Raw genomic sequence first — 57,304 nt, 5'->3', positions numbered from 1 at the left:
ACATGCGGGGCGTGCTGGACGAGGCGGAGCGGAAGACCGGGGTGAAGGTACGGCCCACCTGGACCGGCACGCTGGACGCCGCCGAGCTGATCGCGTCCGGCAAGGCCGACGGGAAGTACGACGCGGTGTGGCTGTCGTCCAACGACTATCTGCGGCTGCATCCGGGCACGGCCCAGCGGCTCACCAACGAGACCTCGGTCATGTCCTCCCCGGTCGCCCTCGGCGTCAAGGCTGCCACCGTCGCGCGGCTCGGCTGGCGGCCGGACGAGGTCACCTGGTCGCAGGTGCACCAGGCGGTGCTGGCGGGGAAGCTGACGTACGGGATGACCGACCCCGTACGCTCCAACTCCGGTTTCTCGGCGCTGATCTCGGTCGCCTCCGGGCTGTCGGGCGCGCAGTCCGCGCTGACGGACGCGGATGTGCGCCGGGCGGCGCCCAAGCTGAAGGAGTTCTTCGCCGGCCAGAAGCTGACCTCCGGTTCCTCCGGCTGGCTGGCGACCGCGTACGCCCGGCGCGGCAGCGTGGACGCGCTGGTCAACTACGAGTCGGTGCTGCTCTCCATGAACCGCGACAGCCACACCGGGCTCACCGTGATCCGCCCGAAGGACGGCGTGGTGACCGCCGACTACCCGCTGACGCTGCTGACGTCGGCGCCCCAGGAGGCGCGGGAGTCCGGCCAGGCCCTCACCGCGTATCTGCGCGGCCCGGAGGCGCAGCGGGCGCTGACCGAGGAGACGTTCCGCCGCCCGGTCGTGCCGTCGGTGAAGCCCGCGGCGGGTCTCGGCGCCGAGAAGCGGCGCGAACTGCCCTTTCCCGGCTCGCGTTCGGTCGCGGACGGGCTGCTCGACTCGTACGAGAACCAGCTGCGCCGGCCCTCGCGCACCGTGTACGTCCTGGACACCTCGGGCTCGATGGAGGGCGCGCGGCTGTCCCGGCTCAAGGCGGCGCTGGCCGGGCTCACCGGCACGGACGACTCCGCGACCGGGGAGCGCTTCCGGGACCGTGAGGAGGTGACGCTGATGCCGTTCGGCTCGTCGGTGAAGCGGATCCGTACGCATACGGTGGACCCGCGCGACCCGGCCGCCGCGCTGGACGGGATCCGTGCGGACGCCGGGTCGCTGACCGCGTCCGGCGACACGGCGATCTACAGCAGCCTGCGGGAGGCGTACGCGCGGCTCGGCACGGGCGGCGCCGACGCCTTCACCTCGATCGTGCTGATGACGGACGGCGAGAACACCGCGGGGAGCGGCCCGGCCGACTTCGACGCCTTCTACGCGAAGCTGCCGGCGGACCGGCGGGCCACGCCCGTCTTCCCCATACTCTTCGGCGACTCGGACCGCGCGGAGCTGGGGCATATCGCGGAACTGACGGGCGGGCGGCTGTTCGACGCGACGCGCGGCTCGCTCGACGGGGCCTTCGAGGAGATCCGTGGCTACCAATAGATTCCTGGGATACCTGGAGTCCCGGAAGAACCTCACCGGGAGCGCGGCGGGGCTGGCGGGACTGGCCCTCACCTTCACGGGACTCGCGGGCGCGTACTGGCCGGTGGTCGTCGCCGGGCTGTACGGGGCGGGCGCGCTGCTCGCCCCGCCCGAGCGCCCCGAGGCGCCGCCCTTCACCGACCCTTCCGAGCAACTGGAGGAGCTGCGCGGCGACTTCGGGCAGCTCATGGCCTATCTGGGCGAGGTGGACCTGCCTCCGGCTGCGGCCGGCCGGCTGACGGAGCTGACCGAAACGCTGGCCGCCCTGCTGGAGCCCGGCTGGGTCACGGACGCCCTGACCGTGGACCCGGAGGCGGTCCACACCCTGTCCAGGGCGGTCCGCCAGGACATCCCGGAGTCGGTGGACACCTTCGTACGCACCCGCTGGTGGACCCGTCTCCAGCCGGGCACCGAGCCGCCGGAACGCCATCTGGAACGTCAGCTGGCGGTGCTGTACGACGAGGCACACGCGCTGGCGACGGCGCTGCGGGAGGCGGAGTCGCGCAGGCAGGAGACGCACACGCGGTACCTGGAGGACCGGGGCAAGCACTGAACAGCGGCATGCGCCGACCCGGAACCCGCCCCATGAGCGGGAGGACAACCGGACCATGCGGTCCGTGACGACCGCCCCGACGACAGCGGCGTCCCCCGGAGCCGTGCGGGGGCTCCGGGGGTGCGGGGCAGCGGGTGCCGGTGCGGGGGCGCGGGGGCGCGGGGGCGTCAGCCCAGGCGCTCGACCAGGGCGTGGTACTCGTCCCACAGTTCCTTGGGCGCGTGGTCGCCGAAGGTGTTGAGGTGCTCGGGGACGAGCGCCGCCTCCTCGCGCCAGACCTCCTTGTCGACCGAGAGCAGGAAGTCCAGCTCGGGCTCCGACAGCGCCAGGCCCTCGGTGTCCAGGGCCCCCTTGGTCGGCAGGATACCGATCGGGGTCTCGACGCCCTCGGCCGTGCCCTCCAGCCGCTCCACGATCCACTTCAGGACGCGGCTGTTCTCACCGAAGCCGGGCCACACGAACTGGCCCGCGTCGTTCTTGCGGAACCAGTTCACGTAGTAGATCTTCGGCAGCTTCGACTCGCGCCCTTCCCGCGCGGCGTCCGCGCCGACCTTGACCCAATGGCCCATGTAGTCGCCCATGTTGTAGCCGCAGAACGGCAGCATGGCGAACGGGTCGCGGCGCAGCTCGCCGACTTTGCCCTCGGCGGCCGCCGTCTTCTCGGAGGCGACGTTGGCTCCGAGGAAGACGCCGTGCTGCCAGTCGAAGGACTCGGTGACCAGCGGTACGGCGGAGGCGCGGCGGCCGCCGAAGAGGATCGCCGAGATCGGGACCCCCTTGGGGTCCTCCCACTCGGGCGCGATGATCGGGCACTGCCCGGCCGGGACGGTGAAGCGGGCGTTGGGGTGGGCGGCGGGCGTACCGGACTCCGGGGTCCAGTCGTTGCCCTTCCAGTCGGTGAGATGCGCGGGCGGCTCCTCCGTCATGCCCTCCCACCAGATGTCGCCGTCGTCGGTGAGCGCGACGTTGGTGAAGACGGAGTTGCCCCACATGGTCTTCATGGCGTTGGCGTTGGTGTGCTCGCCGGTGCCGGGAGCGACGCCGAAGAAGCCCGCCTCGGGGTTGATCGCGTAGAGCCGGCCGTCCTCGCCGAACCGCATCCAGGCGATGTCGTCGCCTATGGTCTCCACGGTCCAGCCCGAGATGGTGGGCTCCAGCATGGCGAGGTTGGTCTTGCCGCACGCCGAGGGGAAGGCCGCGGCGACGTACTTCGGCTCGCCCTGCGGCGGCGTGAGCTTGAGGATCAGCATGTGCTCGGCGAGCCAGCCCTCGTCACGCGCCATGACGGAGGCGATACGGAGCGCGTAGCACTTCTTGCCCAGCAGGGCGTTGCCGCCGTAGCCGGAGCCGTACGACCAGATCTCGCGGGACTCGGGGAAGTGCGAGATGTACTTGGTGGAGTTGCACGGCCACGGCACATCGGCCTCGCCCTCGGCGAGCGGCGCGCCCAGCGTGTGGACCGCCTTCACGAAGAAGCCGTCGGAGCCCAGCTCGTCGAGCACCGGCTGTCCCATGCGGGTCATGGTGCGCATGGAGGCCGCGACATACGCGGAGTCGGTGATCTCGACGCCGATCGCGGAGAGCGGTGAGCCCAGCGGGCCCATGCAGAACGGCACGACGTACATCGTCCGGCCGCGCATGGAGCCGCGGAAGACACCGTCGTCCCCCGTGAAGATCTCGCGCATCTCCGCCGGCGCCTTCCAGTGGTTGGTCGGGCCCGCGTCCTCCTCCTTCTCGGAGCAGATGAAGGTGCGGTCCTCGACGCGTGCCACGTCGGAGGGGTCCGAAGCCGCGTAGTAGGAGTTCGGCCGCTTGATCGGATCGAGTTTCGTGAAGGTGCCCTTGGCGACGAGCTCCTCGCACAGGCGCTCGTACTCGCTCTCGGACCCGTCGCACCAGACCACCCTGTCCGGCTGCGTGATTCCTGCGATCTCGTCGACCCAGGAGATCAGCTCCTGGTGGTTGGTGGGGACGGTGCTGGTGCTGGGAGCCGCGATGTCGCGCGCCACGATCGCTCCTTGATGAGGGTTCTTTGAGGTTGTGCCCCTTGGGGGCTGCGACCCGGATGCTTCGTAGCCGCTCATCCGGTGCCGACCGCACTCATTTGATCATCCGACTGATCCGCCCATCTGTCCAGAGGGCCTCACACGTGAGCATCGCCACTCGCGCGGCACGCATACGTCATCTCGACGGCACGCGCACGGCACCCCGGATCTTCCGTACCAGGGCGTAACTTACGGCTCCGTAGGTAGCATGACCTCATGACTAACGCCGCTCCCGATCCCCTCGACAGCTCCCCGCGGACAGACCCCCCGCGCTCGGAAGGGGGGCCGGTCGAGATCCAGCTGCCGAGTCCGGTCAAACCGAAACTGCGCGGCTGGCTGCACGCGGGAATGTTCCCCGCCGTGCTGATCGCGGGGCTGGCCCTGATCGTCCTGACCGACTCGACCCGCGCGCGGGTCGCGTGCGGGATCTACGTCTTCACAGCGTGCCTGCTCTTCGGTGTCAGCGCGATATATCACCGCGGCACCTGGGGCCCGCGCGGCGAGGCCGTCCTGCGCCGGCTCGACCACGCCAATATCTTCCTGATCATCGCGGGCACCTACACCCCGCTGACCATGCTGCTGCTGCCCGACTCGACCGGCCGGACCCTGCTCTGGGCCGTGTGGGCCGCCGCCGCCGCGGGCATCGCCTTCCGGGTCTTCTGGGTCGGCGCGCCGCGCTGGCTCTACACCCCGTGCTACATCGCGATGGGCTGGGCCGCCGTCTTCTTCCTGCCCGACTTCATGCGCGCCGGCGGGATCGCCGTGCTCGTGCTCGTGGTCGTCGGCGGGCTGCTCTACAGCGCGGGCGGCGTGGTCTACGGGCTGAAGCGCCCCAACCCGTCACCGCGCTGGTTCGGCTTCCACGAGGTGTTCCACTCCTTCACCCTCGCCGCGTTCGCCACGCACTTCGTCGGCATCTCGCTGGTGGCTTACCAGCACTCCTGACGACGACGGATCACGGTCCGCACAGGGTCCGGGTGCCCGGGGATGCCCGACAATGAGAAGCATGGCCGCCATCTCACACACCCCCCTCACGGCGCAGCAGCCCCAGCTCGGCCTGCGTGAACGCAAGAAGCTCAAGACCAGGACCGCGATCCGCAGGGCCGCCTTGGGGCTGATCGCGGAGCAGGGGTACGAGGCGACGACCATCGAGCAGATCGCGGAGGCGTCGGAGTTCTCCCCGTCCACCGTCTTCCGGTACTTCCCGACCAAGGAGGACATCGTCCTCACCGACGAGTACGACCCGGTCATGGCGTCCGTACTGCGCTCCCGGCCGGCCGGTGAACCCCCGCTCGAATCCATCCGGTTCCTCTTCGACCAGACGCTCCAGTCCATCCTGACCAACGAGTACGACGAGGCGATACAGCGCACGAAGCTGATGATCGAAGTCCCGGCCGTCCGCGCCAGGATGACCGAGACCATGGCGGAGTCGGCGAAGCTCCTCGGCGACGTCCTCGCGGAGCGCACCGGCCGCGCCCCGGACGATCTGGAGCTGCGGCTCTTCATCGCGGCCATGCTGGGCGTGGTGCGCGAGGTCACCCTCTACTGGGGCGAGCACGGCAACCAGGACGATCTGCGCGTCCTGGTGCGCCACGCCCTGGACAGCGTCGCCGACGGTCTGCGCCTCTGACCGGTACGGGAGAACGCCCCGGACCTGCCTACCGGTCCCAGGTTTGGCACCGCCCGGCCGCGCTCCTAGCCTGAGGCCATGCGGACAGACGCGGGGGCGGCCAGGGGCGCGGCGCGAGGGACGGGCGGCGGGAGTGGGACGGGCGGCGAGGCGGCGCGGGGAACGGGCAGCGGGACGGCGCGGGGAACGGGCAGCGGGGCGGGCGGCCGGGAGGCGGGCGCGGAGGTGTTCCGGGCGCGCACTGCCCCGCCCGGCATCCGCCCCGGCATCCGCCCCCGGGCGATGGTCCTGGACGAGGTGTGGCGCGAGCTGGACGGTGTCGGTCCGCTCAGCGGCCCCCAGGGCGGCCCGCTCAGCCGTACGGTGAAGCTCCTCCTCGATCCGCTGGTGATCCGCCCCGTCCTCCATCCCCGGTGCGCGGGCCCGTTGGTGACGGCCGAGGGTGCGGCGCTGCTCGCCACGCTCCTCCACGACTCCGCCGACGCGCTGCGCGCCACCGCCGCGTGGTTCACCCTCCTCAAGCGGGTGCGCCGGGGCATGCGGATCACCGAGGGCAACCCTCAGGACCTCTACTTCCAGCTCTGCTTCGAACTGGCCACGACCAAGGGCCCGCCCGCCGCCGCGACCGGGGAACAGACCGCCGAGGAGGCGCTGCGCGAAGCGCACGGCTCGGCCCAGGGGCGTACGACGCAGGCGCTCAGGGAGTATCTGACCGATCCGGCGCACACCCGCGCGCTGACCGCCGCGCTCGACACGGCATGGGCGGCACGGACCCTCGAACCCGTGCCCGGGACCCCGGCGGAGATACGGGCCGTACTCGACGCCTGCCCCACCGGGGTCGCGGACGCCGGGGCCGCGCTGGCGCGGCTGGCCGCGGATCACGCGGGCACGGCGGCGGGCCGGGCCCTGTGGGGCGCGCGGCCCGAGTCCGCGCCCCCGGCCAGGGAACTGGGCCTGACCAGACACCCGCTGCCGGTCAGACCCGGTCTCGGCGGCGGCTCGGCGTCCACGTCCGCCCTCGGGCTGCCGTTCGACCGTACGGTCCACGAGCGGGTCTTCACCGTCCTCCAGACATCGAGCGACCGCGCCGCGCTCGCGCCCGTACCCGAACTGGTCCGCCGCGAGATCGCCCGCAGCTGCGCCCCCTGGGCACTGACCGACGAATCACTGCGGGTCGCCGCCACCGTCGGGGTCCATCTCGCCCTGGGATTGAGTCCGTTGGGCGGAGAGCCCGGAGCGGGCGGCGGGACCGGCGCGCACCGGGCGGTCAACAGCCGCTGGCGCCGCGAGGCTTATGTACTCCAGGCCCGTCGGCTGGCCGTCGACATCTCCGGTGCCTCTGCTGCTTCTGCTGCTTCTGCTGCCTCTGGTGCTTCTGGTGCTTCTGGTGCTTCTGGTGCCTCCGACGCGTCCGGTCCCGGCGGCGGCCCGGCCAATGTCGCCGAGCCGCTCGCGCGGATCGCGCGGGAGCTGCGCACCCCGTGGCGGGCGTATCTGCGGCGGCTGTGGGTACGGCTGCACGGACGCGACGTACGGGGCGCCCCGATGACCGGCGTCGAGGAACTGTGGAACGTGCTCGACGGCGTGGCCCGTTCGGTGATCCTCGACCACCGCGGCCGGGTCAGACACGCGCTCAGCGCCCACCCCGCCGCCTCCGAGGGGAGAGCCTCATGACCGCCGTCGTACGGATCGGACACGCCGAGGACGGGCTGCTGCGCGTCATCACACCGCCGCCCCGCGACGGAGGCCACGCGCCGAGCGTGCTGGATCCCGCGCCGGGCGTGGACGTGACCGTGCTGGAGGTGGCGGGCGGGCTGCTGACCTGGAGCGTGCTCGCGCTGGATGCCGTGCCCGTGGCGGTACTTGACGATGTCGAGGCGGCCCAGGAGTGGGTCTGGGCGGTGTACGGCGAACAGGTCGCGCTGGCCCTGGCCACCGACACACTCACGGTCGCGGTCGCGGTCACGGAGCCGGCATCCGGGCGGCCCGCGCAGGACGAGGCACCCGGGACACCCGGGACACCCGGGATACCCGAGGTGACCGCCGTACCCGTGCTGCCCGCGCTGCCCGCACTGGTGGCGAGCGCCCGCCAACTGGCCTTCGCGCACTGGGCGGCGCGGTGGTGGCCCGCCTCGGTGATCGATGACATCCCGCCGCTGGACGAGCGGCTGCTCGACCGGGAGATCGGCGAGCTGACCGAGGAGTGCGACCTGCTCTTCGCCGGCATGGAGACGGCGGACTCCCGCTCACCGGACGCCCCGGGCGCCGGGTCCTCCGGCGTCCAGGAGCCGCCGCGCGCGACCGATTACGCGCTCGCCGCCGGTCCCGCGCCCGGAGCGGGCGGTCCGGCCGGGGGTCCCGAGGGCGGTCTCACGCTGGCACGCGGCACGGGCGGTTCCGACTGGCGCCGCTATCCGCCCGGCCTGGTCGACGCCTCCGAACGGGCCGTCTCCTGGGAGGTCGTACGGGCCGCCGCGCGCACCACGGTCTCGGTCTCCGTCGTGGCCGCGCCCGGACCGGCCACCCTGCCGGACGAGCTGACACCCCGCGCGGCCGTCGGCGGCGCGGCCGATCCGCTCGATCTCCCGCTGCGGCGGGTGGACGACGCCTGGCTGGGGGACGCTCCGTTCGACACCGTACGGACCGGAGAGACGGCCCCGGGCGGCGCGGGTCTGGCCGTCGACATCTACCTCCCGGGTTTCGGTGCCCCCCGGCCCCATGACCGCTACGGGGACGGCGACGGGGCTGCGGCCGAGGTCCGGGCCCGGGTAAGGGCGCTCGTCCGGTCACGGCTGGCCAGGGCCACGGACGAGGACGGAGACGGGGACTGGGACGGGGACGGGGACAGTGGTGCCTTGGGGCCGCTGCTCCGCACGGAGATCGCGGCGGCGACCGCCGAAACGGACTTCTGATGACGACCACCGACCGTGGCGTCGGCCCCGAGCCCGGTCCTGAGCCCGGTCCCGAGCCCGTCCGCGTCGCCGCCCTCATCGACCAGGGCAATGACGCCTTCCTCCAAGGCGAGTTCCGTACCGCCCACGCCCTGTTCGACCAGGCCGTCGACGCCGCCGCGCCGTTCGACCAGGCTCTCTATGTCCATACGAGCGCCCTGGTCAACCGGGCGAGCGCGGCCGACCGGCTGGGCGAACATCCGGCGGCGGTCGCCTCGTACCGCGAGGCACTCGGTCTGTGCGACCGGCTGGCGGAAGCCGTCACGGGTGACGCGGCGGGCTCGGAAGTCATCGTGGTGCTCCGGGCCGGCGTCCTGGTCAATCTGGCCCAGGCCCTCCAGAACACCGGGGACTTCGACGCGGCGCAGGCGTCGCTGGAGCGGGCCCGCGCGCTCCTCGTCGTCACCCCGGAGAACGGAGCCGACACAGACACCGCCGAGCTGCTCGTCGGCTGTCTGGTCTCGCTCACCGCCCTCACCATCCAGCGCGAGCAGTGGGCCAGGGCGCACGAGCTGGCGACCGAATCCCTGGACGTGGTGACGCGCCATCACCCCGGGCTCACCGGGCGGCCGCTGCTCAACCTGGCCACGATCCACGAGGCCACCGGACGGCCGGATCTCGCCGAGGACTTCGCGCACCAGGCCGTCGCCGCGTTCCGTGCGTCGGACACCCCCGCCGGAGTCGCCGAGGCGCGGCAGAGCCTGGCCCAGACGTATCTGCGCTCCGGCCGCCTCGACGAGGCGGAGGAGCTGCTCACGGAGGGGCAGGAGTACGTCGAACGGGCCGGTATGGCCGCTCAGTCCGCCCTCGGCCTCGACCTGCTCGGGCTGCTGGCCGTGCTGCGCGGGGACCCGGTACGGGCCGACGAGCTGTACGTACGGAGCATCGCGCGGTTCGAGGAGTCCGGGGCGGTGGTCGCTGCCGCCGAGGTACGCGTACGGCTCGCGGCCGCCCTGCACGCCGAGCGCCGCTACGAGGAGAGCGAGGCCCAGATCCAGGCCGCCCTGGCCGTGTTCGCCGCGGGCGGGCTCGGACTGCGCTGCGCCCAGGCGGACTTCTTCCATGCCACGCTGCTGGAGGACCGCTGGGTCAACGGGCCGGGCACCGCCCCCGACCCCGCGCTCCTCGGCCGGGCCGTCGGGCTGGCCGTTCCGGCGGCGCTCGCCATCGACGCGGTGCGGTTCACCCTGGTGAGCGGGCAGCAGCGCGAGCGGTGGACCCGGGAGTTCGCGGCCCCCGCGATGGCGCTGGCGTTCCGGCTCGCCGCCAGGGCAGGCGCCGCCGAGCTGGTGAACGAGCTGATCGAGTCGCAGTGCGCCGGGACGCCGCTGATGGACGCCTCGCCTGACGCGAGCGCGGCCGACGGCCGAGCGGGCGCCGCTTCAGTGCGAGCGGGCGCCGCGGGCACCGCCGCGGAGCCCTCGCTCGCGCCCCCGCGTTTCCTGGGCCCCTCGGCGTTCCCCGCCGCCTCGGCCTCCTCCGGCCCCGCAACCATCCCTGCCACCTCGGCCTCCCGCGACCCCGCGTCCGGCGGGCGGCCCGATCCCCCGTCGCACCCCCTGTCGCACCACCCGTCGCACCCCCGGCCGCCCGGCCCCGCGGACACCTTCCGGCTCGGCACCGCCCTCGCCGCGGTCGCCGCGAGCGCCGGCCTGCGGGTCTCGCCGCCGCCCCGGCTGGCACTGCGCCCAACGGGACCGGTGGCCCTGGACCCGTACATCAGCCATGCCGAGACCCGCTACGGCGGCCGGATCCGTGACGACCGGGTGGTGCCGACATGGTGAGCACGCGGCCCCGCGCGGACCGGCCGACGGCCCTGGTGCGGATGGCGGACGCCGGGGATCTCCATATCTCCTGGCGCTGGACCCACGATCTGTCCGCGACGGGCATCGGACTGGTGCCTGCCGCTCAACTCGCCACCGCGCTGGCGGCGTTGGAGGACGCCCTGCCGGGCGAGGCGCTCGGGCCCGCGCTGACGACGGGCGCCCTCGCCTCGTACGAGAGCGAACTCGCCCTCGCCGAGACGCTGTCGCGCACGCTCCTGCCGTACGGACTCGCCAAGCAGTTGTACGAGCTGTACCAGCGCGGGGTACGCCCCCACCTGCGCATCCAGCCGTCGCCGCGTGTGGCGCAGGTCCCGTGGGAGCTGCTGGCGCCCGACCCCGGGGTGCGGCTGGTGGAGATCGCGGACATCAGCCTGCTGGCGCCGGTCAGCGTCGTGCACGCCCCCGCCCGCCCGTCCAGGCCGTGGGCGGCCACCCGGCACCTGCCGGTCGTGGGCGTCCTCGATCCGCGGGTGCCGGGGTTCCGCGCGGACTCCGCCCTGGGCTCGGTGCTGGGGCGGATGCGGGCGGACGCGCCGGTCGCGCGGAGGGTGGGACGGTATCTGGCCGAGGGCCGCTGGTGGCCCGCCGTGGACGATCCGGTCGAGGCGTTCCGCCGTACCGACCTGGACCGGGACCGGCTCGGCGCGGCGCTGCGCGAGGGCGCCTCACGGCTGCTGTACGTCGGCCATGTGACCGCCGCGGCGCCGGCTTCCGGGCAGAGCGAGAACGCGCGGCTGCATCTGGCCTGCACAGCGGAGACGGCGGGCTTCGCCGATCCCGTACGGGCCCATCGCCCGCTGTCCGCCAAGGACTTGCTGCTGGGGACCCATGGTCTCGACAGCGACCCGGAAGCGGGCGGGGCACGCTGGCCGATTCCCAGCCGGGTCGCGCTCATCGCCTGCGAGAGCGGCGGCGATCTGCGCTTCGGCGAGGCGCTGGGCCTGGCCACCGCGATGATCCACGGCGGCGCCGAGACCGTCACCGCGGGCCGCTGGACCCTCCCCACCGATCTGGCCTTCCACCGCCTCGCGGACGCCGACCCGGCGGCGCGCCCGCTCCAGGACGCGGTCTGCGCGATCGACGCGGCGCACGAGCGGGAGGACGCGGTCCTCGCCCATGGCGACTGGCAGCGGGAGCGGCTGGCCGCCTGGCGGGAACTGCGTACGGTCGAGCACTCCCCCGTGCTGTGGGGCGCGTTCGCCACGATCAGCACGGTCTGACCGGTGGGGGGGAGTTACGGAGTTCGACGTCCGGGCGAGCTGCCGCGTATCCGTCCGGTACGGGGGCCGGTGGACCCCTGGAGGTTCGGCTCAGTGCTCGGCCCGGTGCTCGGCTCAGTGCTCGGCCCGGTGGTCACGGGGTCCTCCATCAGCTGACGTCGTAGGCGCGCAGCCACAGTTCGAGGGTGAGCACGAGCCAGAGTTTGCCGCCCTGCCTGGGCAGCAGCGTGCCCTCCCCTCGCATCCACGCGCGCACCGTGTCCGGCCGGAACAGCCCGCGGGCGCGCGCCTCCCGGCCCAGCAGCAGATCGCCCGCCAGCTCCCGCAGCGGTCCGCCGAGCCACTGCTGCACCGGCACCCGCATACCGCTCTTCGGCCGGTCCACGACCGTGTCAGGCAGCAGATCCCGCACGGCCTCCTTCAGCACCCACTTCTCGACCGCCCCGTTCAGCTTCCACCGGGGCGGCGTGGCGAAGGCGTGGTCCACCACCCGGCGGTCGAACAGCGGAGCGCGGCCCTGGATCCCCTGGGAGGCGGTGAGCCGTTCGACCTTGGTGAGGATGTGATGGGCGCCCTTGGTGCGCAGATTGCAGTGCAGCAGCTGGTTGAGCAGCTGGTCCATCCTGCCGTCCCGGGGCGCGGGCGACAGATACGGGGCGACGAACCGCTCCGGGGCCGGCGCGGTGGCCAGGGCGTCCAGCGCGTCGGCGGTGAGCAGCTCGGGCAGGTCGGTGAAGCATTTGCGGTACGAGCGCAGATACGCCGTCTCGCGCGCGTCCTCGGCGTCGCCGCCCGCCACCTCGCCGCGGTGCATCTCGTACACCAGCATGGGCAGGTTCTTCGGCCCGCCGAACACCGGGTCGCCGCCCTCCCCGTTGAGCACGACGCGGGGCCCGTCGCCCGCCACGGCCTCGGCGAGCATCAGATTGGGCACGGTCAGCGGATCGCCGACCGGGCTGTCGAGCAGCGCGGCGGCCTCCGCGAGCCGCGCGGCCACGGCCTCGCCCGACACGGTGAGGACGCGGTGGCGGGTGTGGCAGTGCTGGGCGACCAGCCCCGAGTAGCCCAGCTCATGGGGGAGTTCGTCGCCGAAGCTGATGGAGTACGTGTGCACGGGATGGGCGTGCAGTTTGGCGGCGAGCGCGGTCACCAGCGAGCTGTCGACCCCGCCGGAGAGCAGCACGCCCACGGCCTCGGCCTCCGGCAGCCTGCGTGCCGTCGCCTCCTCCAGCAGCGCGCGCAGGCGCAGGGCGTAGTTCTCGGGCGGCGCGCCGTCGTCCTCGATCAGCTCCTGGGGCTCCCAGTAGTGCTCCTCCGTGACGGCTCCGTCCGCCGCGAGCCGCAGACAGCGCCCGGGGAGCACTTCGCGTACGCCGCGCAGCAGCGTCTCCTCGCCGGGGAGGTAGGCGAAGGTCAGGAAGGAGCGTACGGCGGCCAGTTCGAGGCCGGTGCCGAGTGCGGGCCAGCGGCGCAGGGCACGCAGTGAGGTGGACGCGGCCCAGCAGCCGTCGGCGCGGGCGTAGAACAGCGTGCGAGCGCCCATGTGGTCGCGGATCAGGACCAGTTCCCCGGTCTCGTGCACGGCGAGCGCGAACATGCCTTCCGCCGCCCGGATCCCGGCGGCGCCGAGCCGTACCCAGCAGCGCAGCAGCAGCTCGCCGTCCGGGCAGTCGGGCGGGGCGGGGGCGCCGGCGTCCGCGAGCGCGGCGAACAGCTCGGGCCGGTTGTGGAGGGTGACCTCGCCGACGGCGGTACGGCCGTACGCGGTGAACGGGCCGGTGGCATGGCCCGGTTCGTCCCGGACCAGCGCCGCGCCCGGCGCACCGGCGTCCACGGCGGCGCCCATCGCCGCCAGATGCTCCGCCGCCCGTTCCGGCGTCGCCGCCAGGCAGGCACAGAAACGCGCCATGGTCGCCCCTCCTCTCGGTTCCTTGTCGATTCCTTCTCGGTTCCTCTCGACGCACGCGCCGTTCTCGGCGTACGCGTCGACAGACGAATTCCCGTGGTCCGGCCGGCGGTCCGGACCCTCCCGGCTATCCGAAGTCGTCGTCGCTCCAGCCGCCGTCGTCGTCGGAGTTCCATCCGTCACTGGAGTCCCAGTCGCCGCCGTCGCCGCCGCCCACGTCCCCGCCGCCGGAGGAGTTCTGGGCCGCCGCCTGCTGTTGCTGCTGTCGTAGCTCCTCCTCCTCTTCGGGCGTGAGTTCCTCGGGCGGGAGCTGGGCCGCCGTGACCGCGAGGGCGACGAGCCCGAGCCCGCCCAGCAGCACGCCCATGCGCCCGCCGAACGAGGTCTTGTTGACCAGCACCGTCTCGCCCCGGTCCCAGACCGTACGGCCGTAGCCGATGTCCCGGCCGTAGGTCACCCTGCCATCGGAGTACAGGCGCTTGATGATGCGTCCGCCGAGCTGCTCGTCGGTACCGGACGCGCCTTGGTTGTCGTGCCAGCGCACGCGCGTGCCGCCGTCGCGCCGCCGCCACTCCTCGCGTCCGTCCTCGTAGCGGCGGTGGACGCTGCCGTCGGCGAGCAGCTCATCCCTGTACGGGGTTTCGCGTGGCCGGTTTATCACCTTGAGTCCTCGTATCCCCTGGTCGGTTCGTCGGCCATGTCATGAATCCCGCCGTACGCAGCTCACGCAGCCCGGTCCACACCGAGTGGCCGGGCGTCCTCGGTCCGCGTACGAGCCGCAGTACGGTGCGCAGCAGCCGGGCCGGCGCGACGGACTCCACCTCGGCGTAGCGGCCTTCGGCGAGCCAGTCCCGCTCGCGCGGTTCGAGCGCGGCGGGCAGCGCCGGCGGACCGGATCCCGGTGCCGGACCGCGCGGCGAGATCAGGTGGAGCGCCGTGGCGTGCCGGGGTACGAGGCCCATCGAGGAGACCCGTACGCCGGGGACCGCGTCACGCACCCGCGCGGCGAGCGCGATGCCGTCCACGCTCGCGTCGTGCAGTACGTGCACGGTCGCGCCGTCGACCCTGCCGAGCCCGGTCACCAGCCGGGGGTCGAGCGGCAGGTCATCGGCGGCGAACACCGGGCAGGCGGCCTCCAGATGCACATCGTTGGCGAGGAGCATCCGGGCCACTTGGCGGCTCTGGCAGACGAGCAGCCGGGGCAGTCCGTAGTCGTAGAGATCGGGCTCGGACGGGGCGGACGGGGCGGACGGCCCGGAGGGGTCGCGAGGAGCATCGGCCGAAGCCGGGACCGGGGCCAGCAGTCCCGGCACCGCGCCGTGCCGCCGCAGCGCCTCCTCGAACCGCTCGTACCGCACGGGCGGCGCGGGCGTCAGCGGAAGCCTGCGCGGGACCGCGTGCGACGGGCGCAGGACACGGCACAGCTCGTAGTACAACTGCCGCTCGGTGAACCGGATCCGGCCGGGCGCGCCCGCGCGCGCGACGGCGGTGGCGAGGGCACGGTCGAGCAACCGGTCGCCGATGCTCGCGGCGACGCGTAGGGTCATCGGCCGGCCTCGCCCGGCCAGGTGAGGAACCCGACGGACTCCGCCTTCCGCCGCTCGGGATCCTGACCGGTCGCGGCGCCGACGCGTTCGACGGTCCTGCTGACGGCCGCGAGGAGCTTGGCGGGGCGTATCGCGACGAGGGCGACGGTCCAGCCCTTGGCCAGCCACTCCAGCTCGTCCTTGGTGAGCGTCCCGCTCTCGCCCAGCCACTCGACGAGGTCCTTCGCCGGCTTGTCGCCGCGCCTCGCCGGCGCGCCCGGCGTCCGCATGACGGCGCGCGGCGGCAGCCCCGCGTCGATCACCGTACGGCCGGGCAGCGCCTCACGCGTCCGCATGACCAACCGGCAGCCCGGGGCGCTCGCGTCGTGCAGGACGACGACGGGCAGCGCGTCCGGCACCTGCTCGACCTCGGTGGCGATGACGGCTCCGTACCGCTCCGGTATCTCGTTGGCGACCAGGAAGGCGGCGATGGCCCGGTCAGGACAGAGCACCGCGAGGCGCGCCCCCTCCGGTATATAGACGCGGCGGTACGGGAAGTCGTCCACGATCCCGGCCGGGAGCGCGCCGTAGACGTCCACCCAGTCGCTCAGCAGAATCGCACGGAAGCCACTGAGCGGATTCGGCGTCGGTTTCCTCTTGCTCGTCAGGGCCATGGTCACGCCGAGGACGAAGATGCCGATCAGGATCGAGCCGAAGATGGTGAACCCGTCCATGTCACCGGCGCTCACTCCGACGACGACCATGATGATGCCCACCAGCAGGGGCACCCACAGACAGCCGAGGGCCTCCACGACCGGGCTCTGGCTCCTGGCCGACGCCGTCCTGGGCAGCGCCGCGGCCCCGAGCTGATGGACGGAGATCTTCAGCCGCCCGCCGTCGGTGAGCTTGGGGAGGAGACGGCGGACCCGTGCGTCGCTCATCCCGAGCGAGTTGGTCTTGGGGTCCAGGGCGAAGCGGCGCTTGCAGTGGGAGCAGGTGCGGTTGGGCCGCTCCTTCAGGAGAAGGTTCTTGTTGCAGAAGGGGCAGATCATCGTGGGCCCTCCAGTACGGACGCGGCGCGCCGGAGTCCGGCGGCGAGACGCTCCCGTACGGTGGTGGCGCCGACGCCCCGGACGCGCTGGATACGTTCGATGTCGCGCAGCGCGGCGGCCAGCAGCCCGTAGTCGGTGCCCACCCGCGTGATGGTGCCGAGCGTGCCGCGGCCGTGTGCGACGCGCCGGTCGCCTGCCGTGGCGCGGCGCTCGGCCTCGTCGGCGGTGATCGCGTAATCCTCGTGGTCGATACCGAAACCGGTGTTGGCGGCGAGGACGTTCAACGGCTTCGCGCCGCGGTTGGCGAAGGAGTGGGGCATCATCCCGGGGATCCGGATCATGGCCCCGGGAAACAGCCGGATCTCGGTGACCCGGCCGCGCGCCGCGTCGTAGAGACCGCAGGCGGCGTGACCGAGGCTGAACACGACGTGCGCGCCGCCGTGCGCGTGCGGGGTGGAGGCGCTGCGCGGGCCGACGACCCCGAGCTTGAACGTGGCGTTGGACGGGCGCTCGGGCGAGGTGTGCGCGTCACCGACGAGGTAGTGGGCGAACTGCCCGTCGTCGATGAAACGCGGGAACTCCTCGCTCGGGCCCAGCTCGCGCGCCCCGTCCCGGTCGGCGAACAGCACGCTGCCCCCGGGCTTGAGATGGAACAGCTCCACCCCGTGGGGCAGGTCGCGCGAGAGCCGCTCCATACCGCGCAGCCCGGGTGTGCCGGAACCGGTTTCCACGTCGGACATCAACGCCCCCCTCGCGTTGTGGACCACGATCGCATCGTAGAACCGCGACCGGGAATACCTGGCACAGATGATATGGCGGAGCACTGACATCGCGATGAAGTGCGTGCCCCGCGTGCGCCGTTGAGGCCCCTGCGCCGCGCACGCGGTTGAGCCCCCTGTGCCGCGCACGCGGTGAGGAAAGTCCGCGAAGCCCGCGTACGCGACACATGGCCCCCGGGTCAGCGCCGCCGCACGTCCCCCTTCCCGCACGCCACTCCGTCGCCGTCCGGATCGAGCCGGAGCGGATCGTCCCCGCCGTTGACCTTCAGCCGCCCGTAGTCGTTCGCCGCGAGCCAGTCGCACCGCGCCCTCGTCGTCGCCGCCCTCGTACTCCCCCGCACCGTCTCGGGGAACACCGTCGGTACGCAGACGTTCGCCGAGCCGTAATGCCGGTCGCATCCCGCGACCTGCGGGCTCACCGGCGCCGAGGTCCGCTTCTTCCGCGGTTTCCCGGGGCTCTTCGCGAGATCCCCCGCGAAGTCGTGGACGTGCGCCGACTCCGCCGCCTTGTCGGCGAGCGCCGCCGGACCGCCCAGACGCACCCACTCGGCCACCGACGGAACGCCGTTGGCGTCGACCGCGAAGAGCATGTACCAGCCGGGGGGCGCCAGATTCGGGTTGCTCGTGACATTGAGGTCGACGTTGTTCCCGTCCACCGAGAGCGGCAGGTCCACGAACCGCTGGTTGGGGTCGGAGGAGTGGGTGACCGCGGCCGGCCGGATCAGTTCGGCCTTGGCGATCGGCCGGTCGACCGTGATCCGCTGCGTATCGCCGTACAGCCACTGGTTGTCGATCAGTGACGTGATCCGCGGGCGTGGCCCCTTGAGGAGATACGGCGGGGTGTAGAGCGACACCTGATGGTTCCAGGAGCCGTTGCCCGGGTTGTCGCCGGTCGTCATCACCCGGCCGTCCGGCAGCAGGAACGCCGAGGAGTGGTAGCCGCGCGCCTCCGGGTCCACCGCCACCGGATCGAAGGTGTCCGTCACCGGGTCGAACAGCGAGGACTCGTAGACGGGGTTGGCGCGGTTGTGCAGCGCGCCGCCCGTCTCCAGGACCTTGCCGTCGGGCAGCAGCACCGCGGAGCCGTACATCTTGCCCTGCGCCCCGGACTGCGGCTGCGGGCCGTTGCCGAGGTCGACCGTGCCCTGCGGCAGCAACGGGCCCGGGGTGTACCGGGGGTTGGGCTGCTTGAGGTCGATGAGATCCGTCAGCCGGTTCGCCTCCGGGTTGGAGTCGATGTTGCCGCCGCCGATCGTCAGCACCCGCTGGTCCTGCGCGGGCGGCAGCAGCACGCTCGCCGACTGGTCGCGCTCGTCCTTGTTCTGGAGACCCTCGATCTCGGTCACCGTGTTGGCGTCGTAGTCGTAGACCGACGAGCCGGTGCCCGGCGTGCCGTTGCCGAAGACATGGCTGCCGGAGTAGAAGAGCCGTCCGTCCTGCATGAGGATCATCGACGGGTACAGGCCCCAGTACGACCAGGTCTGGTTGACCTGTCCCGCCGGCAGCCACTTGTCCTGCGCCGCCGACCAGCGCTCGGCGGTCACCGAACCGCTGGAGTCCTCGCGCAGTCCGCCGAAGGACATCACATCGCCGTTGCCCATGATCGTGGCCGACGGATACCAGTGCCCGTCGTTCATGTCGTTGGTCCTGGTGTACGTCTCGGTGGCGGGGTCGAAGACGTACGAGTCCTTGTAGCCCTGGTAGCCGACCGTACCGTCCGCCGACGGATAGCCCTTGTTGCCGCTCATCACCAGCACCCGGCCGTCGGAGAGCTGGACATGGCCGGAGCAGAACATGTCGTCGGGGGTGGGGACCGTACGGTACGAGCCGTCCGCCGGGTCGTACACCGCGGAGGTGAACGTACCGGCCTCGAACATCTCCGGATCGTTGCCGGAGCCCGCGATCAGCAGGACCTTGCCGTTGTGCAGCACCACCGAGTGCATCGAACGCACCGGGTTCTCCGTCGGCAGCACCTCCCAGCGGCCGTTGGCGCACTCCTCGGCGGTCCCCGCGCACTCCGGTTCGACGGGCGGCGGGGCGACCTCCTCCATCACATAGTCATCGGTGGTCACACTGCCCGTGCCGTACACCGACACGCCCCAGGTGATCCGGTCGGTGCCGGGCGGAACGACGGGCGTACGGACCTCGGCCCGCTGGTAACCGGCGCTCAGGTCCAGGGTCTTCAGATCGGTCCAGTACTGCCAGCCCGCCGTGGCGTCATGGCGGAAGAGCGTGATCGCGGCGTCGGGAGTCGTCGACTTGTACCAGAGCGACAGGTCGTACTGCCGCTCGGGCACCACCGCGGGCGCGCACTCCGCGGACTCCGTGATCAGCGCCTTGCGGTCGCCCTCGGTCCGGCGGGTCAGCGTGACCCTCAGCGCGGCGGTGCCGGAGTGGGCGTCGGCGACGGTGTCGAAGGAGAAGTCGTTGTCCCCCCAGCCGGACCGCTCCCAGCAGTACGGCAGGTCGTCCGTGCCGGGCGGGCCCGGCGTCTCGAAGCCGGGGTTCTTGACGAGGTTCGCCCCGGCCGCGGCGGGCTGCTGGGTGGCGTACAGCATGCCGCCGGTCAGCGCGAGGAACGTGAGGAAGGTGGTACGGCGCGACGTACGGAACCGGAAGGGGCGCGTACGGGATCCGCGCGACGCACGGAACCGGCGTGACGAGACACGCGGAAGGACACGGGGCGGGACGCGTCTCATCGGCGCACGCTCCCGTCGGTACGGCCGGCCACCGCCGCACGGTCCGTCGCGCGGCGAGCACCACGCCCCGCGCCACGCCCCGCCCGCTCCCGTTTCGGCTCCCGCTCCCGCTTCGGCTTCGGCTTCGGCTTCGGCTTCGGCAGATAGACCAGCGCTTCCGTGCCCACGAACCGCAGCACGAACGTCGCCAGCAGCGCGCACGCGGTCGCCGTCAGCACCCCCATCCCGAGCTGCGCGACGAACAGCGCGATCAGCGGGATACGGAGCAGCAGGTCGGCGTTGGCGAGCAGCGCGAACCGGCCGACCCGGTCGGCCCAGTGCCGGTGCGCCCGCCGGTCGCGGAAGAGCAGCACCTCGATCAGCAGGAAGTTCCACAGGACACCGAACTGGTTGGCCACCACCTCGGCCGGCAGATAGTGCACCCCGGCCGCCGTCAGCCCGTGCAGCGCGAGCAGGTTCGGTACGAAGCCGGTGAGCCCGATCAGTCCGAAGGCGATCATCCGGGCGAGAGGCGCGGCCGTCCGCAGCTCCACGAGGTGGCGCAGGAAGCGCAGCCCCTCCTTCGCCGTCGACTTCGACTCGCCCGCGAACCGGTCGCGGAAGACGAACGGCACCTCGGCCGGCTGCTCGGGCCGGCAGCGTACGGCCAGCTCCAGCAGGATCTTGTAGCCGAGCGGTCGCAGCGCCTCCGCGGTGACGGCGGAGCGCCGGATCGCGAAGAACCCGCTCATCGGGTCGCTGATCCCGCGCAGCCCGGCCGGGAAGAGCCCCTTGGCCAGCCAGGTCGCCGCGCGGGAGACGGCGACGCGGTAGCCGCCGGCCAGCCCGGCCCGGCTGCCGCCCTCGATATAGCGGCTCGCGACGACGAGATCCGCGGAGGTCCGCTCCCCGGCCGCGACCAGCTCGGGGACGAGCGCGGGCGGATGCTGGAGATCGGCGTCCATGACCACGATCCAGTCGGATCCCGCGGCCCTGAGCCCTTCGACGACCGCCCCGCCGAGACCGCCCTCGGGCTTGTCCCGGTGGATCACGCTCACCGGGAACGGGCAGTCCTGCGCGGCGGATTCGATGACCTCGGGGGTGTCGTCGGTCGAGTCGTCGACGAAGATCACCTCGCAGGGCAGCCTGGCCGGTACGGCGTCGGTGAGCTGCCGCAGCAACTCCCGTACGTTCCCGGACTCGTTGAAGGTGGGGATGATGACGGTGACGGCGCCGGGCTCGGCGACGACGGTCGCCTCCAGCTCCGGTTCGCCGCGCTCCCCGGCACCGATGGGGGGAAGAATGCTCATCGCTCGTCGCCTCCCGCGATCCGGCCGTCGCCCGCGCTTCCGGCGCGTGCGGCGCTTCCCGCGCTTCCGGTGCGCCCCGTGCTTCCGGCAGTTCCCGTGCTTTCCGTGGTCCCCGCAGTTCCCGCGCTTCCCGTGCTTCCCGTGCTTCCCGTGATCCGCCGGATCTCGATGCGGTCCTCGCCGTCCCCGAAGACGGCGACGGCGGTCGAGTGCTCCAGCGCGTCCCGCACCTTGGGCAGATCGCGCGCGTCGCGCCGTACGGTCGGGGACGCGACCACATAGTCCAGATCGCGCCAGCCGTCCGGCATGGTCTTCGTGACGGCCGGGTCGAGGTCGGCCTTGTAGAACCAGATCGCGCCGAGCCCCGGTTCGTACCCGGCGTGCACGAGGTCCAGCCAGAGCGCGTCGTCGACCAGCACCCGGGCCCGGGACGGGTCGGGTACCTCGGTCGCCATCCAGGAAGCGGCCTGCCGGTAGGGGGCGTTGGCGTCGGCCGTCAGCGCGGTGCGATTGCCGTCGTACCACCGGGGTACGACGACGACCAGCGCGCTCGCGGCGAGCGCGGCCAGCGCCGTCCAGCGGACGGTGGTGAGCGTACGGCCCTCCCGCGGGCCGCGCCGTCTGCGCAGGATCGCGTGGGTGATGGACGCGGCGCCGCCGGCCAGCACCAGCGCCAGGAACGGCAGCCCCTGGATGACGTACATCGCGGGCAGATAGCCGGACGGGCGCAGGGCGACCAGGGCGAGGATCACCACGGCCAGCGCGGGCCCGGCGAGCGCCCGCGCGGTGACCGACCAGCGCAGGGTGACCACCAGCAGGACGGCGCCCGCGATCCCGCCGAGGGGCAGCACCCGGTCGTAGTACAGCCAGGACTGGAGCACCCCGTACGAACCGCTGCCCGGGTCGAGTACGAAGCCTGATCCGGGCCTGCTCATCTGGAACGCGATGCCGTCCCAGAGCGAGACATGCCCGCCACCGGGCAGCAACTCCCCCTTGAGCAGGGCCATCAGCGGATAGGAGAGGCCGACCAGCGCGCAGGCGGTGATCGCGCCGGTCACCGCGAATTTCCTGGTGTCGCGATGGCTGTGCCGCCACAGCGTCACCAGCAGCGCGGGCAGGATGACCAGCATGGTCTCTTTGGTGAGCACCCCGACGGCGGCGGCGACTCCGGCCGCGAAGTGGTGCCAGAGATGCCGGCTGGGCGAGGCCGCGAGGCAGAACGCGAGCAGCATCCACATCACGGCGATGTTGTCGAGGAAGATCTCCCGCTGGAGCACCACGGAGAGCGGGGAGAGCCCGAACAGGGCCATCGCCAGCCCGGCGGCCCAGCGCGGCAGCCAGAGCCGCCTGGCCAGTACGTAGAGGAAGACCGCGCTCGCCGCGCTGACCAGCAGCATCGCGAAGCGCATCGGGGCGACCGTCATCGTCTCGGGCGAGAGGAGCGAGGGCAGCCAGGTGAGAAAGGCGATCTGCATCCAGCCGAGCGGCGGATGGTCGTACCAGTAGGTGTAGTGGGCGAGGCCCTTGCCCTCCTGGACGGCCCAGGCCTGGGCGAGATAGGTGCCCTCGTCGTCGCTGAGCGTCGGATAGTGCTGGATGTTCCAGCCCTGGACCAGCAGGATCGCGACGAGGAGCGCCCCGCACAGGAGCAGATCGGCGCGGGAGCGGCGGAAGCGTATGACCGGCCGGACGGTGAGCCGCGTCCCGCCGGCGCGGCGGGCATGGGCCGGCCGCGCGGTGACGGCGGTCGGCTGCCCGGTCGCCACCGTGGGGAGGGTGGAGGTCACGCGTGGACGTCCTCTCGGATGAGATGCGCGCCGACATGACTGGTCAGCTCCCAGTCGCTGCGCCCCCGGTGCTCGCGCCAGACGGCGCGGATCGCCGCGCCCGCGAGGAGCACCTGGTAGACGGGGCCGCCGACGATGAGCTTCAGGTAGTGCGAGAGGCGGACCCGCAGTCCGTACTGCTTGCCGAAGTCATGGAGCCCGACGACCTCGAAGACGAAGGTCACCATGGCGGTGACGAGCGGCAGGAACGTCACGAACGCGACGGCGACCGGGACGTCGAGCAGGAGCGCGATCGCCACGTTGAGCGGGATGATCAGGCCGGTGAACGCCTGGAGGAACGGTGTCATCAGCGTGTAGCGGGCGAGCATCCGCTGTCCGCGCGTGGGCAGCTGCCGCCAGTCCTTCTTGCGGTACACCTGAAGGAAGCCCTGGTTCCAGCGGGTGCGCTGTTTGAGCAGGGAGACGAGCGAGCCCGGGGTCTCCTCGCGGGTCACCATGTCGGAGTCGTACGCGACGACGACCTTCTTGCCGACGCTGGAGAGCCGTACGCCCAGATCGCAGTCCTCGGCCAGGCAGTTCGGATCCCAGCCGCCCGCCTCGCGCAGGACGTCGGTGCGTACGAAGACGGTGTTGCCGCCGAGCGGGATGAAGCCCTTCTGGGCGTGGAGATGGAGCCTGCTGCGGAACCAGAAGAAGTACTCCAGGCAGTTGCGCAGGCTGTACCAGCTGGAGTGGAAGTTGATCAGCTGGACGCCGCCCTGGACGACATCGGCGCCGGTGGTGCGGAAGGCGTGGTCGACGTGGGTCAGCAGCTCCGGGTGGACCTGGTCCTCGGCGTCGAAGACTCCGACGACCTCGCCGGTGCAGTACGGCAGCGCCGTGTTGAGCGCCTTGGGTTTGTTCTTGGCCTCATGGGTGTCGACGACGACCCTGACCCGGTGGGGGTCGCGGGCGGCGGCCCGTTCGGCGACCGCCGCCGTCTCCGGGTCGTCGTGCCCGACGATGACGATGATCTCGAACCTGCTGTGGCTGGACTCCAGCAGCCGCTGGACGGTGTGCTCCAGTACGGCCTGTTCGTGACGGGCCGGCAGGAGCAGCGAGAACGAGCCCTCGCGGCCGCCGTCGGGCCGGTCGAATCTGGTCGCGGCGAGCGTTTCCGGCGTACGCCAGGCATGCATCTGCCACCAGAGCGTGAACGCGGCCATCCAGAACAGCGCCAGTGAAATGGCAGCGATGAATACGGACGTGAACACATGGCCCCCCTCGGCCAGGGCAGGCCGCGGCAGGCCCCCCTGGCCGTCGGCTGACCCCTGCATCCCCCTCGTGCGCACAGTCCCCCCGTGCGCACCTGTTGTGACTCTTGTGGAGACAATAGGGGGGACCTGTGACAGCCGGAGGGCCGTTTGGGTGAATACTGCGTTTCAGGCCGATTCACCATGCGTCGGAAATCAGCCATACGTTACTCGAAAACGCCCAACTCTCCCTTTAGTGCGCTTACTTCCGTCATCGGCGCGGCACAGACGAACCTCCGGCAGACATAGGCGGCGGCCTCCCCGCCGACCAGCGGACGGTCCGCCAGCAGCGGAAACTCATCACTTCCGGCCACTCCCGCCGCGACGACGGCGCCGGGCGCGGTGCCCAGCAGCGCCGTACGGTGCAGCGCGCTCCACTCCGGCCCGGTCCCGGCCGCCACGCTCCCCGCCGCTCCCGGCTTCTCCACGACCGCGATCTCGCGCGGCCCGTCGAGCAGCGCCTCGGCCACCGCGAGCCCCCAGCCGATAAAGCGCGGCGCCCTCGGCCCGAGCGCCTTCACCACCCCCAACGCCCCTTCCGCGGCGGTGCGATGGGCCTCCGAGCCGGTGTGCGCGGCATACGAGAGGAGCGCCCCGGCGGCGGCCGTCCAGCCGGACGGTGTGGCGTTGTCCGTGGGATCCTGCGGGCGCCTGATCAACTGTTCGGCGTCGTTCGCCGTGTCGTACAGCGTCCCGCTCTCGGCCACGAACCGGTCGAGCACAATGTCCAGCAAGAACCCTGCGAATTCCAGCCAAGTTCCCTCGCCGGTGACGCCCGCGAGCGTCAGGAAGCCCTCGGCGACATCGCCGTAGTCCTCCAGCACCCCCGCGTTGGCGCCGGTGCGGCCGTCCTTCGACGTACGGGCGAGCCGCGCCGCGTCGTCGAGATGCACCCGCACCAGCAGATCGGCGGCCTCGGTGGCGCGTTCCACCAGATCCGGCCGGTCGAAGCAGGCGCCGGTCTCGGCCAGGGCGGCGATCGCGAGCCCGTTCCAGGCGGCCACGATCTTGTCGTCCCGCCCCGGTTTCGGCCGCGCGTCGCGCGCCGCGAGCAGCCGGCGCCGTACGGAGGCGACCCGCTCGGCGTCCGCCACCCCACCGTCCAGGGGCAGTTGCAGCACGGACGCGCCCTCCTCGAAGGTGCCCTCCTCCGTCACCCCGAAGTACCGCGCGGCGAAATCGCCGTCGGACTCCCCCAGCACCTCGCGCAGCTGGTCCGGCGTCCACACGTAGAACGCGCCCTCGACATGCGCGCCGCTGCCGTCGTCGCTGTCGGCGTCCAGCGCGGAGGCGAACCCGCCCTCCGCCGTGCGCAGTTCGCGCACCATGAAGTCGGCCGTTTCCAGCGCCACCCGCCGGGCCAGATCGGATCCCGTGGCCCGCCACAGATGCGCGTACACCCGGCACAGCAGCGCGTTGTCGTACAGCATCTTCTCGAAGTGGGGCACGGTCCACTCGCGGTCCACCGAGTAGCGGGCGAACCCGCCGCCGAGCTGGTCGTAGATCCCGCCCCTGGCCATCGCCTCGCACGTATCGGCCGCCATCTGGAGCGCGCCCTCGGCGCCGGTACGGGCGTAGTGGCGCAGCAGGAACTCCACGACCATGGACGGCGGGAACTTGGGCGCCCCGCCGAACCCGCCCCGCACCGCGTCGTACTCCCGGGTCAGCCCCAGCAGCGCCTGCGCCAGCTCCTCCTCACCCGGCACCCCGTCCCCCCGGTACGCGAGCGACCGCCCCGCCAGCTCCCCCACGATCCGCGCCGCGACCTCCGCGACCTCCCCGCGCCGCTCCTTCCACGCGGCGCTGACCCCCTCCAGGACCTGCGGAAAGGACGCCATGCCATGCCGGGGCGCGGGCGGGAAGTACGTACCGAAGTAGAACGGCTCCCCGTCCGCCGTCAGAAACACGGTCATGGGCCACCCGCCCTGCCCGGTGGCCGCCTGCACCGCCTCCATATAGACGGCGTCCACATCGGGCCGCTCCTCACGGTCGACCTTGACGCTGACGAAGTGGGCGTTCATGTACCGGGCGGTGGTCGCGTCCTCGAAGCTCTCGGCCGCCATCACATGGCACCAGTGGCAGCTGCTGTACCCGACGCTCAGCAGCACCGGCACATCCCGCCGCCGCGCCTCCTCGAACGCCGCCGGCGACCAGGGCCACCAGTCGACGGGGTTGCCGGCGTGCTGGAGGAGGTACGGGGAGGTCTCATGGGCCAGTCGGTTCGCCATGCGCCCCATCCTGCCCCAGCCCGCGGGAGACCGCGGAAGACACACGCGCCCGCCGGCTCCCCTCGCGCTCGCGCCGCCCGCACAGGACAATGTCCTCTCTCACCCATGCTCTCGGAGGGGGACGCATATGCGGGAAAGCCACCGGGCCGAAGCCGAGAGGCTGTTGGTACGTGCCGTGGAGGAAGAGGTACGGCGCTCCGGCGGGCGGACCGAAGGGAACACCCTGCTGGCGCGCGGGCGCAGCGCCCTGGACGCCATGGCGGCGGGCGCGGACGAGGAGTACGCCGCGTACGTGCGGGCGCTGGACGCGGAGCGGGCCGAACGCCCGGCGCTGTCGGAGCGGTTCAGCAGGCAGTCCCTCGGCACGCCCGTACTGGTCACGTCCGTCGCCGCGGTCGCCGCCGTCGGCGCGGACGTCGCGCTGGGCACCGCCACGGGTATCGCGTTCGGCGCCGGGGCCGTCGTGGCCGTCGCCGGAGCCGCGACCACCGTCGCCAAGGTGACCGCCTCGCACTGGCCGGCCGCGCATCGCAGGGCCGGGGCCGCGGGTCAGCCGGGCGGCACCGAGCAGTTGCGGCTCCAGTGGCTGACGGCGCTGGAGGTACGGGGCATCCGCCCGTTCCTCGACCAGCAGCGGGTGCTGACCTCCGCGACCCGGCGCACCACCAAGAAGCCCACCGTCGTCCCGCAGTTGCGCGGCGGGGACCGCAGCGCCGCCGCCCGCAGACGCAGTGTGCTCGAACGGTCCTTCGGCCATCTGCCCGAGCCCGCCGGGCCGTTCGCCGGACGGCGCGCGGCGATGGCGCGGATCGCGCAGTGGGTGCACGCGGCGCGCGTGTCGACGGAGACGAAGCCGACGGTCGTGGTGCTGTACGGCGCGCCGGGCTCCGGCCGTACCGAGCTGGCCGTACGGGCCGCGCATCAGCTCAAGGACCAGTTCAGGGGCGCGTGCGTGGTCGACCTGCGCGGCGGCGGCTCCTTCGAGGCGCCGCTGTCGACCCGCGACGCGCTGCTGCATCTGCTCAACCGGCTGGGCGCGCCCCGTGAACAGCTGCTGTTCCGTGAGGGGTCCTCCCCTGAGCAGCAGGTGCGGCGGCTGAGCGAGCTGTACCACCAGCATCTGACGGGCCTGCCGGTGACGGTCGTCCTGGACGACGCCTCCGACCCGGAGCAGGTGCGGACGCTGGTGCCCGAACGGTCCGACAGTCTGGTGCTGGTGACGGCGCGCGAGCGGCTCGATCTGCCCGACGACGTACCGGCCTGGGTGCACCAGCTGCCCGTCGAACCGCTGGACACGGCGGGCGCGGAAGAGCTGCTGCGGGCCGTGGCCGAACCGTCCGCCGCGTCGGCGGAGGGACCGTACGACGCGCAGTCCACCGATCGCGTGGCCGAGTTGTGCGGGGGCCTGCCGCTCGCGCTGCGGATCGCCGGGTCCTCGCTCGGGGAGCGCACGGCCCAGCGGCTGGCCACGGACCTCGACGCGTACGGCCCGGTCGAACCGGCCGAACGTGCCCTGTGGGTGCGCTACACCGACCAGAGCGACCAGGCCCGCAGGCTGCTGCGCCGCCTCGCGCTGGCCGGCCGCGCGTCCCTGGGCGTGGCAGCGGCGGCGGCGCTGCTGGCGACGGACGAGCAGGAGGCCGGACGGCCGCTGGCCGAGCTGTCCCGGGCAGGGCTGATCGACCATGTCCGGGCGGGCCGCTACCGGCTGCACGACGTCGTCAGGGTCTTCGCGCACTCACGGCTGCGGGACGAGGAGAGCGCCGAGGACCGTACGGCCGCCCAGGAGCGGCTGATCCGGAACTACGGCGAGCTGGCCGACTCCGTGATCCGGCTCGTCGACGGCAAGACCTCCACCCGCGCGGACCTCTTCAAGACGGCGGCCGGAGCGCACGGCTTCTCCTCGCTGGAGTCCGCGCTGCGCTGGCTGGACGACGAGTCGAGCTTCATCACGGCCGCGCTGCGGCACGCCGAGGGCGTCGACCAGCAGGCCGTACTGAACCTGCTGGGCGCGCTCTGCGACTACTGCCTGCTGCGCGGCGACCTCTACCGGCTGGGCGAGATCAACGAGCTGACCCAGGCGGTGGGCCAGGGGCTGCTGCTCCGCTCGGTCCAGTGGCGTACGGGCATCGCGGCCCGGCAGCTCGGCGAGCTGGACAAGGCGCGCACCACCCTGACCACGGTCGTCGGTCTCTACCGGGAGGCGGACCACGACGCGGGCGCCGCCCGCGCGCTGTGCTCGCTCGGCATCACCCTGCACCACCAGGGCAATCTGACCGAGGCGTCGGCGAAGCTGCGCGAGGCGCTCGCGCTCCAGTCCCCCGAGCCGCTGGCCGGCGACCGCGGCTGGACCCTGCACGCCCTGGCGGCGGTCGAGCGCGACCGGGGCTCGGTGGCCGAGGCGCTCACGCTGCTCTCCCGCGCGCTCGTACTGCACCGCGAGAACGAGTCCCTGCACGGCGAGGCGTGGACGCACTTCCAGCTGGGCCAGTTGTATCTGCGGCTGGGCGAGGCGGCGCGGGCGGAGGCCGAGCTGCGCGCGGCCCTCGATCTGTACGGCAGGACCCGCGACGGCCGCGGCGAGGCGTGGGCGATGACCCAGCTCGCCCGCACCCGGCTGATGGACGGCGATCCGGCCCCGGCGGCCGGCGACCTGCGCGAGGCCCTCGCCCGCCACCGCGAGAACGAGGACGCGCGCGGCGAGGCGTGGACGCTCTACTACCTGGGCCAGGCGCTGGAGGAGAGCGGCGACCGCGACCAGGCGGTACGCGAACTGGAGCGGGCGCGCACGATGTTCTCCCGGATGCGCGACGTGTACGGGCTGGCCTGCGCCCGGCACCACTCGGGCCGGGTCACCCGCGACCAGCGCGCCGCCCAGACCGGCAACCTCCGCAACTCGGGCTTCGCCCGCCAGCTGCTGACCGACGCCCGCGCGGACTTCCGCCGTATCGGCGTCGCCCACGGCGAGGCCTGGACCTGTCTGGAGCTGGCCATCGTCGACGCCGGCAACAACCGCCCCGGCCAGGCGCTCCAGCTCTGCGACGAGGCGACGGCGCTGTTCGCCTCGTACGACGACCACCGCGGCGCCGACTGGTCCCGCTTCCTGCGCTGCACGCTGCTGCCGTACGCCTCGGCGGGCGGTATCGACGTGGGCTCGGTCGTCGCCGAACAGGAGCTGTCCGAACTCGCCGCGGCCGCCCACCCGGCCCGCGACGGCAAGCTCGCGGAGTCCGCGACGACGCTGGGCGTCATGCTGCGCCGGGGCGTACGGCTGGAGGACGGCTGGCAGGCATGGCAGCTGGGAATGGTGCCGAACCGCCACGCGCGCGAGGTGATGGGCGTACCGGTGACGGCGGCGACGTAGCGGCCCTGACGGGCACTGTCTCCGCCCGCACCCTCGCGGCCGGCGCCCCGATGCTGCTGGCGGCGGCGGCCGACAGCTCGGGCGGCGGGGGCGACTACAGCGCCACTCCGCTGTCCCCGACCGCGACCTGGGAGGCCGGAGGCAGCACGGGCGACTTCACCTGGAACTACCCGCTGCGGGTTCCCCCGGCGACCGCGGGCCCGTCCCCGAACCTGTCCATCTCCTACAACTCCGCCTCGGTGGACGGCCGCACGGCCGGGGAGAACAACCAGACGTCCGTGATCGGCGAAGGCTTCTCGATCACCGAGTCCTACATCGAGCGCGAGTACGGCTCCTGCAAGGACGACGGCCAGTCCGGCAAGGGCGACCAGTGCTGGAAGTACGCCAACGCCACCCTGGTCCTCAACGGCAAAGCCGTCGAGCTGGTCAACACGTGTGCCGACAAGGCGACCTGCGACACCGCCGCCCTGTCCGAGGCGTCCGGCGGCTCGTGGAAGGTGAGAAGCGAGGACGGCACCCGCGTCGAGCACCTGACCGGCGCCACCGGCAACGGCGACAACAACACCGAGTACTGGAAGGTCACCGACACCTCCGGCGCCCAGTACTTCTTCGGCAAGCACCGGCTGCCCGGCTGGAGCGACAAGGGCACCACCGACACCGCCGACGACGACCCGGTCACCAACTCCGTCTGGACCGTTCCGGTCTTCGGCGACGACTCCGGCGAGCCCTGCTACAAGTCCACAGGCTTCGGCGACTCCTTCTGCAACCAGGCCTGGCGCTGGAACCTGGACTACGTCGTGGACACCCACGGCAACGCATCCACGTACTGGTACGGCCGGGAGGCGAACTACTACTCCAAGAACGCCGACACCACCGTCAACGACTACGTCTACGACGCCACCGGCAACGTCAAGTCGGTCACCGACAGTGCCAACGGCAAGGACACCCAGTGCTTCGCCTACGACGGCTACCGCCGGCTGACCGAAGCCTGGACCCCGTCCTCCGACAGCCGCGCCACAGCCCGCTCGGCGTCCGCCCTCGGCGGCCCCGCGCCGTACTGGACCAGCTGGACCTACAAGCCGGGCGGGCTGCGTGACACCCAGACCGAGCACAAAGCCGCCGGCAGCACCACCACCGCCTACGGCTACCCGGCGGTCAGCGCCTCCGGCACCGGCCAGCCCCACACCCTGACCTCCGTCACCGTCAACGGCGGCACCGCCAAGTCGTACGCCTACGACGAGCAGGGCAACACCACCAAGCGCTACGGCCCCACCGGCACCGCGCAGAGCCTCACCTGGGACATCGAAGGAGAACCCACCCGCCTCACCGAAGGCACCAGGACCACCGACTATCTCTACGACGCCAACGGCGATCTCCTGATCCGCCGCGGCGCCTCCAAGAGCGTCCTCTACCTGGCCGGCCAGGAACTCCACTACGACACCGCGGCAAAGAAGTTCACCGCCCAGCGCTACTACCCGGCCGGCGACATCACCGCCGTCCACACCGAGACCGGCCTGTCCTGGATGGTCGACGACCACCACGGCACCGCCTCGATGACGGTGGACGCCACCACCCAGGCCGTCACCCGCCGCTACACCAAGCCCTTCGGGAATGGGTTTCCCTGACCTTCGAGGACGGAAAGTGTCCATCGAAGTTGGGGAGTTCCGGCCTCAACTACTACTACGGGGATCCCTCCGAGGAACTGCTCCTGGCGAATCCTGTTGAATTCCCGGAGCCCGGCGAGGTCTACGCTCACTCGACTGCCGCTCCGTAGCGGATCTCCGGTAGGCGGGCATCCGTAAGGCACAGTACGGCCCCTCCGGGATCTCTGGAGGGGCCGTACCGCCGGCCGGTACGGATCGGAAGGCAGCCCTGCCCGGTCCCATGGCGCCACAGGGCGTCTTGGGACCGGGCACGAGACGCGAAAGCCGCGCTACTCGCCGCGCGGGGCGGCGGACGCCTCGCTCTTCGCGGACGGCGTCGACGCCGCGGGCGTCCGCGCGGGCGCCTCTTCGAAGTTGACCTTGCCCATGTGGCGGTTCATCGACTTCATCAGAAGCCACACGCCCCCCGCCATCACCGCGAACACGATGAACCCGAGCACACCGGGCGTCACCTTGTTCTCGTCGAGCTCCTTGGCGAGAGGAGCCGCGAACGCCATCGCCTGAGTCGCATACATATCAGCCATTGTCGCGGATGCCCGCGAACAGGTCGCTCTCGGGGAGGGATGTATCGACGAGCGACTTCGCGAGCTCGTACTCCTCGGTCGGCCAGACCTCCCGCTGGATGTCCATCGGGATACGGAACCAGCCGCCGTCGGGGTCGATCTGGGTGGCGTGCGCGATCAGCGCCTTGTCCCGGATCTCGAAGAAGTCGGCGCACGGAACATGCGTGGTCAGCGTCCGCTCGACGCGCTCGATCTCCTTCCACCGCTCCAGCCACTCGCCGTACGGGGACTCCAGGCCCCGGGCGAGCAGCGCCTCGTGGAGCGCGACCGTACGCGGCCGGTTGAAGCCCTGGTTGTAGTAGAGCTTCTCCGGCTGCCAGACGGGACCGAAGTCGTCCTCCGGGTACTTCTCCTTGTCCGCCGCGGACTCGAACGCCACCATCGAGATCTTGTGGGTCATGATGTGGTCCGGGTGCGGATACCCGCCGTTCTCGTCGTACGTGGTGACGACCTGCGGCCGGAACGACCGGATCAGGCGTACGAGCCGGCCCGCCGCCTCGTCGATGTCCTCCAGCGCGAAGCAGCCCTCGGGCAGCGGCGGCAGCGGGTCGCCCTCGGGCAGCCCGGAGTCGACGTACCCCAGCCACTCCTGCTTGACGCCGAGGATCTCGCGCGCCTCGTCCATCTCCTTCTTGCGCACCTCGTGGATGTGCTCCTGGATATAGGCGTCGCCCTGGAGCTTGGGGTTGAGGATGGAGCCGCGCTCGCCTCCCGTGCAGGTCACGACCAGCACGTCCACCCCCTCGGACACGTACTTGGCCATGGTGGCCGCGCCCTTGCTCGACTCGTCGTCGGGGTGGGCGTGAACGGCCATCAGCCGCAGCTGCTCAGTCAAGACTCGATCCTCAGTGATATGTCGCATCGGACGGCTTCTATAGTGACGGATATCGGGCGGCGGAAATTCCGGCTTGCCCGGCTCCGAAAGGAACGATCATGGCCGTGGTACGCGAGGAGCCTCCCCGGGGCCGCTACGGCCGCTCGGCGGACGAGCGCGCGGACCGCGGGCTCAAGGTCGTCGGCGCGGTGCTCGGCGTCGCGCTGCTCGGGCTGATCGGCTGGTTCGGCTATCACTACGTGGTCGATCGGAGTGTCTCCGGCGAGCTCATCAAGTTCAAGAGGGTTTCCGCCACCGCGGTCGAGGCGCACCTGGAGGTCCGCAAGGACCGGGACGCCACCGGCAGCTGTACGTTGCGCTCCCTCGCGGAGAGCGGCGCGGAGGTCGGCCGGCTGGACGTGCGCTTCGGGGCGGGCGAGACGCGGATAGACCGGGTGGTCACGGTGCGCACCACGGACAGCGCCACCAGTACCGAGCTGCTGGACTGCACGTCGGACTGAGTCCTGCCCCCGGCTCCTGCCCCCGGCGGCTCGGGAGGCGCGGCCTCCGGACGCCGGAAGCGGGCGGCACGAGCGTGGTGACCCGCCGCCCGTGTCCCTGATGGAGGGCGCTGACCTGCGCTGATGTAATTCTGATGGCATTCGTCCTCCCCCTCGCGCCACGAAATTGTTAGGCTCGTGGTTTCGCCCACCCGAGAAGGCACATTCTTCTGGGTAGGGCGTTGCTTTGTATTCCCGGTACCTACGAGGAGCACCTGTGACCCAGACCAGTGAGAACGTCACCTGGCTCACCCAGGAGGCGTACAACCAGCTGAAGACCGAGCTGGAGTACCTGTCTGGTCCCGCGCGCACGGAGATCTCCATGAAGATCGCGGCGGCCCGTGAAGAGGGCGATCTGCGGGAGAACGGCGGGTACCACGCGGCCAAGGAGGAGCAGGGCAAGCAGGAGCTCCGAGTGCGCCAGCTGACCCAGCTCCTGCAGAACGCGAAGGTCGGCGAGGCCCCGGCGGACGACGGGGTCGTCGAGCCCGGCATGGTCGTGACGATCGCCTTCGACGGAGATCCTGACGACACCCTGGACTTCCTGCTGGCCTCGCGTGAATACGCCAGCTCGGACATCGAGACCTACTCGCCGCAGTCACCGCTGGGCAGCGGTGTGAACGGCAAGCGGGTCGGCGAGGACGCGGAGTACGAGCTGCCCAACGGCAGGACCGCCTCCGTGAAGATCCTCGACGCCAAGCCCTACCAGGGCTGAGCACGGGCCGGTACGCCCACGGGTGTACCGGCCCTTACGCATGCCGATGCCGTGGGCCTCAGCCCAGGATCGTGTAGCCCGCCTCCCGCAGCGCCGCCGCCACCGCCGTGCAGTGCGCGGGCCCCTTGGTCTCCAGATGCACTTCCACGTCCGCCTCCGTCAGCCCGAGCCGCGGATCGGTCCGTACATGGCTCACGTCGAGCACATTGGCGTCGGCGACCGACAGCACCCCGAGCATCGTCGCCAGCGCGCCCGGCCGGTCCGTCACCCTCAGCCGCAGACTCAGATAGCGCCCGGCCGCCGCCATGCCGTGGCGCAGGATCCGCTGCATCAGTACGGGGTCGACGTTGCCGCCCGAGAGCACCGCGACCACCGGCCCCTGGAAGGAGCCCGGGTCGCTGAGGAGGGCGGCCACCGGGCTCGCCCCGGCCGGTTCCACCACCAGCTTCGCCCGCTCAAGACAGAGCAGCAGGGCGCTGGACAGCTCGTCCTCCGAGACCGTGCGCACCTCGTCGACCAGCTCCTGGACCAGCTGGAACGGGATGTCGCCTGGGCGTCCCACCTTGATGCCGTCCGCCATCGTCTGGGGTGACTCGACCACCATCGGCCGGCCCGCGGCGAGCGAGGGCGGATACGCGGCGGCGCCCGCCGCCTGGACCCCGATCACCCGGACATCGGGGCGCAGCGACTTCACCGCGAGGGCGATGCCCGCGGCCAGCCCGCCGCCGCCGATCCCGACGACGATCGTCCGCACCTCAGGGCACTGCTCCAGGATCTCCAGGCCGACCGTGCCCTGTCCGGCGATGATGTCCGGGTGGTCGAAGGGGTGGATGAAGACCGCGCCGGTGTCCCTGGCGTACTCCTGGGCGGCGGCCAGCGTCTCGTCCACCACTTGTCCGTGCAGCCGTACCTCCGCGCCGTAGTCGCGGGTCGCCGCGACCTTCGGCAGGGGCGCCCCGACCGGCATGAACACCGTCGACCGGACGCCGAGCAGGGTGGAGGCGAGCGCGACGCCCTGCGCGTGGTTGCCGGCGCTGGCCGCGACGACGCCCGCCGCGCGTTCCTCCGGGGAGAGGCAGGCGATCCGTACGTACGCGCCGCGCAGCTTGAACGAGCCGGTCCGCTGGAGGTTCTCGCACTTGAAGAGGACCGGTGCGCCGACCAGCTGCGTCAGATAGCGGCTCCCCTCCATCGCGGTCATCCGCGCGACGCCGGACAGCATCTTCTGAGCCCCTCGGATGTCGTCGAGCATCAGGGAGTGGGAGGGGTGGCGCGCGGGGCGGGGCACCGGGCGGGACATACCGAAGCTCATGAGAGCCAGTCTCGCAGCTCACCGGCCCGGCGGCCGTCGGCGTCCACGGCCGGTCGCCCGCGTCCCCCGCGGGCCGCCGGCCGGGGCGCGGTGCCGCACCCGCTACCGACCCGGTGCCGGCCGGGAAACGCCCCGGCGCCGGCGCGGCGCCGACCCCGCTCCGGCCCCGGGCCCGGGTCACGTACGGTCCCGGGTTTTCGCAGGGCAGGTACGGTCCAAGCCGTCGCCGCGTACTCTGTCCCCCACCAACCGACCCCCGTACGAGAGAGCCCCAGCCATGCCCCCCATTCAGGACATGACTTCCGCTGCGTCGGTCTCCCGGGAGACGGCCTCCGAACCCTCGGACGACGCCGGCCTCCTCGATGCCCTCCAGCACCAGGTGGCCGTCTTCGCCCGGCGGGCCGAACAGACCCGGCTCGGTGGTGTGGGCCAGGTCCGCAACTCGATGGACCGTGCCGCGTATCTGCTGCTCAACCGGCTCGACCGGGAAGGTCCGATGGGTGTCAAGGCGCTGGCCGCCGGGATGGGCATCGACTCCTCGACCGTCACCCGGCAGGTCGCGCCGCTGGTCGACACCGGCCTGGTCAAGCGCACCTCGCACCCGGAGGACGGCCGCGCTGTCGTCCTCGAACTGTCGGCGCGCGGACTGGCCCGGCTCGAAGAGGTCCGCTCGTCGCGGCGCGAGCTGATGGCGCAGGTCACGGACGGCTGGACGGAGGAGGAGCGGAACTCCTTCACCACCCTGCTGACCCGGTTCAACGGCGCGCTGTCGGCGCGCGCGGCCGGGCTGCCCTCCGGTGAGGGCGGTACGGACGGTACGGACGAGCCGGACGCGGGCGACAGCGCGGCCGGGGAGACCGCCCGGGACGAGCGGCAGAGCGCGGGGCAGGGCGTAGGGCAGGGAGCGGGCCGGGGCGCGGACACGCCCTCTTGACCCTGGGCCCCTGACTGGCCTCATATGAGGTCGTGCGAGAGCGGCGGGCTGCCCTGGATCGCCGCCGCGCCCGGGAGTTCGAGGCGTTCGCAGCGGGCGCGGCCGGCCGGCTTCTGCATGCGGCCGTACTGCTCACCGGCGAGCCGCCCGACGCCACCCCACGCGCCCAGCGCCTGCTGGTCGCCGCGCTGTCCCGTACGTACGCGGAGTGGGACCGGCTCAGCGGCGACGACGGCGAGGATCCGTACGACCGCGCCCGCCGGGAGCTGGTGCTGCGCTTCGCCCGCGAGGCCGCCTGGCGCGACCCGGCCCGGCGCGGCCGCCGGGCGAACGGTGTGCTCGGGGTGCTCGCGGTGCTCGGCCCGCAGGAACGTGTGGTGCTGGTGCTGCGCCTGTACGAAGGGCTGGCCGAGGAACAGATCGCGGCGCTGATCGGGCTCCCGGAGGAGCGGGTCCGCGTGATCTGCGCACGGGCGATCGCCGCGATGCGGGAGCCGTCGCGGCGGAGCCCCGCGCGGCCGGGTCCTTCCGCGCCGCGGCAGGACGCGCCGCGGGAGGCGGGCCCATGAGGGGCGCCGACCGCAGGCGGGCCGAGGTGCTGCGCATGATGCTGGACGCGGCGCGCCCCGACGTACCGGGCGACATCGCCCGCCGCGCCACCGAACGCGGCGCCCGGCTGCTGCGCAGGCGCCGGGCGGCGCGACGGGCGCTCTGGACGCTGCTGATCGTGGCGCTGGCCGTGTTCGGCGTCTGGGCGTCGACCGCGCATCCGTGGTCGGTGCCGCCGACGGAGACGACACCGCCGCTGGAGGACTGGTACGGCTGGTGAAGCGCCCCCAGCGACGGCCGGACAGTCAGGTGTCAGGTGTCAGCTGCCAGCTGCCAGCTGCCAGGGCGGTCAGCTGCCAGCGGTGTGCTGCGGCTCTGCGCTTCTGCGGTTCAGCGGCTCTGCGGCTGAACCGGCCGCTCAGCCCAGCGCCTGCTGGAGGTCGGCGAGCAGATCGTCGGCGGACTCGATCCCGACGGAGAGCCTGACCAGGTCGGACGGCACCTCCAGCGCCGAGCCCGCGGCCGAGGCGTGCGTCATCCGGCCGGGGTGCTCGATCAGGGACTCGACCCCGCCGAGGGACTCCCCGAGCGTGAACAGCTTCGCGCGGTCGCAGACCGCCACCGCCGCCTCCTCGCCGTCCTCGACCTGGAAGGAGATCATCCCGCCGAACGCCTTCATCTGCTTGGCGGCCACCTCGTGGCCCGGGTGCTCCGGCAGCCCCGGGTAGAGGACCTTGGAGACGCGCGGGTGCGCGGTGAGCATCTCGGTGACGCGCGTGGCGTTCTCGCTGTGCCGGTCCATCCGTACGGCGAGGGTCTTGATGCCGCGCAGCACCAGCCACGCGTCGAAGGGACCGGCGACGGCCCCCATCGCGTTCTGGTGGTAGGCCAGCTCGTCCGCCAGCTCCGCGTCGTCGACGATCAGCGCGCCGCCGACGACATCGGAGTGCCCGCCCATGTACTTCGTCGTCGAGTGGACGACGACATCGGCGCCCAGCGCCAGCGGCTGCTGGAGGTAGGGGCTGGCGAAGGTGTTGTCGACGACGAGCCTCGCCCCGGCCGAGCGCGCGATCCCGGCGAGCTGGGCGATGTCGGTGATGTTGAGGAGCGGGTTCGAGGGTGTCTCGACCCAGATCGCCTTCGTACGGGGGGTGAGCGCGGCCTGTACCGCCGCCGGGTCCGAGGTGTCCGCGACCGAGAAGTCCACGCCCCAGCGGGAGACGACCTTGGCGAAGAGCCGGAAGGTGCCGCCGTAGGCGTCGTTCGGGATCACGACATGGTCGCCGGGCGCCAGCAGCGTACGCAGCAGGCAGTCCTCGGCGGCGAGCCCGGACGCGAAGGCGAGTCCGCGCCTGCCGCCTTCCAGGGCCGCGAGGTTCTCCTCCAGCGCGGTTCGGGTGGGGTTGGCGCTGCGGCTGTACTCGTAACCGCCGCGCAGGCCGCCGACGCCGTCCTGCTTATAGGTGGACACCTGGTAGATCGGGGGGACGACGGCGCCGGTGAGGGGGTCCGCCGTGTTGCCCGCGTGGATGGCGCGAGTCTCGAAGTGGTGCGGCTCGCTGGTGTGCTGGTGGGTCATGGTTCCTGAGGGTATCGCCGGTTCGCCTCGCGGCGGGGCGCCTTCCGGCGGCGCGGCTCCCGGCGGTCGCCCCTCCTCGCCGCCTCGGCGGAGGGGGCGGGGGCGGGCGCGTTCGGGTGGGCCGGCATCCGGGACAATGGGGCCATGGAGATTCTCTGGTTCCTGATCGCGATGGGCCTGCTGGCCGCGGTCATCGTTCCGTTCGTCCGGCGCGGCAGGGGCGGTATCCGCCAGGTCGCCCCGGGGTCGCCCGATGCCGCCGACCCGGCCGCGTACGGCTTCGTACGGCAGGAGGCGCTGGACGTCCGGCTGCCGGGCCCCGACCAGGACCTCCTGGACGTACTCGACGTCGTGCAGCGCACACAGGACTGGCGGGCCGCCGCACAGCTGCTCGCGGGCACCGCGAAGGAGGGCGAGGTGCGCTGGCAGCGCGTGCAGGCGTTCGCCGGGGCGGCCTCGCTGGAGCTTCAGGCGTCGTCGGCGGGTGCGCCGGCCGGCGTGCCCGCGCGGGAGGGGCAGCGCCCGGCGGGCGGCGCGTGGCTGCGGGCCTGGCGTGCGGAGTCGCCGAAGGACGCGGGCGGCGCGGCGGTGCACGCGGAGTTCCTGGTGCAGCAGGCGTGGCGGTCGTCGGCCGCCGGGACCGATGAGTTCCGGATCATCCTGGAGGAGGCCCGTACGGTGTGCGGCGAGGCGGCCCTGCTGGCGCCCGGCGACCCCGTGCCCTACATCATCGAGCTGGCCGTGGCCCGTGGGCTCGGCTACTCCCCCGAGCGGTTCGACCAGCTGTGGGCGAAGGTGATCGACCGCGCTCCGGCGCACATGGGGGCGCATCTGGCGGCGCTGCACTACTGGTGCGAGAAGTGGCACGGCTCCCGCGACGAGGCCGACCGGTTCGCGACCGCGGCGGCGGCGCGCGCGCCGCAGGGCTCACTGCTGGCGGCGCTGCCGCTGTTCGCGGTGTACGAGCACCTCCCCGAGGTCAATCTCGTACAGGGCTTCTACCAGAGCGCGGTGGTCACGAAGGCGGTGGAGGGAGCGCTCTTCGCGGTCCACGCGGCCCGGCAGGACGATCCGATGCTGCCGCACGTGCGGCATCTGCTGATCCTCTTCCTCGTACGGTCCGAGCGCTGGGCCGAGGCGATGAACCAGCTGGTCCGGGTGGACGGCCATGTCGGGGCGCTGCCGTGGACGCATGACGGCGACCCGGCGGCGGAGTACACGGTGTACCGGGCGCTGGCGGTGGCGGGGTACGAGGCGAACGGCGGCAGCCCGGCGACGCTGCCGCGGTGAGCCCGCCGGGCTCGACGCCGCCGCGGTGAGCCCGTTAGGCCCCCGGAATGTCCGGGGGCCGCCGTACGTTCCTCTGAACAGGACACCACATCTGAGGAGAGCCATGTTCCTGCGCCGCACCCCCGAGCTCCCCACCCCCGAGCAGGCCCTGCGCGGCCGCCCGGAGCCCACGTTCGCGGTCCCCTCCCGCCACACGGTCCTCGGCAACCCGTTGCTGGGCCCGTATCCGCAGGGCCTGGAGATCGCGGACGTCGGCCTGGGCTGTTTCTGGGGCGCGGAGCGCACGTTCTGGCAGAAGGAAGGCGTCTGGACCACGCTGGTCGGCTACCAGGGCGGGTCCACGCCGAACCCCACCTACGAAGAGGTCTGCTCGGGCCTGACGGGCCACACCGAAGCGGTCCGCGTCGTCTACGACCCCAAGGTCGTCTCGTACGCCGGCCTGCTGAAGCTCTTCTGGGAGTCCCATAACCCGACGCAGGGCTTCCGCCAGGGCAACGACGTCGGCACGCAGTACCGCTCGGCGGTCTACACGCACTCCCCGGCCCAGTCCGAGGCGGCGGAAGCCTCCCGCGCGGCCTATCAGAAGGTCCTCACGGGCAACGGCTACGGCACGATCACCACGGAGATCCTCCCGGCGGACGGCCGCACGTTCTACCCGGCGGAGGCCGAACACCAGCAGTACCTGGACAAGAACCCGGCGGGCTACTGCGGCCTCGGCGGCACGGGCGTCTCCTGCCCGATCGGCGTGGCCTCCGCCTGACCCGACGCGGGCCTGACGGGCCTGCGGGACCTGTCGCGCCTACCGGGCGACGAACTGGGTCAGGATGGCCTGCACCTCGTAGATGTCGACGCCCTTCGTGAACGTCTTCGTGACCGGCGCGGGGTTGCTGGAGATCCAGATCTTCAGCTCCGCGTCGAGATCGAACGTGCCGGCCGTCTCCACCGCGAAGTGCGTGATGCTCCGGTAGGGGATGGAGTGGTACTCCACCTTCTTGCCGGTGATCCCCTGCTTGTCGACGAGGATGAGGCGGCGGTCGGTGAAGAGCATCGTGTCGCGGATCAGCGTGTACGCGGCGTGTACCTGTTCGCCCTGGCCCAGGAGGCGCGCGTAGTCCTGCTGCGCCGCCGCCGGGTCGACCGTGTGCGCGTTGCCGAACAGTGCCATAACTGGACCCCCATACGCGGAAATTACCTGATCTTCGGACTATACCGGCCACGCGATGCGTCAGGCGCCGTCGCCTCCGCGCCGACTGGGACCGGGGTACGCTCCTGCCCACATCGCGCCCGAACACGCCCACTTCACGCCCCCCGTCCCGGCGGATAACTTGAGCCCATGTGCGTCTCGACGGACCAGGCGGAGTTCTCAGGCACCACCCTGTACGCCGGGAGGCTGCATCACGCGGCGCACGGGCTGATTCATGTCCTCGGGTATCAGAACACCGCGGCCAGTCTCGCCGTCGGGCCCAACGCCATGCTGCTGCATCTGCCCGCGCGGCAGATGTCCCGGGAGAACTTCCTGTCGGCGGGGCGCACTCCTGACGTGCTCAGCCGGATGGTCGACGCCGTGCGGCCGGTTCCCGCCGCGGGGTGGGGCGGGATGGCGTGGATGGGGTGGGACTCCGGGCGGGTCGAGGTGTTCGACCACGACATCTACACCGTGCTGCTCGCCACCGATCCGACGCTCCTCGAATCCGCCCTGATACAGGTGCCGTTACGCAGACGGCCGCGCCTCAATCCGCGCCTGCTGGAGTTCTACGCGGCCCACTACCCCGGCCACTCCATCGCCGTGTGCTGCTTCGACAACGCCGAGGCGGAGCGGGCGAAGCCGCTGCTGATGTGGTACCGGCCGATGGCCCCCGACCGGCTGACACTGCCCGCGCTGGACTGTCATACGGGCGAGCCGCCCGACCTCGACGCCGAGGTCCCCGTGGACCATTGGGTGCTGCTCGGCACCGACGAGGCGCCGGAGGGCTGGGGGGAAGCCGTCGACTATCCGCCCGGGATGCGCCACCAGTTGCGGCAGTATCTGCCGGACACCGTCATGGGCTCCTACTTCGGCGGCCGTTCACTCCCCAACGGCGACTTCGCCATCACCCACGACGATCTGCTCGCGGGCGACCTGGACCGCATACACCGGCTCCGGCCCCGCCGCTGAGTCCCCGTCACCGCCCCCTCCCGGCTCGCCACGCCACGCCACGCCCCCGCCTCGCCACGCCACGCCTTGCCAGAATGTGACACAGGGCACACCGGATGGAAAACCTCATGCCTGACACGTACGTCTAGCCGGTGTGGGATTCAGCGGGAAGACACCAGCGGAGCTTGACGAGGAGAGACTCGTCAAGCTGATCGCCAAGGGCGACCGCGCCGCGTTCGAGGAGTTGTACCGGCGTACGGCGCCATGGCTGGCGGTGCGGCTGCGGCGGCGGTGCGCCGATGAGCAGATCGTCGCCGAGGTCATGCAGGAGACGTATCTGGCGGTGTGGCGCGCCGCGAGCGCGTTCGCGGGGGCCGCGGTCGGCGGCACCGCCGTCGGATGGCTGTGGACGATCGCGGCGCGCCGGCTCGTCGACGCCTTCCGCAGGCGCGCGCACCAGGCCCGGCTGCCCGCCGCCGTGACCGCCGACGCCACCAGGCCGGCTGCCGCGCCCGCCGCCGAGGACGAGGTACTGGCGGCGGCGGTCGACGGGGAGGTCGGCGACGCGCTGCGGCGGCTCGCGCCCGAACTGCGCGACGTACTGCGGGCCATGGTGCTCGACGGGATGACCGTACGGGAGACCTCCGTACTGCTCGGGGTGCCGGAAGGAACCGTCAAGACCCGCGCCCGGCGGGCACGGAGAGCGATGCGGGAGGCGCTGTCATGAGCGCGGGAGACCAGGTGGAACACCCGTCGGAGCGGCTCATCGGCCGGTACGCGCGAGGCGACACGGAGGATACGGGCGCCACGGACGCCGGACACGGGGCGGGGGCGGGGGCGGGCGGCGCCGGCCTCGCGCACGACGAAGTGTGGGCGCTCGAAGCCCATCTGGAGTCCTGTGCGCGCTGCCGCGCCCGCCTCGCCGCGGCCACCCGCGACACCACCCCGGCCGTGACCGCGCTCGTCGACGGGGTCTGGGCCGAACTGACGCCGCGGCTCCCGGCGAGCGCGCCGATGCCACGACGCCGCCGGTGGGCCAGACCGCTCTCGGCCTGGGCCTCACCCGTGATGGTGCCGTGGCTGTTCATGACCGTCCTCGTCACCCTGATCGCCGTGATCCTCGACAGCCTGAGCGATCTGAGCGATCTGAGCGGCCAGGGCGGCCAGGGCGGCCAGGGCGTCTCCTTCGTCCTGCTGCTGGCCCCCGTACTGCCCGTGCTGGGTGTCGCCGCCTCCTGGGCGCGCGGCCTCGATCCGGCGTACGAGCTGATCGCGGGCACCCCGCGCGCCGGGCTCCAACTGGTGCTCCGGCGCACGACATCCGTACTCGTCGTGGTGATCTCCGCGCTGCTGGTGGCCGGCTGGGTGACCGGCGCCGGCGTCGCGCAGTGGCTGCTGCCCTGTCTGGCGTTCACCACCGGCGCGCTCGCGCTCGGCGGGCTGATCGGGGTGACACGGGCCGCGATCGGGCTGGTGGCGGTCTGGGCGGCGGTGATCGTGGCGCCGACGGTGGCCGTGAGCCGTACGCCCGCGGCCCTCCACGCGGACGCCCTGCCCGTATGGGGCGCCGTCTGCGCGCTCGGTCTGGTGGTCGTGATCGCCCGCCGAGGCGCGTACACCCTCCTCGGCATCCACCGCTGAGCCGGGCGCGCCACAGCCCCACGCGCACACCCACCCACCCCGCCCCACCCTGCGACACACACGCGAAAGGGCCTTTACCCATGACCGAAGTGGTGACGAAATGACGCGCGGCGTGCCCGCCGCCGAAGTGGCGGCACGGACCTACGCCTGGGAGATCCGGGCCGAAGGACTGCGCGTACGGGCCGGCGGCCGCAAGATGGCCGTCGACGGCCTCGATCTGGACCTCGGTACCGGCGTCCACGGTCTGCTCGGGCCCAACGGAGCCGGCAAGACCACCCTCATCCGCGCGCTCGCCACCGTCCTCAGGCCCGCCGGAGGCACCCTCGAACTGCTGGGCACGCCCGCGGGCGCGCAGACCGGCCGGCGCGAGCTGCGCCGCCGTATCGGTTATCTGCCGCAGGAGTTCGGGTACTACCGGCGCTTCACCGTCCGAGAGTTCGTCGAGTACATGGCGTGGCTGAAGGAGGTGCCGCGCGAGGAGATCCCCGGCGCGGTCCAGCGCGCCGTCGAGCGCGTGGGTCTCGCGGACCGCGCCGACGACCGGCTGAAGACCCTCTCCGGCGGCATGGTGCGGCGCGCGGGGATCGCCCAGGCGATCGTCAACGACCCGCGGATCCTGCTGCTCGACGAGCCGACGGCCGGGCTCGACCCCGCGCAGCGGATGCGCTTCCGCGAGCTGCTGCACCAACTCGGCGCGGACAGCTGTGTGGTCGTCTCCACGCATCTGGTCGAGGACGTCGCGGCGGCCTGTACGGACGTGGTGCTCATCGCGGACGGCGCGCTGGTGTTCCGGGGCACCCCGGCGCGGCTCGCCGACGCGGGCGGCGCCGAGCACCCGGGCGACAGCCCCATCGAGCGTGGCTACGCGGCGCTGCTCATGCGCTCCGAGCCGGGAAGAGGTACGTGGTGAGCCCGAAAGCCCCCGCTGGCACCGGTACAGGCCGGATCCTGCGCATCGAACTCCGCCGCTCGGCCGCCCCGTTGGCCGGCGTCCTCCTCCTGATCGTCACGCTCGCCCTCCTCCAGCTGGTCAACGGACCGTGGTGGACGGGAGCCGAGAGCTGGACGCGGCAGTGGACCTCCACCGCCTGGTGGGAACGGTTCACGATGGTGCTCATGTGGCCCCTGGCGGTGACGGCCGGGGCGGTGCAGGGGATACGGGACCGGCGCTCCGGTACGTCCGAACTCCTCGCGGCCACCCCGCGTCCCGGATGGCACCGCGCCACGACGACCGCGGGCGCGTTCGCGCTCTCGCTGACCGCCGCGTACGTGCTGGTGTTCCTCTACGGCGGGGCGCGGGCGCTCGCCAACGACGGATACGTCCACCTCGGCTGGCTGCCGGTGCTGGCGGTCGGGGTGCTGGCACTGGTCGCGGGCGCTCTGCTGGGCATGGGGGTCGCCAGGACCGTACCGTCCGCGCTGACCCCGCCGGTGCTCGCGCTGGGATCCCTGACGGCGGTGCTGGTCGTGCACGAGACGGTCACCGGCGACCTGGTGCCGAACCGGATCGTGCTCCTCTCCCCCGCGCTCTCCCAGGTGTACAGCGCGTTCCTGACCGTCACCTGGCGCGTCCACGCGGGACAGGCCCTCTGGCTGCTCGGGCTGGCGGCCACCGGTTTCCTCCTGCTCGTGGCCCGGAAGCCGCGCGCCCGGCTGCTCGCGCTGCTGCCCGTGGTGGCGGGCGCGGCTGTCGCCGTACCGCTCCTGCCCGCCGACAACGCGCGCAACTACGCGCTCGACAAGGCGGCGACGGCGCTGGTGTGCGAGGGCCGCGTCTGCGTGACGAAGCTGCACGAACCCCGGCTGGCCGCGCTCAAGGGCCCAGGCGAGGAGGCCCTGCGGCTGCTGGGGCGGCTGCCCGACCCGCCGTCGGCGGTGCGCGAGAGCGTCGATCCGTGGCCCGGAGAAGGGAACGGAGGAACGAAGGCGCCCCGTTCCGCCCCCGTCGTAGCCACCCCCGTCGTAGCCACCCCCGTCCCCGCCGACGCCGTGCCCGTCGACTTCGCGGCGCAGGCGCTCGACGGCGCGACGAAGGACGAGTACACCCGCGCCCTGCTGGCGGGCGCCGGCACGGCGCCCTGTCTCGACGCGGACACGAGCGACCCGACCGAGGAGCAGCGGCAGGCGTCCTACAAGACCGAGGTCGTACGCGAGCTGGCCGCGCGGACGGTGGCCGCCGCCTGGTTCACCGGTGATCTGAAGCCCCTGCGCGGCGCCGCCTGGCCGCGCGCCGACGCCGAGGCGCTGGCGGGGCCCGCCTGGGACGCGCTGCGCGCCCTGCCGCCCGGCGCGCAACGCGAGCGGATCACGGCGCTGCGGACCGCCGCCCTCTCCTGCGACGGTGACCTGCTGGACGTATTGAAGAACGGCGGTCCCCGGTGAGCGGGCGGCAGACGGAACGGCGAGCGGATGCCCGCGTCCACCGGCCGACCGCCCGCTGGCTGACGCTCTACGCGCGCTCCCGCCAGGTCCCCGCGTCCCTCGCCGCCGTTCTGATCGCCACCGCCGCCACCTGGTCGCTCACCCGGGGTGCCGGATCCGGTGATCCGAGGACCCAGGTCCTGCTGCTGGCCTCCGTGGTGGCGGCGGCCACGGTCGGCCTGAGCGGGCAGGACCGCGCGCTCGACCGTACGGCGGCGATCCGCTGGGCGCCCCGGCGCGCGGCACACGTCCTGCTCATCGGGGTGCTCGCCGGAGCGGTACTGCTCGCCCTCCTGGCCGCCGGTGACGAGCCGGTGCGGGCCGGGACCCTCATACGGAACAGTGCGGGATCGGCGGGGCTCGCCGCGATCGGTGCGGTGCTGTGGGGCGGCCGGTACGCCTGGATCCTGCCCTTCGGCTGGTGCGCGGTGGCGCTCTTCGTACCGCCCACGGACGGGGCGGCGGCCCAGGTCGCGACCTGGCTGCTCCAGCCGTCCGGTACGGCCACCGCCAGTTGGACGGCGGTCGCGCTCGCGGCGGGCGGCGGGCCGCTCTACGCGCTGGCCGGGCCCAGGCGCTGAACCGGCACCGCACCGGCCGTACAACACCCCGCCCCGACGCCACCGTTCACCCGCCCGACACCTTCGCGATGGCCGAAAGCCGCCGGTCAGTACCCGGAGAGGTGAGTGGATATGCGCGACCCACCACGCCTCCCGCGGGGGCGCGGTCCCGTGACGACACCAACTGGAGACCGTATGACCGCCTCAGCCCGTACGCAGCACCGGCCCGACAGCCACCGCACCGCACGGGCCGGCGGGCGCCCCGGCGGCGCGGCGCGCGGTCTGGCCGCCGGACTGGCCGCGGGCGCGCTCGCGTTGGGCGGTGTCGTCGCGAGCGGCTCCCCCGCCGGCGCGGCCCCGACGGGCACGGCGGGCACGGCAGAAGCGGCTACGGCGGGCACGGCCGGTGCGGGAGCCAAGAGCTCCGCCCTCAAGGCCGAGGTCGGCGACCTCCTCGATGTCACGCTGGACCAACTGCGCCCCACCCAGCCCTCCGTGGGCTTCGACCAGATCTACTACAAGCTCGGCCGCTACAGCAGCACCAAGGACGAGCAGAACGGCGACTTCAACAAGCGCTTCGACGACTGGTGCGAGACCAACGGCCAGGAGGAGGCGGCGACGGTGCCGCCGGGCGCCACGCTCTCCGACCCCACCAGCTTCACCTGCGCCGTCCCGGTCGGCCAGGAGACGGACGAGACGCGCGCCGCGATGAAGACGGTCGTCATCGGCCCCGGCGGCGAGCTGTATCTCACCGACGGACACCACAGCCTGACGTCCTTCCTCGAAACGCCCGACGGCGGCCCGAAGACGCACATCCGGCTGCGCGTCGCGGGCAATCTGAGCGGCCTGTCGCCCGCCGCCTTCTGGGGGACCATGCGGGAGAAGAAGTGGGTCTGGCTGCGCGACGAGAACAACGACCCCATCACCACCGACCAGCTCCCCCAGCGCCTCGGTCTGGCCCGCTTCCATGACGACCGCTACCGCAGCCTCGTCTACTTCACGCGCGACATCGGTTACCAGGCCCCCGAGGCCGCGGCGGAGTACCTGGAGTTTCTCTGGGGCACCTGGCTGCGCGACCGCGTGGACCTCGGCACGTACGACCTCGACTCCCCCGCCTCCTATCTGACCGCGATCCGCGCCGCCTCCGAGGCGATGTCGGGCACGGCGGGTGACGCCGTCATCGCCGACGGCCGCACCGCCGACGAGCTGGGCCGGATGCCGGAGTGGAACGCCGGGAAGAAGCCGACCGGCGGCGAGTTCGGCAAGCTGAGCGCCCCGATCTCGGACGCGAAGCCCGGCAAGCTCGCGTACGCGCTGGACTTCCGCGCCCGGATCTCGGCCACGCCCGCCTGCACGAAGACACTGACGGGCAAGCACACCGGCCCGCTGGTCGTCTCCTCGGGCGTCCTCTGCCTGAACGGCACGCGGCAGACCGGCCCCGTCGTGGTCGGCTCGGGCGCGAGCCTGGTGGCGACGGGCGCGGACATCACCGGGCCCGTCCAGGCGGTCGGTGCCCACACGGTCCAGTTCTGCGGCACCTCGCTGACCGGTCCCCTCTCCGTGGTCGACACCAAGCAGCGGCTGACGCTGTCGGGCCCCGGCTGCACGCCGAACACGCTGAACGGACCGGTCCAGCTGGTGGGCAACCCGTAACAGGCACCCGCACCGTGCCGTCACAGGCACCCGTAAATCCCCTGGGCCGCGCCGGAAGGCGCGGCTACAGTGGACGGCATGTTCGCGCACTACTACTTCCTGTGATTCCGGACCCGCTCCCCAGGTCCGACACTGCTCAGCCCTGCACAAGGGCGTGACAATCCAGGAAGAAGCATGCGCGAACGCGCCCAATTGGCGATGAAAGACGTGTCCAAGGCGTACGGCGACCGGTCGGTTCTCGACCAGGTGTCACTGACCGTACGTCCCGGCGAGAAGGCCGGAGTCATCGGGGAGAACGGCTCCGGCAAGTCGACACTGCTGCGGCTGCTCGCCGGGGCCGAACGGCCCGACGACGGTGAGATCACGGTCCGCTTCCCCGGCGGCGTCGGCCATCTCGCCCAGACCCTCGCCCTCGATCCCGGCCACACCGTCCAGGACGCCGTCGACGCGGCCCTGGCCGGACTGCGCGCGCTGGAGCGCCGGATCGCGGCGGCCGAAGCGGCACTCGGCGAGGCCGGTCCCGACGAACTGGCCTCCTACGGCGAACTGCTGGCGGCGTACGAGGAACGCGACGGCTACCGCGCGGACGCCCGTGTCGACGCCGCGCTGCACGGCCTCGGACTCGCCCGGGTGACCCGGGACCGCACCCTCGGCTCGCTCTCCGGCGGCGAGCGGTCCCGGCTGGCGCTGGCCTGCGTCCTGGCGTCGGCGCCCGAACTGCTGCTGCTCGACGAGCCCACCAACCATCTCGACCTCCGCGCGAGCACCTGGCTGGAGGACCAGCTCAGGGCGCATCGCGGGACGGTACTCGCCGTCACCCATGACCGGGCGTTCCTGGAGCGGATCGCGACGACGATCCTGGAGGTCGACCGGGACACCCGTACGGTGACCCGGTACGGGGACGGCTGGCACGGCTACCGGACGGCGAAGGCGGCGGCCCGGCGCCGCCGGCAGCAGGACCGTCTGGAGTATCTGGACGAGCTGGCCCGTACGGAGGAGCTGGTCGAAGCGTCCGGCCGGCGCCTCGCGGCCACCGGCAAGGATCCGCGCCAGGGCTTCGGCAAGCACCGCCGCTCGCACGAGGCGAAGCTGTCCGGGCAGGTCAGGGCGGCGCGGGAGCGGTTGGGGCGGCTCAGGGAGAATCCGGTGCCCGCGCCGCCCGAGCCGCTGCGGTTCACGGCCACGCTCGCGTCCGGCGGCGCGGAGAGAACGGAAGGGACGGCCGTCGAGGGAGTGGTCGCCGAACTGGACGACGTGGTCGTCGGCGACCGGCTGGCGGTGGCCGGTCTGCGTGTGAAGGCGGGCGAACGGCTGCTGGTGACCGGACCCAACGGCGCGGGCAAGACCACGCTGCTCCGGGTCCTGGCCGGTGATCTGCGCCCGGACAGCGGCGCGGTGCGCCACACGGGCCGGATCGGCTATCTGCCCCAGGACCTGCCCGCCGTACCGTCCGGGCTCCCCCTGCTGGGCGCCTTCGCCACGGGCCGCCCCGGGCTCCCGGAGGAGCACGCGGACGCGCTGCTGGCCCTCGGCCTGTTCCGCCCGGACGACCTCCGCGTCCCGGTCGCGGCGCTCTCGGTCGGCCAGCGGCGCAGACTGGAACTGGCCCGGCTGGTGACCCGCCCCGCCGAGCTGCTCGTCCTCGACGAACCGACGAACCATGTGGCGCTCAGTCTGGTGGAGGAGCTGGAGGAGGCACTGACGGCCTACGCGGGAGCGGTGGTGGTGGTCTCACACGACCGCGACTTCCGCGCCCGCTTCACGGGCGGGCGGCTGGAACTGCGGGCGGGCCGCGTCATGAGCTGATCCGCCTGGCGAGCCGGCGGGCGGGATGAGAGGCCGGACGGCCGGCCGGTCGGCGGGCGGGCGGGCATCGCGACGACAGGAGCGTCAGAGCTTCGCCTGGAAGATTCCCGCCGGCCGCTCCCGCCGGTAGCCGAGTGCCTCGTTCATCGCGAGTATCGACGTGTTGTCGTCGGCGACGGTGGTACGGATCTCCCGTACGCCCGGGTGCAGTTCGCTCAGCCGGCCCAGCAGATGGCGTTTGACGGCGCGGCCCAGGCCGCGGCCCCGGTGTGTGGGGACGACCACCGTGTCGTACTGGAGCGCGCGGGTGTCCGAGGGGGCCGTCAGGACCAGCTCGGTGTAGGCGACGACGGCGTCGTCCCGCTCGGTGTCGAGGACCGCCGAGGTGAGGACGACGCCGCCGCGCTGCTCGATCAGCCGGGCCGCGGTCCGTACCCGCTCCACGTCCCAGCTCGGTGTCCGTTCGTCCAGCTGTCTGCTGGGCCCGGATACGTCACGTCTCGCGTCATGCGCGCGGGCGAACGCCTCGGCCGTCCCGTCGGGTACGACGCCCGACCAGCCCGCGAAGCGCAGCCCCTCCGGCAGCGCGGGCTGCGGCACCTCCTCCAGCGCCTGGGCGACGCGCTGCACGTACCAGCCGAGCCGCAGTACGTTCGTGAAGCCGAGGCTGTCGACGAACGCCTCGCCCGCGCCGCCGAGTTCGAGGACGGTCGAGACCGAGGAGCGCCCCTGGGCGGCGAGTTCGGCGCGTATCGCCGTCCAGAGCGTCGCGCCGATGCCGCGCCGCCGGGCGTCGGGGCGTACCACCAGGGCGTCCAGGAAGGCGGTGTGCCGGTTGGTCTCGTCGGTGAACAGCAGCAGCGAGGCGACACCCTCGTACGAGCCGTCCTGGCCCACCGCCGCGAGGTGAACGTTTCTCCCGCTCACCGGCGGGACCCGCAGCTTTCCGGCGGTCTCCGTCCTGCTCGGCTCCGGCGCGGAGGCCGGCAGATCGCGGACATGGGCCGCGCTGATCACCGCGTGCCAGGCGTCGGTCTCGGCGTCCGAGGGCGGGCTTCCCAGAGTGATCAGCATGGATCGAACCTACGCGTACGAGGAGGGTGACGCCTCCGACTTGAGGAGACGTCCGGGCGGAACCTGGCCGTACGTCCGGGGCCGTACGGCCAGGCCCTTGCGTCCGGGTCCGTACGGCCCGGCGCGTGCGCCACCGGGACCTTGCGGCGTCAGGCCGCGGCGTTCTCGGTGATCGTGACCCGTCCCTTGCGGATCGTGGCGAGCCGTGGGGCGCGCCGGGCGATCGAGCTGTCGTGAGTGACCATGATGAACGTCAGACCGTGCTCTTTCCAGAGGCCCTCCAGCAGTTCCATGATCTCGTCACGCATCGACTCGTCGAGGTTTCCCGTGGGTTCATCGGCGAGCAGCACCTTCGGCCGCTTGACGAGCGCGCGGGCGATCGCGACCCGCTGCTGCTGGCCGCCGGAGAGTTCGCCCGGCACATGGCCGAGCCGTTCGCCGAGGCCGACGGAGCCCAGCGCCTCCGCCGCGCGTTCGCGCCGGGCCGCGCTCTTGAGGCCGAGCGGCACCAGCGCCGTCTCGACGTTCTCCTGCGCGGTCAGTGTGGGGATGAGGTTGAAGCTCTGGAAGACGAAGCCGATGTTCTCCGCCCGTACCTTGGTGAGTCTGGCCTCGGGCAGCCGCGCCAGATCCACCCCGTCCAGTTCGACGCTCCCCTGCGTCGGGCGGTCGAGGCCGCCCAGCATCTGGAGGAGCGTGGATTTTCCTCCTCCGGTCGGGCCCTGGATGACGAGCCGGCCGCCGTCCTCGATCGTCAGATCGACGCCGGCGAGCGCGTCGACGGTCTTCTTGCCGCGCGAGTAGCGCTTGGTGACGCCTCTGAGCTGGTACACGGTGCAACTCCTGCTGTGCGAAGTCCTGTTGCTGCTGAGTCCTGTTGCCGCGAGATCCGGCGGGAATCGCCGCGAATCCCGCGGGAGGGGGACGGGGCTACTCGACGCGGCGCAGGGCGTCCGCGGGCCGCAGCCGGGAGGCCCGCCAGCCGCCGAAGCCGCCGGCGATCAGACCGCCCGCGACGGCCAGCCCCACGGCGATACCGATGGTGGAGACGGAGACGGGCGCGGTCAGGGCGATGTCGAGCGCCTTGGTCGCGGCCTGCCGCGCGGGGCCGCCCCCGCCCCCGGGACCGCCGCCGGCGAAGCCGCCGCCCCCTCCGCCGCCCGCGGCGCCGAGCTGCGCCGTGAGGGTCGGGCTGATGGCGGTGACGAGAGAGGCGCCGCCGAGACCGAGGGCGATACCGAGCGCACCGCCGAGCAGTCCGTTGACGAGCGCCTCGCCGACCACCTGGCGGGTGACCCGGCCGCTCTTCCAGCCGAGCGCCTTGAGCGTGCCGAACTCCCGTACCCGGCGGCTGACGGCCGAGGAGGTGAGCAGCCCCGCCACCAGGAAGGCCGCGATCAGCACGGCGACGGAGAGCCAGGTGCCGACCGTCGTGGCGAGGTCGGATGCGGTGGACAGGGAGCCGGACACGGTGCCGGCGAGATCGGCGGAGGTGGTGACCGTCGTGTCCGGGATGTTCTTCTGGATGGCGGACTTGACGCTGTCGATCTGCTGCGAGTCGGCGGCCTTGACATAGACCGTGGTGACCTTGTCCTTGGAGTCGGCCAGGGTCTGGGCCTTCTTCAGCGGGATGTAGAGGTTGGCGGCGGAGTCCCCGCTGTCGGCGGTGGCGACGCCGACGACGGAGAACTTCGTGCCGGAGATGGTGACGGTCTTGCCGACCGCGAGGCTCTTTTCCTTGGCGTACGCGCTGTCGACGACCGCCACCGCCGCGTCCGTCTCGGTGGTCTTGAACGTACGGCCCGTGGTGATCTTGGACGAGGTCAGCGGGCCGAGCGCGGGCGCGGCGACATCGGTGCCGAACACGGAGTAGGAGTTGACGTCGAACGCGGCGCCGCCTCCCCGGACCTGTCCGCCGCCGGAGCCCCCGGAGCCGCCCGCGCCGCCCTGGCCTGTCCGGTCACCGCCCTGCGGCGGGGCGATCTCGCCGGGCTTGAACTCGCCGTTGACCTTGAGCACGGTCAGGCTGAGCCCGCCGACGGCCTGGTCCACCCCGCTCTGGCCGCCGACTTCGGTGACGGTCGAGGAGGCCAGGGTCTGGAAGCCCTGCACCATCACCCGGTCGCTGCTCTGTTCGGCGCCGCTGTCGCCGTCGGCGTCGAACTCGAAGCGCCGCCGGTTGGTGTCGCCCTCGCCGGGCGGGGCCGCGGCCTTGGTGACGGTCATGTCGGTGCCGAGGCCGTACAGCGATTGCAGGACCTTGTCCTGGGCCTGGCTCATGCCCGCGGAGACGGAGCTGACGATGATCACCAGCGCGATGCCCAGGGCGAGCCCCGAGGCGACGACGAGCGCCGCCTTTCTGCGTCGGCGCAGCTCGCGCCTGAGGTAGGTGAAGAACATGCGCCGAAGCTAGGAGCCCGGTGTGATGAAGAGTTAAGGGCCGGGTGAGAGCGGGATGAGAACGCGAACGGCGGCGGCACCTGGAGGAGGTGCCGCCGCCGTTCAGCCGCGTACCCGGACCCGTCCGCCCGCGGACCCGGTCCCGTGCCGGCCCGCGTCGGTCAGGCGGCCGAACCGGCCTGCCAGTCCGACCAGTTCATGTTCCAGCCGTTGAGGCCGTTGTCCGGGGCGATGGTCTTGTCGGCGGAGTTCTTGACGACGACCACGTCACCGATGAGCGAGTTGTTGTAGAACCAGGCGGCCGGCTGGTTGGGGTCACCGGCGCCCTTCACGTCCTTCAGACCCACACAGCCGTGGCTCGTGTTGACGTTGCCGAACGCGTTGCCGCCCCAGTAGCTGCCGTGGATGAAGGTCCCGGACGTGGACAGCCGCATGGCGTGCGGGACGTCCTTGATGTCGTACTCGCCCTTGCCGTCGTCGTCCGTGAAGCCGACCGTGGCACCGTTCATCCGGGTCTCCTTGAACTTCTCGGAGATCACCATCTGACCGTTGTAGGTCGTGTTCTCGGGCGAGCCGGCCGAGATCGGGATGGTCTTGAGCGTCTTGCCGTCGCGCACGACGGTCATCGTCTTGCTCTTGACGTCGACCGTGCTGACCTGGCTGCGGCCGATCTGGAAGGTGACCGTCTTCTGCTGGACACCGAAGACGCCGTCGGCGCCCTCGACCCCGTCCAGGTTCAGCTTGAGGGTGACCGTGGAGCCGCCCGTCCAGTACTGCTCGGGGCGGAAGTCGAGGCGCTGCTGGTTGAACCAGTGGCCGACGACCTGCTGGCCGCTGCTCGACGTGACGGTGATGCCGTCCTGGACGGCCTTCTTGTCGGTGATCGCCTTGTCGAAGTTGATCGAGACCGGCATACCGACGCCGACCGTGGAGCCGTCCTCGGGGGTGAAGTTCCCGATGAAGCTGTTGCTCGGCGAGACGGTGGTGAAGGAGGAGTTCTCATGGGCCTCGCGCCCCTTGGCGTCCTTCGCCGTCGCGGTGATCTTGTACGAGGTGGAGCGCTCCAGCTGCGCGTCCGGCTTCCAGCTCTTGGCGTCGGCGGCCAGGGTGCCCTTGACGGCGGTGCCGTCCGCGGTGGTCATGGTCACGCTGGTGAGGGTGCCCTTGGTGACGGTGACCTTGGCGTCGTTGTTGATGCCCACATTCGTCGCGCCGTTCTTGGGCGCGATGGATATCTGGGCCTGCGAGGTCTCCTTGGCGGCCACCTCGTCGGCCTTGGCCTGGGCCGACGCCGAGCTCTCGGAAGGGCTCTTGTCCGCTCCCTGGCTACAGGCCGAAAGCACCAGTACGCCGCCGAGCACCGCGGACGCGGCCGCGATGACCTTGCGCCGCTTGCTGTCCCTCATCACACGCTTCTCCATCATCGCCGCTTACCCTGCCGATAACACTTAAGAACACCTGTACCGGTTCGTCCGGTTCCACATCCGCCGAGGATGTGGTGAACGCCACTCGCCGCGCGGAAACGCGCGAGCCCCGGCCCGTCGGCTACGGCGGACCGGGGCTTACCAGAGTGACACGCCTCCGGTCTACATCCGACCAGCTCCGACCTCGCCTTCGACCCCGGCCTCTTCGCCGTCGTCCTCGCCGTCGCTCTCGTCGTCCTCGTCGAGGGCCCACTCGACCGCGTCGGGGTCGTAGTCGATCAGTTCGCTGGTCCAGGAGGCCTGGGCCAGCTCGACCCCCGGGACCTCCTTGACGAGGTCGAAGGGCTCCACCAGATACGCGAGGGCCTCCGCCTCGTCTTCCCGGACCGCGGACCGGGCATGCGCCCGCTCGTCGTCCGGCAGGGACTCGTCCTCGCCGATGCGGGCGAGGGCGGCGGCGCTCAGTCGCTCAGCGTCATCGACCTCCAGCACCAATTCCACCTGTACCCGAACATACCGTGATGTCTCAGAATCGCTCATACGACGGAGGGTAAGCTCCCGACCCCGCGACTTTCCCGCGACCCGCTGCTATCACTAACATCACCGCACCCAGCCAATTCGGCGTTGTCACAAGGGGGATCGATCACGTGTCAATCGCACGCCGACCGCTCCTGACAGCTACCGCCGCCGGCACCCTGCTCTGCGCCCTGTGGTTCGTGCCCTCAGCGAAGGCCACCGAGGAGCAGCACGGTCCGCGGGAGCAGTCAGCCGCATCCGCCCAGGGCCTCACCGCCGGGGACTCCGCGCCACTGACCCTCGCCGATACGGGCGGCGTGGACACCACGCCGTATCTGATCGGCGGGAGCCTCTGTCTCGGGATCGGCGCGGGGTTCGTCGCGTACTCCATACGCAGAAGTGTCCGCGCGTCGCTCTGAGACGCGTACATACGACGGAGGGGCCGCCGGGCCGGAACCCGGCGGCCCCTCCGCGTCTCAGGCCAGCGGCCCGGTCACCGGCTCGACCGCGGCGACGAGCCCGCCCCCGCGCACGAACGCGTCGGCCCCGGCGAGGTCGGGCGCGAGGAAGCGGTCGGGCCCCGGCCCCTGGACGCCCGCGGCGCGCAGGCCGTCGATGGCCGCCTGGGAGGCGGGCGCGGGCGTCAGGCCCGTACGCAGCTCGATCGCGCGCGTCGCGGCGTACAGCTCGACGGCGATCACGCGGGTCAGGTTGTCGACGGCGGTACGGAGCTTGCGCGCGGCCGACCAGCCCATGGAGACATGGTCCTCCTGCATCGCGGAGGAGGGGATCGAGTCGACCGAGGCCGGCACCGCGAGCCGCTTCATCTCGCTGACCAGGGCGGCCTGGGTGTACTGGGCGATCATCAGCCCCGAGTCGACGCCCGCGTCATCGGCGAGGAACGGGGGCAGTCCATGCGAGCGGTTCTTGTCCAGCAGCCGGTCCGTACGGCGCTCCGCGATGGAACCGAGGTCGGCGGCGGCGATCGCCAGGAAGTCCAGCACATACGCCACCGGGGCGCCGTGGAAGTTGCCGTTGGACTCGACCCGGCCGTCCGGGAGAACGACGGGGTTGTCGACCGCCGACGCCAGCTCCCGGTCGGCCACGACGCTCGCGTACGCCAGCGTGTCCCGGCCCGCGCCGGCGACCTGCGGGGCGCAGCGCACGGAGTAGGCGTCCTGGACCCGGGGGGCCTCGTCCTGCTGGAAGTGCCCGGTCAGTCCGGACCCCGCGAGCACCCGCAGCATATTGGCGGCGCTGGCACCCTGGCCCGGGTGCGGGCGGATGGCGTGCAGCTCGGGGGCGAGGACCTTGGCGGTACCGAGCAGGGCCTCCAGGCTCAGCGCGGCGGTGATGTCGGCTGAGGTGTAGAGCCGCCGCAGATCGGCGATCGCCATGACCAGCATGCCGAGCATGCCGTCTGTGCCGTTGAGCAGGGCGAGCCCTTCCTTCTCGCGCAGCTCGACCGGCTCGATCCCGTGCGCGGCGAGCAGCTCCCCCGCGGGCCGTACGACACCGTCGGGGCCCTCCGCGTCGCCCTCGCCCATCAAGGTCAGCGCGCAGTGGGAGAGCGGCGCGAGGTCCCCGGAGCAGCCGAGCGAGCCGAACTCGTGCACCACGGGCGTGATCCCCGCGTTCAGTACGCCGGCCATGGCCCGCGCCACGAGCGGGCGTACGCCGGTGCGTCCGGAGGCCAGGGTCTTGAGCCGCAGGAACATCAGCGCCCGTACGACGTCACGCTCGACGCGGGGCCCCATCCCGGCGGCGTGCGACCGCACGATGTTGCGCTGGAGCTGGGCCCGGAGATCCTGGCTGATCCACCGGGTGGCGAGCGCCCCGAACCCGGTGGACACCCCGTACACCGGCTCGGGCTTGGCGGCCAGCGCGTCCACGACCTCCCGCGCGGCGGCGAGCGCGTCGAGGGCCTCACCGGAAAGCTCGACCCGGGCGTGGCCCCGGGCCACGGCGACCACATCCTCGGCGGTCGTCCCGGACGTCCCCAACACGACAGTGTGCATATCCATATTCAGGAGCGTACGGACTGAATCGCAGCGTGTCACTAGTCGG

General features: G+C 72.2%; 47 protein-coding genes and 1 pseudogene (1 of these 48 running past the window's edge). 26 read left to right on the top strand and 22 right to left on the bottom strand.

The annotated features are described in order from the left end of the window. Together ACZ7LS_RS06755 and ACZ7LS_RS06750 are read left to right on the top strand one after the other, a co-directional pair. Positions 1-1,442, top strand: partial view of a substrate-binding and vWA domain-containing protein gene (locus ACZ7LS_RS06755; protein WP_385132118.1) — the 3' portion only. The gene continues 145 nt to the left of window position 1, outside the view; the window shows 1,442 of its 1,587 coding nt (coding positions 146-1,587); its start codon lies off the left edge, out of view; the stop codon is at positions 1,440-1,442. Further along, entirely contained in the window at positions 1,429-2,034 is a 606-nt protein-coding gene (locus ACZ7LS_RS06750) for a hypothetical protein (RefSeq protein WP_385132115.1), read from the top strand. Before ACZ7LS_RS06755 ends, ACZ7LS_RS06750 begins: the two co-directional genes overlap by 14 nt. A 167-nt stretch (positions 2,035-2,201) precedes the next feature. On the opposite strand, the gene ACZ7LS_RS06745 is transcribed toward ACZ7LS_RS06750, so the two are convergent. Then, on the bottom strand, positions 2,202-4,043 hold the full coding sequence (locus ACZ7LS_RS06745) for a phosphoenolpyruvate carboxykinase (GTP) (protein ID WP_382669486.1): 1,842 nt from the start codon (positions 4,041-4,043) through the stop codon (positions 2,202-2,204). A gap of 252 nt (positions 4,044-4,295) precedes the next feature. Between ACZ7LS_RS06745 and trhA the strand changes: the two genes are divergently transcribed. From trhA to ACZ7LS_RS06715, 6 genes are all read left to right on the top strand, one after another. After that, positions 4,296-5,024 carry a PAQR family membrane homeostasis protein TrhA gene (trhA, locus tag ACZ7LS_RS06740; RefSeq protein WP_385132112.1) on the top strand — a complete coding sequence of 243 codons (729 nt, stop codon included), beginning with the start codon at positions 4,296-4,298 and terminating at the stop codon, positions 5,022-5,024. Positions 5,025-5,085: 61 nt separating this feature from the next. Further along, positions 5,086-5,709 carry a TetR/AcrR family transcriptional regulator gene (locus ACZ7LS_RS06735; protein ID WP_382669480.1) on the top strand — a complete coding sequence of 208 codons (624 nt, stop codon included), beginning with the start codon at positions 5,086-5,088 and terminating at the stop codon, positions 5,707-5,709. 78 nt (positions 5,710-5,787) lie between these two features. Next, positions 5,788-7,383 (top strand): hypothetical protein, encoded by a 1,596-nt coding sequence (locus ACZ7LS_RS06730; protein ID WP_385132109.1) that lies wholly within the window; start codon positions 5,788-5,790, stop codon positions 7,381-7,383. Further along, positions 7,380-8,621 carry a hypothetical protein gene (locus ACZ7LS_RS06725; RefSeq protein WP_385132106.1) on the top strand — a complete coding sequence of 414 codons (1,242 nt, stop codon included), beginning with the start codon at positions 7,380-7,382 and terminating at the stop codon, positions 8,619-8,621. The genes ACZ7LS_RS06730 and ACZ7LS_RS06725 overlap by 4 nt, the downstream gene beginning before the upstream one ends. After that, complete coding sequence (locus ACZ7LS_RS06720; protein ID WP_385132103.1) at positions 8,621-10,444, top strand: tetratricopeptide repeat protein; 1,824 nt, start codon at positions 8,621-8,623, stop codon at positions 10,442-10,444. Before ACZ7LS_RS06725 ends, ACZ7LS_RS06720 begins: the two co-directional genes overlap by 1 nt. Then, positions 10,438-11,706 carry a CHAT domain-containing protein gene (locus ACZ7LS_RS06715; RefSeq protein WP_385132100.1) on the top strand — a complete coding sequence of 423 codons (1,269 nt, stop codon included), beginning with the start codon at positions 10,438-10,440 and terminating at the stop codon, positions 11,704-11,706. Before ACZ7LS_RS06720 ends, ACZ7LS_RS06715 begins: the two co-directional genes overlap by 7 nt. A gap of 148 nt (positions 11,707-11,854) precedes the next feature. On the opposite strand, the gene ACZ7LS_RS06710 is transcribed toward ACZ7LS_RS06715, so the two are convergent. The 10 genes from ACZ7LS_RS06710 to ACZ7LS_RS06665 form a co-directional block, all read right to left on the bottom strand. Continuing rightward, positions 11,855-13,615 (bottom strand): asparagine synthetase B family protein, encoded by a 1,761-nt coding sequence (locus ACZ7LS_RS06710; protein WP_385132097.1) that lies wholly within the window; start codon positions 13,613-13,615, stop codon positions 11,855-11,857. A 124-nt stretch (positions 13,616-13,739) separates the two neighbouring features. Continuing rightward, positions 13,740-14,273, bottom strand: a complete 534-nt coding sequence (locus ACZ7LS_RS06705; protein WP_382526551.1) for a hypothetical protein — start codon at positions 14,271-14,273, stop codon at positions 13,740-13,742. Next, complete coding sequence (locus ACZ7LS_RS06700; RefSeq protein ID WP_385132093.1) at positions 14,236-15,159, bottom strand: hypothetical protein; 924 nt, start codon at positions 15,157-15,159, stop codon at positions 14,236-14,238. Before ACZ7LS_RS06700 ends, ACZ7LS_RS06705 begins: the two co-directional genes overlap by 38 nt. Then, positions 15,156-16,190, bottom strand: a complete 1,035-nt coding sequence (locus ACZ7LS_RS06695; protein ID WP_382526557.1) for a hypothetical protein — start codon at positions 16,188-16,190, stop codon at positions 15,156-15,158. The genes ACZ7LS_RS06700 and ACZ7LS_RS06695 overlap by 4 nt, the downstream gene beginning before the upstream one ends. Next, positions 16,187-16,930, bottom strand: a complete 744-nt coding sequence (locus ACZ7LS_RS06690; protein ID WP_382526560.1) for a cupin domain-containing protein — start codon at positions 16,928-16,930, stop codon at positions 16,187-16,189. Before ACZ7LS_RS06690 ends, ACZ7LS_RS06695 begins: the two co-directional genes overlap by 4 nt. Positions 16,931-17,148: 218 nt before the next feature. Further along, positions 17,149-19,527: a galactose oxidase-like domain-containing protein gene (locus ACZ7LS_RS06685; RefSeq protein WP_382526741.1), complete on the bottom strand. Its 2,379-nt coding sequence runs from the start codon at positions 19,525-19,527 to the stop codon at positions 17,149-17,151. A 137-nt stretch (positions 19,528-19,664) separates the two neighbouring features. Then, a complete protein-coding gene (locus tag ACZ7LS_RS06680) occupies positions 19,665-20,957 on the bottom strand; it encodes a glycosyltransferase (protein WP_385132089.1) in 1,293 nt (430 codons plus the stop codon). Continuing rightward, the gene (locus tag ACZ7LS_RS06675) at positions 20,954-22,744 is read right to left on the bottom strand and encodes an ArnT family glycosyltransferase (protein WP_385132086.1); all 1,791 of its coding nucleotides are present in this window, start codon (positions 22,742-22,744) and stop codon (positions 20,954-20,956) included. The genes ACZ7LS_RS06680 and ACZ7LS_RS06675 overlap by 4 nt, the downstream gene beginning before the upstream one ends. Further along, a complete protein-coding gene (locus ACZ7LS_RS06670) occupies positions 22,741-23,997 on the bottom strand; it encodes a glycosyltransferase (protein ID WP_382669446.1) in 1,257 nt (418 codons plus the stop codon). The genes ACZ7LS_RS06675 and ACZ7LS_RS06670 overlap by 4 nt, the downstream gene beginning before the upstream one ends. A 206-nt stretch (positions 23,998-24,203) precedes the next feature. After that, a complete protein-coding gene (locus ACZ7LS_RS06665; protein WP_385132083.1) occupies positions 24,204-26,264 on the bottom strand; it encodes a thioredoxin domain-containing protein in 2,061 nt (686 codons plus the stop codon). 127 nt (positions 26,265-26,391) lie between these two features. On the opposite strand from ACZ7LS_RS06665, the gene ACZ7LS_RS06660 reads away from it, so the two are divergent. Both ACZ7LS_RS06660 and ACZ7LS_RS06655 read left to right on the top strand, forming a co-directional pair. Next, entirely contained in the window at positions 26,392-29,628 is a 3,237-nt protein-coding gene (locus ACZ7LS_RS06660) for a tetratricopeptide repeat protein (RefSeq protein WP_385132080.1), read from the top strand. Further along, a complete protein-coding gene (locus ACZ7LS_RS06655; protein WP_385132077.1) occupies positions 29,556-31,253 on the top strand; it encodes a hypothetical protein in 1,698 nt (565 codons plus the stop codon). Before ACZ7LS_RS06660 ends, ACZ7LS_RS06655 begins: the two co-directional genes overlap by 73 nt. A gap of 308 nt (positions 31,254-31,561) precedes the next feature. On the opposite strand, the gene ACZ7LS_RS06650 is transcribed toward ACZ7LS_RS06655, so the two are convergent. Together ACZ7LS_RS06650 and mca are read right to left on the bottom strand one after the other, a co-directional pair. Beyond that, positions 31,562-31,807 carry a hypothetical protein gene (locus ACZ7LS_RS06650; RefSeq protein ID WP_382526580.1) on the bottom strand — a complete coding sequence of 82 codons (246 nt, stop codon included), beginning with the start codon at positions 31,805-31,807 and terminating at the stop codon, positions 31,562-31,564. A gap of 1 nt (position 31,808) precedes the next feature. After that, positions 31,809-32,690: a mycothiol conjugate amidase Mca gene (mca, locus tag ACZ7LS_RS06645; RefSeq protein ID WP_385132075.1), complete on the bottom strand. Its 882-nt coding sequence runs from the start codon at positions 32,688-32,690 to the stop codon at positions 31,809-31,811. Positions 32,691-32,788: 98 nt separating this feature from the next. Between mca and ACZ7LS_RS06640 the strand changes: the two genes are divergently transcribed. Together ACZ7LS_RS06640 and greA are read left to right on the top strand one after the other, a co-directional pair. Continuing rightward, positions 32,789-33,190: a DUF4307 domain-containing protein gene (locus ACZ7LS_RS06640; protein WP_382526586.1), complete on the top strand. Its 402-nt coding sequence runs from the start codon at positions 32,789-32,791 to the stop codon at positions 33,188-33,190. Between the two features lie 256 nt (positions 33,191-33,446). Then, positions 33,447-33,944, top strand: coding sequence for a transcription elongation factor GreA (gene greA, locus ACZ7LS_RS06635; protein WP_382526589.1), 498 nt, complete (start codon positions 33,447-33,449; stop codon positions 33,942-33,944). 58 nt (positions 33,945-34,002) lie between these two features. Here greA and ilvA read toward each other — a convergent pair whose 3' ends face one another. After that, positions 34,003-35,244 carry a threonine ammonia-lyase gene (gene ilvA, locus ACZ7LS_RS06630; protein ID WP_385132203.1) on the bottom strand — a complete coding sequence of 414 codons (1,242 nt, stop codon included), beginning with the start codon at positions 35,242-35,244 and terminating at the stop codon, positions 34,003-34,005. A 289-nt stretch (positions 35,245-35,533) separates the two neighbouring features. Between ilvA and ACZ7LS_RS06625 the strand changes: the two are divergent. The 3 genes and pseudogenes from ACZ7LS_RS06625 to ACZ7LS_RS06615 all read left to right on the top strand — a co-directional run. Beyond that, positions 35,534-36,040: pseudogene (locus ACZ7LS_RS06625) on the top strand (MarR family winged helix-turn-helix transcriptional regulator); the annotation flags it as partial. A gap of 182 nt (positions 36,041-36,222) precedes the next feature. Further along, positions 36,223-36,759: a sigma factor-like helix-turn-helix DNA-binding protein gene (locus ACZ7LS_RS06620; RefSeq protein WP_382669431.1), complete on the top strand. Its 537-nt coding sequence runs from the start codon at positions 36,223-36,225 to the stop codon at positions 36,757-36,759. After that, complete coding sequence (locus ACZ7LS_RS06615; RefSeq protein WP_382526596.1) at positions 36,756-37,019, top strand: hypothetical protein; 264 nt, start codon at positions 36,756-36,758, stop codon at positions 37,017-37,019. The genes ACZ7LS_RS06620 and ACZ7LS_RS06615 overlap by 4 nt, the downstream gene beginning before the upstream one ends. A gap of 138 nt (positions 37,020-37,157) precedes the next feature. On the opposite strand, the gene ACZ7LS_RS06610 is transcribed toward ACZ7LS_RS06615, so the two are convergent. Next, entirely contained in the window at positions 37,158-38,318 is a 1,161-nt protein-coding gene (locus tag ACZ7LS_RS06610) for a cystathionine gamma-synthase (protein ID WP_382877176.1), read from the bottom strand. Between the two features lie 144 nt (positions 38,319-38,462). On the opposite strand from ACZ7LS_RS06610, the gene ACZ7LS_RS06605 reads away from it, so the two are divergent. Together ACZ7LS_RS06605 and msrA are read left to right on the top strand one after the other, a co-directional pair. Continuing rightward, positions 38,463-39,608, top strand: coding sequence for a hypothetical protein (locus ACZ7LS_RS06605; RefSeq protein ID WP_382526602.1), 1,146 nt, complete (start codon positions 38,463-38,465; stop codon positions 39,606-39,608). Positions 39,609-39,711: 103 nt separating this feature from the next. Then, on the top strand, positions 39,712-40,368 hold the full coding sequence (gene msrA, locus ACZ7LS_RS06600; RefSeq protein ID WP_385132069.1) for a peptide-methionine (S)-S-oxide reductase MsrA: 657 nt from the start codon (positions 39,712-39,714) through the stop codon (positions 40,366-40,368). A gap of 39 nt (positions 40,369-40,407) precedes the next feature. Here the strand turns inward: msrA and ACZ7LS_RS06595 are convergent, their stop codons facing one another. Then, entirely contained in the window at positions 40,408-40,773 is a 366-nt protein-coding gene (locus ACZ7LS_RS06595; protein WP_382526608.1) for a PH domain-containing protein, read from the bottom strand. A gap of 168 nt (positions 40,774-40,941) precedes the next feature. Between ACZ7LS_RS06595 and ACZ7LS_RS06590 the strand changes: the two genes are divergently transcribed. The 8 genes from ACZ7LS_RS06590 (at position 40,942) to abc-f (ending at position 49,823) form a co-directional block, all read left to right on the top strand. After that, entirely contained in the window at positions 40,942-41,763 is an 822-nt protein-coding gene (locus ACZ7LS_RS06590) for a hypothetical protein (protein ID WP_382526610.1), read from the top strand. Positions 41,764-41,896: 133 nt separating this feature from the next. Further along, positions 41,897-42,469 carry an RNA polymerase sigma factor gene (locus ACZ7LS_RS06585; RefSeq protein WP_385132065.1) on the top strand — a complete coding sequence of 191 codons (573 nt, stop codon included), beginning with the start codon at positions 41,897-41,899 and terminating at the stop codon, positions 42,467-42,469. Then, positions 42,466-43,383, top strand: coding sequence for a zf-HC2 domain-containing protein (locus ACZ7LS_RS06580; protein ID WP_385132062.1), 918 nt, complete (start codon positions 42,466-42,468; stop codon positions 43,381-43,383). Before ACZ7LS_RS06585 ends, ACZ7LS_RS06580 begins: the two co-directional genes overlap by 4 nt. Positions 43,384-43,483: 100 nt before the next feature. Continuing rightward, positions 43,484-44,293 carry an ABC transporter ATP-binding protein gene (locus ACZ7LS_RS06575; RefSeq protein WP_382526619.1) on the top strand — a complete coding sequence of 270 codons (810 nt, stop codon included), beginning with the start codon at positions 43,484-43,486 and terminating at the stop codon, positions 44,291-44,293. Next, on the top strand, positions 44,290-45,765 hold the full coding sequence (locus tag ACZ7LS_RS06570) for a hypothetical protein (protein WP_385132059.1): 1,476 nt from the start codon (positions 44,290-44,292) through the stop codon (positions 45,763-45,765). Before ACZ7LS_RS06575 ends, ACZ7LS_RS06570 begins: the two co-directional genes overlap by 4 nt. Further along, entirely contained in the window at positions 45,762-46,385 is a 624-nt protein-coding gene (locus ACZ7LS_RS06565) for a hypothetical protein (protein ID WP_385132056.1), read from the top strand. Before ACZ7LS_RS06570 ends, ACZ7LS_RS06565 begins: the two co-directional genes overlap by 4 nt. 174 nt (positions 46,386-46,559) lie before the next feature. Beyond that, entirely contained in the window at positions 46,560-48,017 is a 1,458-nt protein-coding gene (locus tag ACZ7LS_RS06560) for a ParB/Srx family N-terminal domain-containing protein (RefSeq protein WP_382880654.1), read from the top strand. Between the two features lie 174 nt (positions 48,018-48,191). After that, complete coding sequence (gene abc-f, locus ACZ7LS_RS06555) at positions 48,192-49,823, top strand: ribosomal protection-like ABC-F family protein (protein ID WP_385132053.1); 1,632 nt, start codon at positions 48,192-48,194, stop codon at positions 49,821-49,823. Positions 49,824-49,907: 84 nt separating this feature from the next. On the opposite strand, the gene ACZ7LS_RS06550 is transcribed toward abc-f, so the two are convergent. The 5 genes from ACZ7LS_RS06550 to ACZ7LS_RS06530 all read right to left on the bottom strand — a co-directional run bounded on the left by ACZ7LS_RS06550 (position 49,908) and on the right by ACZ7LS_RS06530 (position 55,261). Beyond that, entirely contained in the window at positions 49,908-50,897 is a 990-nt protein-coding gene (locus ACZ7LS_RS06550; protein ID WP_382669404.1) for a GNAT family N-acetyltransferase, read from the bottom strand. A 149-nt stretch (positions 50,898-51,046) separates the two neighbouring features. Beyond that, positions 51,047-51,730 (bottom strand): ABC transporter ATP-binding protein, encoded by a 684-nt coding sequence (locus ACZ7LS_RS06545; protein WP_382526636.1) that lies wholly within the window; start codon positions 51,728-51,730, stop codon positions 51,047-51,049. Positions 51,731-51,827: 97 nt separating this feature from the next. Further along, a complete protein-coding gene (locus tag ACZ7LS_RS06540) occupies positions 51,828-53,297 on the bottom strand; it encodes an ABC transporter permease (protein ID WP_382669400.1) in 1,470 nt (489 codons plus the stop codon). A 161-nt stretch (positions 53,298-53,458) separates the two neighbouring features. Next, the gene (locus tag ACZ7LS_RS06535; protein WP_382526747.1) at positions 53,459-54,718 is read right to left on the bottom strand and encodes a L,D-transpeptidase; all 1,260 of its coding nucleotides are present in this window, start codon (positions 54,716-54,718) and stop codon (positions 53,459-53,461) included. Between the two features lie 165 nt (positions 54,719-54,883). Then, a complete protein-coding gene (locus ACZ7LS_RS06530; RefSeq protein ID WP_385132048.1) occupies positions 54,884-55,261 on the bottom strand; it encodes a hypothetical protein in 378 nt (125 codons plus the stop codon). A 107-nt stretch (positions 55,262-55,368) separates the two neighbouring features. Here ACZ7LS_RS06530 and ACZ7LS_RS06525 point away from each other — a divergent pair, with 107 nt between their 5' ends. Further along, positions 55,369-55,656 (top strand): hypothetical protein, encoded by a 288-nt coding sequence (locus ACZ7LS_RS06525; RefSeq protein ID WP_382526645.1) that lies wholly within the window; start codon positions 55,369-55,371, stop codon positions 55,654-55,656. Positions 55,657-55,713: 57 nt separating this feature from the next. On the opposite strand, the gene hutH is transcribed toward ACZ7LS_RS06525, so the two are convergent. Continuing rightward, positions 55,714-57,255 (bottom strand): histidine ammonia-lyase, encoded by a 1,542-nt coding sequence (gene hutH, locus ACZ7LS_RS06520; protein WP_382526750.1) that lies wholly within the window; start codon positions 57,253-57,255, stop codon positions 55,714-55,716. Between the last annotated feature and the right edge of the window lie 49 nt (positions 57,256-57,304).

The sequence above is a fragment of the Streptomyces sp. NPDC039430 genome, from assembly GCF_055639435.1.
Note: the sequence above shows the minus strand (reverse complement) of the source record. Positions and strands in the feature narration are given on the sequence as shown.

Coding starts and splice junctions, on each gene's coding strand:
- abc-f (WP_385132053.1), top strand. CDS start 48,192: ATGCGCGAACGCGCCCAATTGGCGATGAAAGACGTGTCCAAGGCGTAC.
- ACZ7LS_RS06540 (WP_382669400.1), bottom strand. CDS start 53,297: ATGTTCTTCACCTACCTCAGGCGCGAGCTGCGCCGACGCAGAAAGGCG.
- ACZ7LS_RS06650 (WP_382526580.1), bottom strand. CDS start 31,807: ATGTATGCGACTCAGGCGATGGCGTTCGCGGCTCCTCTCGCCAAGGAG.
- msrA (WP_385132069.1), top strand. CDS start 39,712: ATGTTCCTGCGCCGCACCCCCGAGCTCCCCACCCCCGAGCAGGCCCTG.
- ACZ7LS_RS06725 (WP_385132106.1), top strand. CDS start 7,380: ATGACCGCCGTCGTACGGATCGGACACGCCGAGGACGGGCTGCTGCGC.
- ACZ7LS_RS06690 (WP_382526560.1), bottom strand. CDS start 16,930: ATGTCCGACGTGGAAACCGGTTCCGGCACACCCGGGCTGCGCGGTATG.
- trhA (WP_385132112.1), top strand. CDS start 4,296: ATGACTAACGCCGCTCCCGATCCCCTCGACAGCTCCCCGCGGACAGAC.
- ACZ7LS_RS06720 (WP_385132103.1), top strand. CDS start 8,621: ATGACGACCACCGACCGTGGCGTCGGCCCCGAGCCCGGTCCTGAGCCC.
- ACZ7LS_RS06615 (WP_382526596.1), top strand. CDS start 36,756: ATGAGGGGCGCCGACCGCAGGCGGGCCGAGGTGCTGCGCATGATGCTG.
- ACZ7LS_RS06590 (WP_382526610.1), top strand. CDS start 40,942: ATGTGCGTCTCGACGGACCAGGCGGAGTTCTCAGGCACCACCCTGTAC.
- ACZ7LS_RS06735 (WP_382669480.1), top strand. CDS start 5,086: ATGGCCGCCATCTCACACACCCCCCTCACGGCGCAGCAGCCCCAGCTC.
- ilvA (WP_385132203.1), bottom strand. CDS start 35,244: ATGTCCCGCCCGGTGCCCCGCCCCGCGCGCCACCCCTCCCACTCCCTG.
- ACZ7LS_RS06715 (WP_385132100.1), top strand. CDS start 10,438: ATGGTGAGCACGCGGCCCCGCGCGGACCGGCCGACGGCCCTGGTGCGG.
- ACZ7LS_RS06685 (WP_382526741.1), bottom strand. CDS start 19,527: ATGCTGTACGCCACCCAGCAGCCCGCCGCGGCCGGGGCGAACCTCGTC.
- ACZ7LS_RS06665 (WP_385132083.1), bottom strand. CDS start 26,264: ATGGCGAACCGACTGGCCCATGAGACCTCCCCGTACCTCCTCCAGCAC.
- ACZ7LS_RS06710 (WP_385132097.1), bottom strand. CDS start 13,615: ATGGCGCGTTTCTGTGCCTGCCTGGCGGCGACGCCGGAACGGGCGGCG.
- ACZ7LS_RS06640 (WP_382526586.1), top strand. CDS start 32,789: ATGGCCGTGGTACGCGAGGAGCCTCCCCGGGGCCGCTACGGCCGCTCG.
- ACZ7LS_RS06530 (WP_385132048.1), bottom strand. CDS start 55,261: ATGAGCGATTCTGAGACATCACGGTATGTTCGGGTACAGGTGGAATTG.
- ACZ7LS_RS06610 (WP_382877176.1), bottom strand. CDS start 38,318: ATGACCCACCAGCACACCAGCGAGCCGCACCACTTCGAGACTCGCGCC.
- ACZ7LS_RS06655 (WP_385132077.1), top strand. CDS start 29,556: ATGGCAGCTGGGAATGGTGCCGAACCGCCACGCGCGCGAGGTGATGGG.
- ACZ7LS_RS06575 (WP_382526619.1), top strand. CDS start 43,484: ATGACGCGCGGCGTGCCCGCCGCCGAAGTGGCGGCACGGACCTACGCC.
- hutH (WP_382526750.1), bottom strand. CDS start 57,255: ATGCACACTGTCGTGTTGGGGACGTCCGGGACGACCGCCGAGGATGTG.
- ACZ7LS_RS06535 (WP_382526747.1), bottom strand. CDS start 54,718: ATGGAGAAGCGTGTGATGAGGGACAGCAAGCGGCGCAAGGTCATCGCG.
- ACZ7LS_RS06605 (WP_382526602.1), top strand. CDS start 38,463: ATGGAGATTCTCTGGTTCCTGATCGCGATGGGCCTGCTGGCCGCGGTC.
- ACZ7LS_RS06680 (WP_385132089.1), bottom strand. CDS start 20,957: ATGAGCATTCTTCCCCCCATCGGTGCCGGGGAGCGCGGCGAACCGGAG.
- ACZ7LS_RS06695 (WP_382526557.1), bottom strand. CDS start 16,190: ATGATCTGCCCCTTCTGCAACAAGAACCTTCTCCTGAAGGAGCGGCCC.
- ACZ7LS_RS06730 (WP_385132109.1), top strand. CDS start 5,788: ATGCGGACAGACGCGGGGGCGGCCAGGGGCGCGGCGCGAGGGACGGGC.
- ACZ7LS_RS06700 (WP_385132093.1), bottom strand. CDS start 15,159: ATGACCCTACGCGTCGCCGCGAGCATCGGCGACCGGTTGCTCGACCGT.
- ACZ7LS_RS06595 (WP_382526608.1), bottom strand. CDS start 40,773: ATGGCACTGTTCGGCAACGCGCACACGGTCGACCCGGCGGCGGCGCAG.
- ACZ7LS_RS06550 (WP_382669404.1), bottom strand. CDS start 50,897: ATGCTGATCACTCTGGGAAGCCCGCCCTCGGACGCCGAGACCGACGCC.
- ACZ7LS_RS06560 (WP_382880654.1), top strand. CDS start 46,560: ATGACCGCCTCAGCCCGTACGCAGCACCGGCCCGACAGCCACCGCACC.
- ACZ7LS_RS06660 (WP_385132080.1), top strand. CDS start 26,392: ATGCGGGAAAGCCACCGGGCCGAAGCCGAGAGGCTGTTGGTACGTGCC.
- ACZ7LS_RS06580 (WP_385132062.1), top strand. CDS start 42,466: ATGAGCGCGGGAGACCAGGTGGAACACCCGTCGGAGCGGCTCATCGGC.